Genomic DNA, 52,618 nt, shown 5'->3' with positions numbered 1-52,618 from the left:
ACGCGGACGATGTCGCCGCGGGCGATGCCGGTCGGGACCAGCGCCGACACGGACACCGCGCGCTTCCCGGCGGGCACCCGCTTCGAGAGCGCGCCGGTCGGCGGCGCGGCCGACACCGTCGCGCGCGCCTGTTCGTCGATCCGCACGGCCACGTCGGCGAGGTCCAGCTCGGTCCGGAGCCGCTCCGCGAACCGGCTTTCGAGCTCCGCGAGCGGGAGGTCGGCGGGGAACGTCCAGTCGCCGTCGACGATCGCGCGGCGCGTGTCCGTCGGCAGCGGCGGGTACCCCTCCATGTCGTCCACCTCGCCGCTCACCTCGACGGAGACGCGGCCGCGGCCGCCGACCAGTTCGATCACGTCGGTCGAGAGCGTCCGGTCGCGGAGCTGTTTGAGCGAGATCCGCTTGGGGACGCTGGCGCCGAGCTTGTCCCCCTGCGCGTGGGCGTACATCGAGAGCATGAGCACCACGACGATCGCCGTCAGGATCGCCGGCGCGCGCTCCGACGACCGGATCGTCTCGTCGTTGAGCGCGAGCAGCCCGCCGTTGACGCCGGCGATGGCGAGCGACAGCACGACCACCCCGAGCCCGGGAATCGTCACGTCCGTGACGTACTTGAACACGAACCCGAGGGCCCCGGCCACCAGCGCGGGGACGATCCCGGTGATGGCGCCGAGGTAGACGCCGAAGACGATCTCGACGGGCAGCGACATGGGCCACCCAACCGCCGGCGGGGTTAAACGTGTGTCGGCGCGCCGATCCGGGCGGGTCGCGGGGGCGCCGCGGGCGACCGCCGTTCCCGCCGGCGGCGAGCGGGTCGGACCGGCCTCGCGGGGTTTAAGTTGGGTCTCGGCGACCCGGGGATATGGAGCTGACCCGGGACTGGGTTACCGTCCGCGCGTCGATCGCGTTGACGTTCGGGGTCGCGATCCTCTCCATCCTCGCCGGGCTCGCGCAGATCGGCGGGCTCGGCGTCGACGGCCCGCTCGCCCCGTACGTCGGCGGCGTCGTCCGGCAGACGGTGGGGTTCACCGGGACGATCACCGGCTTCGCGATGTTCGCGAGCGGGTTCGCGCTGCGGGACGGGTACCGGGTGGGGTGGTACTCCACGGCGGTGCTGCTGCCGCTGACGGCGCTTCAAGGGCTGTTACAGGCGTCCGTCCTGTCGTTCCCGCTCGTGGCGCTGTCGGTCCTGTCCGCGCCGACGCTCGTGATCAACCGGGGGCGGTTCGACCGGCGGTTCAGCCCCTCGCCCACGCAGTTGGCCGCGGGCGCGGCGCTCGTCGGGGCGGTCGCGTACGGAACGGTCGGCTCGTACGCCCTCAGGGACCAGTTCGAGGGGATCGAGACGATCGTCGACGCGTTCTACTTCACCGTGGTCACGGCCTCGACCGTCGGGTACGGGGACGTCCACCCGGCGACCGGCCCGGCCTCCGACATCGCGCAGCTGTTCGCGCTCTCGTCGCTCGTGGTGAACGTCGCCGCCTTCGCGGTGGCGCTCGGGGTCCTCCTCACGCCCGCAATCGAGGCGCAGCTCTCCAAGGCGCTCGGGAAAATGACAGACAGACAGATAGACCTCCTCGACGACCACGTCCTCGTCCTCGGCTACGGGGACCTGACGGAACCGATCCTCGAAGAGCTCGACGCCCGCGACGGCGTCGAGTACGCGGTTGTGACGCCGGACGAAAACGTCGCCAGGCGGCTCACGGACCGCGACGTGCCCGTGTACACCGCCGACCCCAGCGACGTCGACCCGCTCGAACGAGTCAACGTCGCCGGGGCCCGCGCCGTCGTCGCCGCCACCGAGGACGACGCGCGCGACGCGCTCGCCATCCTCACCGCCCGCCAGCTCAACCCGGACGTGCGGATCGTCGCGGCGGCGACGCAGCGGGAGAACGTCGACAAGCTCCGCCGCGCCGGCGCCGATCAGGTCATCTCGCCGTCGACGCTCGGCGGGCACATCCTCGTCGACTGCGCGTTCGGCGCGGACAGCAAGGACGCGACCGAGGGGATCTTAGACGACGTCGACCTCGACGACTGAGGCCGGGCCGCGAAAGCTACCGGCTCCGCCGCCCCTTCGTCTGCCGGTAGTCCCGGCTCAACACGTTCTCGCGCATGTGGTCGCGGAAGGCGTCGGCCTCCTCGTCGGTCATCGCGGCCGGCTCGGTCATCGGCACGAGCTCGAACCCACGCCCGCGGATCGTCGTCGCGTGCTCCGCGTCGACGTCGAAGGAGTCCGGTCGGCGCGTCGTGTACTCGACGGCCAGCTCCCTGAGCGGCCGCTCGCCGACCGGCACGATGATCTGGGGGTTGATCATCCGGATCTCCGCGTTGAGGAACGGCTCGCAGGTGTCGACCTCGCGGTCGGTCGGCCCGCGCTCCGGGTGGCGACACCGCGTCAGGTTCGTGAAGAAGACGTTCTGTACGTCCGGCTCCGCGGCGCCCGGCGCGGACCGGACGAAGCCGAGGTCGGCGAAGATAGCTTGGACGCGCTCGCCGCCCCCCTCTCCGGTGAAGGGGACGCCGTTGCGCTCGGCGGCCGCCGTCGGCGCCGTCCCGACCACGAGGAACTCGGCGCCGACGTCGCCGTAGCCGTGGACGACGCGGTCGCGGGCGCCGCACAGCGCCTCGCAGTTCTCGCAGTCGGTGTCCATCGCGAACGGGTTCTCGAACTCCGTCTGGTTCGCGTCCACGGTCGACGTGGGCGCTCCGCCACCCTAAACGCTCCGCTGCGGCGGGGAGCGCGAAGGGAGAACAGCGACGTCGCGGGCCGGAGGTCGCGAGCCGGGGGGCCGCTCGGTCGGCGCCGCGGCCGCGGTCAGTTGGGGACGTAACAGTCGCCGTCGCAGTCGACGAGCCCCTCGTTGCGGAGGGTCTTCAGGATGCTGTACAGGGAGAGCTTCTTCATGCCGAGCGACTCGCCCATCTCCGAGACCGTGGCGTCGCCGTTCGTGGTCAGGTAGAGGTACACGAGTTTGGCGCGGGGCGACTGGAGCTCCCGGGGCAACGCCGGGGCGGCCGCGGACGCGGTTTCCGTCTCGATCATCTTGTCCGATCAGTGTAGTTCGACGATAATAAATCCCCTATTCAACGTTCGTCGAAATCTCCGGAAGGCACAGAAGAGCACGTCTTCCGCCGATTCCCTCGGGGCTGGTTCGGGCAACGTCGATTAACGAACCGGAAATCGACGCGTATCGACGGCCGGTTTCGACCGTCGACGGATAGGAGACCGTGAACGATCCGGATCGATCGGGTGAAAGCGAGGGGATACCGAAGCGAGTCGCCGCCGACCCGCCGGCGGACGGTCGCCGGCGGCCGCGCGTCGTTTGACGGCTCAGTACGAGCGGCTCTTCGGCTCGTACGTCTTGTTCTCGCCCTCGAGGACGACCGGCTTGTACCACAGCTCGGGCTCGCCGTCGTTCCACGAGATGAGCGTGTGCTTCAGCCAGTCCTCGTCTTTGCGCTCCTGGTGCTCCTTCCGCCAGTGGGCGCCGCGGAACTCCTCGCGGGCGAGCGCGCCCATCGTGAGCGCCTCCGCGATGTCGAGGATGTTCCGCGTCTCGATGGTGTGGATGAGGTCGGTGTTGAACGTCCGCGACGGGTCCGACACCGCGACGTCCTTGTACGCCTCGCGGGCCTCGCGGAGGTCTTCGAGCGTCTCCTCCAACCGGCCCTCCTCGCGGAACACGTTGACGTTGGCCGTCATCGTCTCCTGGACGGCCGAGCGGATCTCCGCGTGGTTGCGCCCCTTCCGGGAGAGCAGCTCCTCGACGCGCTCTTGAGCCCGGTCGACGGCCGCTCTGAGGACGCTGTCGGCGTCGGTCGCCACGGCGCCGCCGTCGGCCGCTGCGGGCCCCGAGCCGCCGGTCTCACCGACCTCGACGCCGAACTCGTAGTCGGCCGGCTGCCAGTCGCCCGAGCGGCCGGTCTCGATCTCGGCCTCGCCCATCTCCTCGCCGGCGGCGTGACGGCCGGCGCGCTTGCCGAAGACGATGAGCTCCGGCAGCGCGTTCCCGCCGAGGCGGTTCGCGCCGTGGACGGAGGCGCAGGCGCACTCGCCGGCGGCGTACAGCCCGTCGATGACGGTCTCGCCGAACTCGTTCGTCTCGATGCCGCCCATCGCGTAGTGCTGGCCGGGCTTGACCGGCATCGGCTCCGTGAGCCCGTCGGCGCCCTCGAAGTCCTCCGCGAGGTGGAGGATGTTCTCCAGGCGGTCGAGGATGCGCTCCTCGCCGAGGTGGCGCATGTCGAGGTGGACGTACTCGTCCTCGATGCCGCGCCCCTCGTTGACCTCGGTCAGCTCGGCGCGGGAGACCACGTCGCGGGAGGCCAGCTCGCCCGCGTTGTTCGCGTAGCCGTGCTCGAACATGAACCGCTCGCCCTCGCTGTTGTAGAGGATTCCCCCCTCGCCGCGGACGCCCTCGGAGATGAGGACGCCGGTCGACGGCAGCGTCGTCGGGTGGAACTGGATGAACTCCATGTCCTCCATCGGGACGCCCGCGCGGTACGCCATCGCGACGCCGTCGCCGGTGTTGGCGACCGCGTTCGTGGTGTGGTCGAACACCTGGCCCATCCCGCCGGTGGCGAGGATGACGCCGTCGTTGGCTTGGAACCCGCTGATCTCGCCGCTCTGGATGTCGTAGGCGACGACGCCGTGACAGGTCCGCTCGGCGGGGTCGTCCTCGTCGGTGACCGCCAGGTCCATCACGTGCCACTCGTCGTACACCGTGATCCCGCGTTTGACCACCTGCTCGTACATCGTGTGGAGCATCTGGTGGCCGGTCTCGGCGCCCGCGTACGTCGTCCGCGGGAAGGAGAGGCCGCCGAACGGCCGCTGGGAGACGCGGCCGTCGTCCTCGCGGGAGAACGGCATCCCCCAGTGTTCGAGGCGGATGACCTCCTCGGGGCTCTCTTGACAGAGCGCCTCGACCGCGGGCGCGTCGCCGAGGTAGTCGGACCCCTTCATCGTGTCGTACGCGTGGTCCTCCCAGGAGTCGGCGTCGCGCAGCGCCGCGTTGATCCCGCCCTCTGCCGCGCCGGTGTGTGACCGGACGGGATGGAGCTTCGACACCATCGCCACGTCCGCGCCCGCTTCCTGTGCCGCGATCGCCGCCCGGAGTCCCGCCCCGCCGGCCCCGACGACGACGACGTCGTGTTCGTACATGGTTGGTATGTAATTTCGTAAGTTCCGGAGTCCCTTGATACTGTCTGTCGGGTTTACCAGAACTTCAGATTGTTTTTGACTGCCTCCCGCTTCAGCTCCTGGATGTGCTCGGTGAGGGGGATGTCCTTCGGGCACACCTCCGTACAGGAGAACTGGGTCTGACACCGCCAGACGCCGTGTTCCTGCTCGATGATCTCCAGGCGCTTCTGTTTCATCTCCTCGCCCTCGCGCTCGTCCATCGCGAACCGGTACGCCTTGTTGATCGCGGCCGGCCCGAGGTACTCGTTGTCTCCCGCGGCGATGTTACACGAGGACATGCACGCGCCGCACCAGATACAGCGCGTGGACATCTTGATCTTCTCGCGGTTCGCCCGGTCCTGGCGCTGCTCTTCGAGCTCGCCGTCCGGGTACTCGTTCGTCTGGAAGTACGGCTCGACGGCCTCCATCTGGTCGTAGAAGTGCTCCATGTCGACGACGAGGTCCTTCGTCACCTCGGCGTGCGGGAGCGGCTCGACGCGGACCGGCTCTTCGAGGTCCGAGATCTGGGTCTTACACGCCAGCTTCTGCCCGCCGTTGACGAACATGGCGTCCGAGCCGCAGACGGCCTGCCGGCAGGAGTGCCGGAAGGTGAGCGAGGAGTCGTACGTGTCGCGCGCGTACATGAGCGCGTCGAGGACGGTCATCCCCTTCGTGAACGGGACGTGGAACGTGTCGAAGCGCGGCTCCTGTTTCCCCTCGACCTGCGGGTCGTAGCGGAACACCTTCAGCTCGACCGTGCTCTCGTCGGCGGCCGCCTTCTCCGCCTCCTCCTCCTGTCGCTGCTCGCGGCGCTCGGCCGCGCGGCGCCGCTTCTCGGCGCGGCGCTCGTCGCCCTTCGAAGCGGGCTCCGTCTCGGTCTCGGTCGATTCCTCGGTCTGCTTCGGAATTTGCGTGCTCATTGTCGGTTCAGTAGAGTCCGATGCCCGCCCACGCGTTCGCGGTGCGGATTCCCTGCGCGATCAGCACGACGCTCGCGGCGACGAGCGTCCACTTGATCACGGTGCGTTTCGTGCCGGTGAGTCCCTGGTTCACCAGGGCGTTGTAGACGCCGTTGACCCCGTGGAACGTCGCGGTCACGAGGAAGAGGATCATCAGCGAGTAGTAGCTCAGCTGCTCCATCCGGGCGGAGCTGGCGAGGAACGACACCTCGTCGGCGTGGTGGACGAAGTGGAGCAGGAAGAAGTGGAACGCCAACACGACCAACAGGAAGACCGCCGTGACCCGCTGGAGGAACCACATCCGGCCGCCCGACTGGAACGAGGAGTAGCGCTCTGCCATCTCAGAACGCCCCCGCGATGAACGTCGGCACCGACGCGACGGTGATCGCTCCCGTGAGGATCAGCGACGCGTAGAAGCTCTTGTCCTGTGCGTCCAGCCCGATGCCGAGGTCGGTGAGGAGGAGTCGCGTCCCGTTGAGCATGTGGAAGACCGCCACCGCGAGCAGGCCGACCTCCAGGAGGCGCACGAGCAACAGCCCCTCTAAGGAGACGATCGTCTGCGTGTACACGTCGTTTCCGGCGGCGATCGCCGCCTCGCTGGCACCGGCGGCCGGGATCCCCGTACTCAGGACCGCGATGTGCGTGAACAGGTACCCGATGAGCACCCATCCCGTGAACTTGTGGAAGATCCACGCCCACATCCCCGCCTCGAACTCCCGCCAGCGGCCGAAGTCCTCGATGAGGCCTCGATTGTACGACTGACTCATACCTAACGGTTCTGAACCGCGCTGGTATAGTAGTTACTAACACGGCGGCCTGCGCGGCCGGATTCCGGACCATTCCGATCGGCACGGAATCGGGGAGGAGGCGGGGGTCAAGCGGCCGAACTCCGAGACGGGTCCGATCCGCGAACGCGGTCCGTGCGAGGGCGTTCCACGCCGCGGATCGTCGCGGAAGCCTTATATGTCACAGTCCCGCTTCTACGGTCGCAATGGCGAAAGGCGAAGTTGACTTCTTCAACGACACTGGCGGCTACGGTTTCATTTCGACTGACGACGCGGACGAGGACGTGTTCTTCCACATGGAGGACGTCGGCGGCCCAGACCTCGAAGAGGGTCAGGAAGTCGAGTTCGACATCGAGGAGGCGGACAAGGGTCCGCGCGCGTCGAACGTCACCCGTCTGTAAGTCGGCGACACCCGAGGCGAATCGGCTTTTCGACTGTTCTCGACCCCCGAGCGGCGGCGCCGTCGCGCACCCCGCCGCGGGCGGGCGTCGCTCGCGGCGCCGAGCGGTCTCGGCGGCGACCGCCCCCGACCGATAGGAATTTACCGTTTGTTGACTGACCGGTCAGTCAATGAGCGACTCGCCGAGCGCGGCCGCGGAGATCATGGACGGGGTGTACAGCGCCCTCCGCGCTCACGGCTACGCCGACCTGACGATGCAGGACATCGCCGACGAGTGTTCGAAGAGCAAGTCGCTGCTCCACTACCACTACGACACGAAGGAGGACCTGCTCGTCGCCTTCCTGGAGTACATCATCTCCGACTCCGAGGACCGGATCGCGGCCCGCGCGGACGACCCGCCCGTCGATCGGCTGGTCCAGTTCGTGGGGTGGTTCGTCTTCGCCCCCGACGAGGCCGACCGCGAGGCGTTCCACATCGCCCTGCTGGAGCTCCGCACTCAGGGCCCGTTCAACGAGCGGATCCGCGAGCAGCTGGCGCGCAGCGACCGGCTGCTCCGCGGGACCGTCGCCGACATCCTCGCGGACGGCATCGAGGCGGGCGTCTTCCGCGACGTCGACGTCGAGGAGACGGCGGCGCTGCTCGTAGCGACCCTCGACGGCGCGCGGACCCGGCAGATCACCCTCGCCGGCGCCGAGCGCGACGCCGAGGGAGAGGGCTACACCCGCGAGGTCGCTGAGGCGGCGCTCCGGCGGATCGTCGGCCCGCTGCTCGCCGACGGGGTCGAACTGCCGCCGCTCGACGCGGCGATCGATGCGCTCCGGCGCGACGCCGACGAGCCGGAAAGCGGCGCCGCCGCGGACGCCACCGAATGACCCGCTTCGGGTTCGAGCGGCCGCCGCCGGTCCTCCTCGCGGTGATCGCGAGCACGTTCTTCGTCGGCTTCGGCGGCGGCGTCGTCTTCCCGATCCTCCCGAACCTCGGCGCGGTCCTCGGCATCTCGGCGTTCATGGTCGGCGCGATCCTCTCCGCGAACCGGTGGGTGCGGCTCGTCGCGAACGCGCCGGCCGGCGCCCTCGTCGACCGGTACGGGACACGCACGCCGTTCGTCGTCGGCCTGTTCGTCGAGGGGGTCGCCACGCTCGGGTACGTCGTCGCGCTCGCTGTTCCGGCGGGGATCGCTCCCGAGGCGTGGTTCCTGCTCGCGCGGGTCCTCTGGGGGCTCGGCTCCGCGGCGGTGTTCGCGACCGCGTACACCATCGCCGCCGACCTCTCCGACAGCGGCGACCGCGGGACGAACATGGGGATCGTCCGCGGCGGGATCACGATGGGGTTCCCGGCCGGTCTCGTGCTCGGCGGGGTCGTCTCGGCGGTCGCGGGCAACGTCGCGGCGTTCGCCGTCGCCGCCGGCTTCGCGCTCACCGCCAGCGTCGTCGCGTACAGGTACGTCCCGGAGACGCACGTCACCGGGGACCGCTCCGGCGACTCGATCAAGCCGTGGGAGGTCGACACCGCCGTCCCGGCCCTGACGGTCGGGCTCGTCAACTTCGGGCTGATGTTCGCGTACATCGGCGCGCTGTTCTCCACGCTCGTGCTGTTCCTCGGCGCGAACGACATCTCGCTGTTCGGCCTCGCCCCGCAGGGGACCTCCGGGCTGTTCATGGCCGGCACGGTCGTCTCGGCCGCGGCCTTCATGCTCGCCGGCGGCCGGATCTCCGACACCCGCGAGTCGCGGACGCCCGTCCTCCTGACGTTCCTCGCGGTCTCGTTCGTCGGGTTCCTGCTGCTCGCCCGGGCCGGGTCGGTCGTCTCTCTGGGGCTCGCCTGCGTCTTCATCGGCGCCGGCCAGGGCGGGACCAGCGGCCCGATGATGGCCCTGCTCGCCGACCTCACCCCCGACGAGCGGATGGGTCGCGCCTCGGGGACGAACAACGTCCTCGGGGACGTGGGGGGCGGCCTCGGCCCCATGGTGTCGCTCCCCCTCATCGAGGCGGTCGGCTTCACGCCGATATACGCCGCCTGCGCCGCCCTGCCGCTGCTCGCCGGCGGCGTCCTCCTCCTCGGCGTCCGCCGAGAGACCGGGACGTTCCTCCCCGGCCGCGTCGCCGACGAGGCGAGAGGGACCGACCCGTCGGGCGTCGTGGACTCGTAGGTGCGGACTCCACTGTCGGTTTCGCTGACTGATGTATAAGAGCGATTTGTGAATTCGGACTGCGGTGGCGCGTGCCTGCGAGCGACCGGAGCAAAGCGGAGGTCGCGAGGCAGCACGCGCGAGGTCGCCGGCGCGACGCGCCGGCTGCCAGAGAATCTCCGATTCTCGCTGGACGCGGTGAGCGAGGGGCGACCGCAGGGAGCCCGAGCGAACCGCGAGGCTGGGGAGGTGCGAGGCGGGGGCCGTGCGGTGCGGGGTGGGATTCAAAGGGGCAGTCGCGAGGAGGCCGTAGGTGACGCAAGCACTGGAAAGAGCGAGCAACGCGAGCGACTGAAGCGCGCAGCGAGCGTACGGCCTCCTCGCGGCTGGGGCTTTGGAGGCGTTCGGCGTCGGTCCGCAGCCGGTGTCTTGTAGATAGACGATATGATCGTCGACGGGGTATCGCGCGACGTTGAGTGATGATATACGAAACCAGACCGGACAGGCACGCATCGCCGAGCGAGCGGCTCACCGCCGGGGAACCCAGGCGTACGGTGTGCGAACCGCTGACTCCCCCTACCCGAAAGAACAACCGTTAAAAGTCGGCGACGGGTTCGTACGGACATGGCTGGAACTATCGAAGCGCTCGTCCCCGGCGGGCAGGCCAACCCCGGCCCGCCGCTCGGTCCCGAGCTCGGACCGACGCCGGTGGACGTCCAGGACGTCGTCGCGGAGATCAACGACGAGACCGCCGCCTTCGACGGCATGGAGGTGCCCGTCACCGTCGAGTACGACGACGACGGCTCCTTCACCATCGAGGTCGGCGTGCCCCCCACCGCGGAGCTCATCAAGGACGAGGCCGGCTTCGACACCGGCTCCGGCGAGCCGCAGGAGAACTTCGTCGCCGACATGTCGATCGAACAGGTGAAGAAGGTCGCCGAGCAGAAGTCGAGCGACCTGCTCGCGTACGACACGAAGGCCGCCGCCAAGGAGGTCGGCGGCACCTGCGCCTCCCTCGGCGTCACCATCGAGGGCGAGGACGCCCGGACGTTCGACGAGCGCGTCGACGCCGGCGAGTACGACGACGTCCTCGACGAGTAACGCCGCCCCTTTTCGCGAGTCCCGTCCTTCTGCGGCGATTTCGATTCGGCCCCGTTACACCGCGGGCCGTTCCGCGGGTTCCGTCTCGGGCGGTTCCGTCCCGACCGGGCGCACGTCGGTCCACGTCCACCCGACGATGGCGGCCGCCGCCGCGAACGCGTAGAACTGGACGAACACCCCCGCGATCGTCCCGAGGATCGGGACCACGGAGAACACGCCCACCGCGAGGGCGCCGGCGAGCACCACGACCGCCGCGGTGACCCACCCCGTCGCGTACGCCCGCTTCGTGACGACGCCCCAGAGGGTCCCGAGGGCGAAGCCGTCGCCGACCTTCCCGGAGTCCGCGACCGCGGCCAGCGCCGCGGGCGTCACGTAGAGCCCGACGAACGACAGGCCCAGGGCGACGAGCCCCGCGACGAGGACGACGACGCCGACGACGAAGGTGCCGAGGAACGTCCCGGCGCCGGGGTCGCCGGTCCCGGGCACCACGACGAACGCGCCGACGGTCAGGGCCCCGGCGACCGTGAGGACCCCGAGCGGCAGCAGCGAGTAGACGAACGCGACGACGAACGCCTTCAGGCCGTCGACGAACAGGTCGCCCCACGCCTCGAACGCCGGGGGCTCGTCGTCGCCGCCGGCGGTGCGCCGAATGACGCGGGTCACGTAGCCGAAGACGAGGATCGAGGGGATGATGAGCGGACTCGCGAGCAGCAGGAGCCCGCCGATGACGGCGGTAGTGACGGCGTCGTCGCCGTCGCGAAGATAGCTGAGCGATGCTTCTAACATGGTGGTTCTCACGGCAGTGACGCGCCGTGAGGTATTAAACTAGTACGGCGGCGCCCCGGGCCGGGCGGCGTCGGTCACGCTGCGCGACCGACGGAGCCGACGGCTTTTATTCTGACCGCTCCCACCTGTCGGTATGCCGGATCTACACCCGATCGCGAAGCGGATCCACAACGTCCAGCCGCGCCCGGTGCGGCTCGAACTCGACTCGGGCGAGACCGGCGTCTACGAGTTCTCGTCGACCGAGTTCTTCCAGCGCGAGTTCCGCGGCGAGGGCACTCGGACCGACGCCGACGCGGACGCCGAGTTCCGCCTGATCAGCTCCGAGGACTACGAGCGGATCCTGCTCGGTCGGTCGGGGCCCGACGAGGAGGGCTGGTCGATGGTCGGCGAGGTGGTCGAAGCGGAGGCGGCGGAGGCGGTCGAGGAGTAATCCTCAGCGGACGACCGTCACGGGCATCTCGGCGCGGCGGACGACCCCTTCCGCGACGCTGCCGAGGAGAACCCGCGAGAGCCCGGTCCGGCCGCGGCTCCCGACGACGACGTGGTCGAACGGCTCCGGGTCGGCGGGCTGGTCGAGGTCCGTGGTCGGCTCCGTCTCCCCCGCGGCGACGCCGAGGATGGTCGCCGTCGGGCGGCCGACCTCCATGCGGGTGTCGATATCGCGGTCGACGGACTTGGCCGCCTCGCGGAGGACGCGCTCGCCGCGCGCCGTGGCGCTCTCGTACCACTGGTCCGCGGCGCCCGGGAACCCGCCCTCCGCGCCGGTGGTCGAGTCCGCCGGGTTGACCACGTACAGCGCCGTCAGGTCGGCGTCGGGCCACTCGGCGACGGCGAACGAGAGCGCTTCGGCGGCCTCCTCCGACCCGTCGACCGCGACGAGGATACGTTTGCTCATGCGCGGGAATTCGCCCGCACCGGATAAAAAGGGCGACGACGACTCCGGGCCGGCGACAATCCGCCGGAATCGGGGCGTCTCGGGACCGTAGAGCGGTCGGTCACAAGACACTTGCCGAGCGCCGGTTCATCCGTCTCGTATGAGTACCCCGTACGCGCAGTCGCAGCTTGCGTCGGTCACCGCTCGCGGCGGCGCGTGGCTCGTCGACATCGTCGCGAGCGTCGCCGTCGCCGCGGTCGTCTCGTTGGCGGTCGGCGCCGTCTCGGCCGTCCTCGCCGACCTCGTGTTCCTCCTCGTCGCGTTCGGCTGGTACGTCGCGTCGGAGGCGGTCTGGGGACACACGCCCGGAAAGTGGGTCGTCGGGATCAGAGTCGTCGACACGGACGGCGACGAGGTCTCCGCCGTCGCCGCGGTCGTCCGGAACGTCACCAAGATCGTCGGCGGCGCCTCGCTGTTGCTGATCCTCGCGGGCGTCGTGTTCATCGCCGACTCGCCGAACAGCCAGCGGCTCGGCGACCGGTGGGCGGACACGCTGGTCGTGCGAGTCTGAGTCGGGTCGGGACCCCCGTCGGCGACCCGACGGGCCCGGGGCGGCCGGCCGTCAGTCGTGCCGCGTCACGCACTCCGAGAGGCCGATCAGCTCGACGGGCTCGGAGTTGTCGGGCGAGTAGACGACCATCTGTCCCTTCTCCATGTACGGCACCTTCCCGGCGAGGTTCGTCGGGATGTTGACGCTGGAGATGGCGTCCTCGTCGCCGAGGTTCAAGACGACCTTCGTGTTCACCTGCTTGAACACCGACTCGGCAACGTCCTGCGGGTCCTGGGTGATCAGGAACAGGCCGAGCCGCTCCTTGCGACCCTGCTTCGCCGCCTCGGTGAACTTCTGGACCACCTTCTGCGCCTGGACGTTGTCGGCGTCGGCGAGGAAGTTGTGGGCCTCGTCCATCCCGACCAACAGCGGCGTCTCCTTGATCCGGTCGCTGTCCGGGTCGTTCGAGAGCTTGTCGTCGATGAGCAGCCCCGCGACCGCGAGGACGACGATCTCCTTCTGCCGGGAGGTCGGCAGGTGGTAGGTCGGAACGACCGAGAGGCCGCCCGGCCGGACGAGCGTGTGGTCGAGCTCCGTGATCGGCTTCGCGTCCTGGTCGAACACGCCGCTCGGGACGCCCCGGACCCGACGCTTGACGGCGTCGAAGGTGGCCTCGTGGACCCGGCCGCTCTCGTGGAGCTCCTCTTTCAGCGCCGGGTCGTCGAGGTACGAGAGGAACTGGCTGTACGTCCCCGAGTCGCCGTAGCTGTCGAAGAAGCGGTTGAGCAGCGTCAGGAGGGCCGGGTACTGGTTGTCGTTGAGCCCGGAGCCGGCGACGAGCCACGGCATGTCCCGCGCCAGCGAGAAGGGGATGGTGAACTCGACGCGCTCGGCGCGGTGGCCCTCGCCGGGGTACGTCGCGTTCGCGACGCGGGGCACTAAGGCGACGGTGTCGTCGTGGCCGCCGTGGGCGATCCCCTCCCGCTCCAGCCGGCGGGCGAAGCCGTCGTCGAGGTCGGGGTTGTCGTCGTGCATCTGCGCGTACTCGTCCTGCGGGTCGAACTGGACGACCGCCATGCGCGACTCCCGGCCGTCGCCCATCGGGTACGTCCGGTCGTCGTCGAGGTACTGCCGGAGGACGTTCTTCGAGGCGTGGGTCTTCCCGGACCCGGTCCCGCCGGCGACGAGCGTGTGCCGGAACGCGAGCGGGTCGCCGTCGGCGTAGTCGTCCTTCACGCGGTAGTCGACCGTGGGGGGCTCCGCGGCGGTCCGGACCTTCTCGCCGCCGACGGAGAGGTGCCCGAGGAAGACGCCGTCGTCGGGGATCTTCAGCCCCGTCTTGATCTCTGCGTCGTCGGCCGCCTCCTCGACGACCGCGCCGGGCTTCGGGACCCGGTCGGTCATCCGCCGTTTCATCGAGTCGCCCTCGCCGTAGACGACGGACATCGGCTCCAGGTCGGCGACGAACTTGTAGTCGCGCTCGGCGAACTCGTCGCGGCGCATCTGCCGGCGGGCGTGGATCTCGGTCGCGTCGTCCGACTGGAACTCCTGGGCGTACTCCAGCCCCGTGATCCGACAGAACAGCCGCTCGCCGTCCGGGTACGGGATCAGGAGGTACTTCCCGAGCCGCACCGACTCGCGGTTCCCGGTCGTGACGAATGCCTTCAGCGACGTCTCCTCCTCCTCCTCGGCCACGCGGAGCCCCTGCGAGACGGAGACGACGCCGAGCCCCGCGTCGCTGCCGGCCGGCGTCGCGTCGTAGGCGGCGAACTCGTCCTCGGCGTCGCCGCTCGGGTCGGACCCGGACCCGGCCGACGACGCGTCCCCGAGCGCGTCAGCGGCGTCAGCGGCGTCAGCGGCGCTTCCGCCGTCGGCCGCGGAGTCGACATCGTCCGCGCGGCCGTCGGCGTCGTCGTCACCGCTGAACTCGGTGAAATCCTCCAGCGTCATGGCGTATCCACCGGTCGCCGGGCCGAAAGCGTTTGCCCTCGCGCCCTGGGCCGCCGCCCGTCCACGACCGGGCGCAGAGCGCCGGTCACGGGGCCCTTATCCGGCTCGACCCCGTACCCGTGGCATGATACTCGTTCGCGGCAGCGGCGGCGGGACGGACCTCACCGGCACGGTGTTCGAGCGCGGCGAGGAGCCGCCCGCGTACAAGGGCGCGCCCGACGAGGACGCCCCGTACGTGTGGGTGTGCGACTCCTTCTACGAGGTCGAGAGCGGCGGCTCGCCGCTCGTCGTCGACGGCGAGGAGATCCGCGTCGCCTTCGAGGAGCCGATGCCCCGCGGGTTCGACACCCGCGACCAGGCGGTCGAAGCGGCCCGCGAGCACGTCCGGACGCAGTTCGCCCGGATCGGCGTCGACCCCGACGCCGTCGAGGTCGAGGTGACCGCGGCCGACCCGGCCTGAGGTCGGACGCGCCGAGCCGTCCGGTCGGGCCGCGGCTCCGCCTCCCGCAACCCCTTTTCGCCCGGGGCCCAACCGGACCGTATGACCGAGCTACCGGACCGCGTCGTGGGCGACGCGCGGACGAGCGACTTCGGGTGGGACCTCCTCACCGACCTGACCGACATCGGGAACCGCATGGCGGGATCGGCGGGCGAGCGCCGCGGCGCCGAGCGCGTCGTCGAGGCGTTCGAGGAAGCCGGCCTGCGGAACGCCGGCCTGGACGAGTTCGAGATCCCTGGCTGGTGGCGCGGCGAGTCGTCGCTGTCGGTGACGGGCGCCGTGGACCGCCACCACGAGGGCTCGCACGAGGTGATCGCGCTGCCCGGCACGCCGAGCGGCGAGGCGTCGGCCCCGCTCGTCGACGTGGGCGACGGCACCGACGAGGAGTTCGCGGCCGCGGAGGGGGACCTGGAGGGCGCGGTCGCGATGGCCTCCTCGCGGACGCCGGACTCCCACGACCGGTGGATCCACCGGATGGAGAAGTACGTCGCGGCGGCGGAGCGCGGCGCGGTCGGGTTCGTCTTCCGGAACCACATCGAGGGCGCGCTCCCGCCGACCGGCGAGATCGGCTACCACAACCGGCCCGGCCCGATCCCCGCGGTCGGCGTCTCGAAGGAGGTCGGCGACCGGCTCTCGCGGCTCGCCGCGGAGGAGGGCGGCGACCGCCCGACCGTCTCGCTCGACGTCGACTGCCGGAACGAGCCGACGACCTCGGTGAACGCGGTCGCGGAGGTCGGCCCCGACACCGACGAGGCGGTGTACCTCACCGCCCACGTCGACGCCCACGACGTGAGCGACGGCGCCAACGACAACGGCGCCGGCTCGGCGCTCGTCGCGGAGGTCGGGCGCCTGCTCGCGACCGTCGAGGGCGACCTCGACACCCGGGTGCGGCTCGTCACGTTCGGGTCCGAGGAGATCGGGCTGTGGGGGGCGTACCACGCCGCGGAGACGACCGCGAAGGAGGACATCGCCTGCGTGGTCAACCTCGACGGCGCCTGTAGCTCGCGGGACCTCCGCGTCGGGACGAACGGGTTCGAGGGGATGCGCTCGACGTTCGAGGCGGTCGCCGAGGCGTTCGACGCGCCCCTGACGACCGGCGAGACGATCTCGCCGCACGGCGACCAGTGGGCGTTCGTCCAGGAGGGGATCCCGGCGGTGATGGCCTCCACGACGAGCGACCAGTCCGGGCGCGGCTGGGGCCACACCCACGCCGACACCCTCGACAAGCTCGACTCCCGCGACCTCCGCGAGGTGGCGACGCTCGTGACCGCGGCCGTCTACCGGCTCGCGACCGGCGATGTGGCGGCCGAACACCGCTCGCGGGAGTCGATCCGCGACGCCATCGACGAGGGGTACGTCGAGGAGCTGAAGACGGGCGGGCGGTGGCCGTACGAGGAGTGAGCGCCGCGGAACCGCCGGAACGCGAGCGCGACGGGACGGCCTGACTCACCGGACCCGGAATGGCGAGCGGACCGTGACGGTGCCCTCGGCGCGGACGGTGACGTCGTAGCCGAGGTACGCGAAGCGGATCTCGCCGTCGTCTCTCGTCGGGCCGTCCGGCACCGATCGGAACAGCACGTCGAGGGCGTCGGGGGCGACCGCCTCGAACAGCGGCTCGTCGATCGCCGACGGCGGGACGCCTTCGAGCTCCGCGACGCGTTCGAGGATCCGCTGGGACGGAGTCATGGGATCGCCACGCGGTACGCGATAATGAATCGATCTCACCACGTGCCCTGTTGCCCGGGGTGTAGTGCGGCGCGGCGGCTCACGGACGCCTCGCCGGTTCGGCGCGCGATTCACTCCTCGGCGGAGTCGTCGCAGACGCCGAGGGGGAGCGTCTCGGGGGTCTCGTCGCCGTCGAGGCCGGCGTACGCGTCGTCGATGAGCCGGGCCAGCTGCGTCTCGGGGCTCACGCCGCGGGCGGCGGCGAGGGCCGCGAGGCGCTCGTACTGCTCGTCCGGCACGGAGACGGTTCCGTCGTCCATACGCGGCGCTCCGTCCCGAAGCTACAAAAGCGTTGGTCTGAGCCCGCTCACGGCGATTCCGACCGGTCCGTCTCGCGCACGGCGCCGATCGGCTCGCCCTCCGCGAACCGCTCGAACAGCGCGTTCATCACCGACGACTCGGCGCGCGAGAGGTGTTCCCACACCGTCGTCGAGCCGAGTCCGAGCTCGGCGGCGACCTCCTCGACGCCCACGCCCCCGCCGTGGTCGTAGTAGCCCGCGGCGATGGCGGTCGCGAGCACCTCTCGCTGCCGGTCGGTAAGTCCGTCGAGGAGGCCGGACGCGGGGAGCTGCGGCGAGCGCTCGATCGACGACAGCTCCACGTTCCGCGCGAGCTCGACCTCGTTGCCGCCGCGCTCCAGTTCGCGCATCACCGCGGAGAGGCCGTCGTCGTCCTCCAGGTACGCCGTCCAGCGCTCGACGCCGCCGGCGATGGTCGTCCCGGTCCGGTAGTGGATGCCCATCCGCGAGAACCGCTCGCCGATGCCCTCCCAGTCGGCCGCCCCCGCGTCGATCGTCAGGGCGACGTAGGCGTGAGTGCCCTCGATCGGCGCCAGCGGCTCCGCGGAGACGACCAGGTCGAACTCGCGGAACTCCTCGACGAACGCCTCGATCTCCGCCGGCGGTCCGGTGAGTTCGGCGATCCGCTTGCGCTCGGGGCCGCTGCCCGTCATCGAGGAGACGGACCGGTACCGCACCTCCGGGTGGCGCGCGCTCACCTCGCACTCCGGTTCCCCCGCGTGGCGGATCCGGAACGTCACTTCGCGCATGACCGCAGTGAGGCCGCCGAGGTTCAAACGGGTTCCGGACCCGTCGCGATCCCTCCTCGTCGGTGTCGAAGGCGCCGGCGCGGGGGCGGTCAGTCGCCGCGGCCCATCGCGTAGAACTCGTCGTTCGGACGCATGTCCGCGACGGTCGCCATGCGGTTCGAGAGGTTGAAGAAGGCCGCCACGGAGGCGATGTCCCACACTTCCTCCGCGGAGAAGCCGGCGTCGCGGAGTCGCTGGATATCTTCGGCGGCCACGGTCCCGGGGGAGTTCGTGAGTGTGACGGCGAAGTCGAGCATCGCCATGTGGTGGTCGGAGACGTCGGCCTGTCGGTGGTCCGTGGCGAGCTGGTCGGCGATCTTCGGCGCGCCGGCGTAGATCCGACAGAGCGCGCCGTGACCGACCACGCAGTAGAGGCAGTCGTTCGCGCCCGACACCGCGACGACTACCGTCTCGACCCCCTCCCGAGCCAGTGACGTGTCGGACACGAGCGCGTCGTGGTACGCGAAGAACGCCCGGAAGTGGCTGGGCGTGTACGCGAACGCCGAGAACACGTTCGGCGTGAACCCGGCGTCCTCCGTCTCCTCGTCGATGCGGTCGCAGAGGTCCTCGGGGAGGTCCTCGTAGTCGGGCACGGGGAACCGTCGCATCGCGTTTTCGTTCGTACCGTCAGGCGCGCGGCGCGACCACAAGGCCGTTCCCTCGGACCACCCGTCGCCTCGCTTCTCTCCCGCGTCGCGAGCGGTCTCACCGACTTGGGCGGTTGATTTATGCGGGGGCGTGCCGTGCGCCGGCACACGCATGCCCGACCCGAGCGACGCCGGTCCGGGAGCCGGCGACAGCGACGGCCGGCCGGCGCCGGGTTCGGAAGGCGCCGACCGGACGGCGGTCCTCGTCCACTCGTTCAGCGAGAACAAGGGGGGCGGCACCGTCGAGCAGGTCAAGTCGGTTCGGGTCGCTCGGTCGCGGCTCGAGGACGCCGGGATCGAGGTGACACCCGAGGGGTACGGCGGCGACCCGGCCCGAGCGATCCTCAACGTCGCCGACGAGCACGACGCCGACCAGATCGTCGTCGCCGGGCGGAAGCGCACCCCGACCGGGAAGGTCCTGTTCGGCAGCGTCACGCAGAGCGTCATTCTCGACACCGAACGGCCGGTCCTCGTCTGTAGCGGGGGCGACTAAGACGGGTCGAGCCCGGCGGCCGGCAGTCGAGCCTCCCGGGCAGTCCGAGCGGTCCAGCGGCTCGGGCAGTCCGGCAGTCTAGCGGCCCGGGCAGTCCGGGCGGTCTAGCATCTCGGGCAGTCCGGGCGACCGGTCGGCAGTCGGGCGGTCACCGCGACCGCGGCCGCCGGTCGGTGGAGACCGTCGCGATCAGTTTATATCCGCGAGCGAGTAGATCGCACCGTGGTGGCGATGACGAGTCGGTTACCCCCACTGAGCCCCCTGTGACGACGGGTTTCCACCGAGCCACCTTCCACCCTCGCCAGCGGCGCGACCATGCCGCCCCCGAGCGGTCGTCGACACCCCGCGGGGCGGCGCCGAGCGACGGAGCGCGGTGAAAGTGATTCAGCGCCGTGTCAACTGCACGCAGTCCGGCGGTTTCGAGGCGAAAAAGGCGGGTCGGTCGGCGTCGATCGCTCGGCGGACGAGGGTGCCCCCGGTCAGTACGAGGCGGCGCGCTTGTCGAGGCCGGCGGCCTCGATGTCCTCGCCGTCGACGGAGGTGCGGAGCACGTCCATCCCGTCGTCGCGGTCGACGTCGAAGTTACGGGCGTACAGCTCCTCCAAGCGCTCGTACTCGGCGTCGGAGATCGGCGGCACGTCGGCGGCGGCGCTCCACTCGGCGATGTCGTCGGCGTCGCGGAAGGTGGGCGTGACGGACGCGACCTCGTCGTGCGCGAGCAGCCAGCGGATCGCGGCCTGCGCCATCGTCCGGGTCCCCTCGACGCCCTCCGGGTCTTCGAGGAAGCGGATCGCCTCCACCTTCTCCCAGCCGGTCTCGTACCACTCCTTCGGCCGGTGCGAGCGGTGGTCGCCGTCTTCGAGGACGGTGTCGGGTGTCACCTGCTCGTTGAGCAGGCCGGAGGAGTGCGGGACGCGCGCGATGACGGAGGTGTCCGAATCGCTCTCGCGGACCGTCTCGACGAAGTGGCGGCCGGGCTCCTGCTCGAAGAGGTTGAAGACGGTCTGGACCGCGTCGAACTCCTCGTACTCGACGGCCGCGTCGCCCTCGGCGAGCCAGCCGATCGAGGGGCCGAGCGCCCAGCCGAGCGCGCGGACGCGCCCGTCTTCCTTCCACTCGCGGAGGAGGTCGCGCACCTCGGGCGTCACCTCGTCGACGTTGGCGTTGTGGAGCTGGAGCACGTCGACGTAGTCGGTGTCGAGGCGGTCCAGCGAGGCCTCGAACGCCTCCGTGAGGTACTCGCGGTTGAGCTCCTTCGGGAGCTCGCCGTGGCCGGCCTGCGGGTTGTCGTAGAAGTCGTAGCCGATCTTCGTCGACAGCGTCACCTCGTCGCGGCGGCCGTCGATCGCCTCGCCGATGATCGCCTCGCTGTCGCCGTGGCCGTACACGTCGCCCGTGTCGACGTAGGTGACGCCCGCGTCGAGCGCCTCCTCGACCATCGCGACCGCCTGGTCGTCCGAGCGGTCGCCCCACCAGTCGGTGCCGACGACCCACGCGCCGAAGCCGATCTCCGAGACCTCGACGCCCGAATTACCGAGTTCGCGGTGTTCCATACCGGCCGCTTGGCGGTCGGGACACTTATCGGGCGCGGTCGCTCCCACGGGTACAGAACGGAAAGCGGTAACCGGTAGTCCGGCGCCGACCGCACCAGTAGAATTTACACGACTGACCCACTCCGTGGTTCGTATGGAGAAGCCCCTCCGCCGACGGCTCGACGCTATCGTCGCGCTGCTCGCGGTCGTCGCCATCGCCTCGGTCACCGCCCTGTCGTTGTCGTTCGGCATAGCCGGGGTCGTCACCGCGTCCCTCGTGGCCGTCGGCGTGTCGTTCGTCGGCGTCGTGGTCGGACTGTTCGCACGCGGAATTCTGTATTAGCCGACGGGCGCACGCGGGACCACACAACCGAATCCATATCAACCACGGCGACGAAGGTGGGCCGATGACAAAGCGACACGTGTCCCTGCCCGACGGCGCCGAGGCCGGGGTCCGAGGGTTCATCGACGAGGTGGACGAGCGGCTCTCCTCGGACGAGGACACCTGCGAGGTCGTCCGCGACGTGCTGATCGACCTCCACGGCGACCGGGAGGCGTGGGAGGCGTGGCAGGACGGCGAGTCGGTGTCGCGCGCCGAGCGCGTCCGCCTCCAGGGATACGACCCGTGTAACGCGACCCTGGAGTCGGAGTACTACGCCGAGAAGGACGAGGACCGCTTCCGGCGCTCGAAGCACCTCCAGTGGCTCTGGCGGCAGTTCGACGCCACGCCGATGGCCGACAACGTCGAGTTCGCGCTCCGCTTCCGGCAGATGCTCGGGAACCACCTGTTCGCCGAGTGCGGGGACGACTGCCGCTTTTTCAAGGGCATCTCCGTCACCTACGGCCACAACATCGAGGTCGGCGACAACGTCGTGATCCACGACGACGTCCACCTCGACGACCGCGGGAAGCTGACGATCGGCGACCGCGCCTCCATCTCCGACGGCGTCCACCTCTACAGCCACGACCACGACATCGTCGACCAGACGGAGGTCCGGAACTTCCACACGATCGTCGGGGACGACGCCCGGGTCACCTACGACGCGATGGTCAGGGCGGGCTGCCGAATCGGCGAGAACAGCGTCGTCGGCGCGCGCTCGGTCGTGCAGGGCGACGTGCCCGACCACCACGTCGTCGTGGGGTCGCCCGCGCGGTCCGTCCGCGTCAAGCCCGGGTGGGAGGAGGTCGCCGACGACCTCAAGGACGGGCGGCTCCCCGACAACCAGGACGAGCGCGAGATCGAGTACGAACTCCCCGAGGACCTCGATCAGTTCGACGAGTTCCGACGGGACCTCCGGCCGCCGAACCGACCGCGCTGACGCCGCCGTGCGGCCGACCCCGCGGAAGACCTGAACCGGAGCGCGTGGTGTGTTACCGCTCGCCAGCATCGTTATCCGACAGTAGCACGTACCGGCGGCCGGTGGTACACGCATGACAGGACAGCGCATACTGATGATCGTCGGCGACTTCGGAGAGGACTACGAGATCATGGTCCCGTTCCAGGCGCTTCAGGCGGTCGGCCACGAGGTCCACGCGGTCTGCCCGGACCGGGAAGCGGGCGAGACGGTCAAGACCGCGATCCACGACTTCCGCGGCGACCAGACGTACTTGGAGGAGCGCGGCCACGACTTCGAGCTCACCCACGGCCTCGACGAGGTCGACCCGGCCGACTACGACGCCCTGGTCGTTCCCGGCGGGCGCGCCCCCGAGTACCTCCGCGGCTACGACGAGGTGCTCGACGCGGTGCGGCACTTCTTCGAGGCGGACAAGCCCGTCGCGTCGATCTGTCACGGCCCGCAGATCCTCGCGGCCGCGGGCGTGCTCGACGGCTACGAGATGACGGCGTACCCGGCGGTCAAGCCCGAGGTCGAGGCCGCCGGCTGCTCGTGGGTCGACGGCGTGACGACCGACGGCAACCTCGTCACCGGGCAGGCGTGGCCCGACCACCCCGAGTGGATCGCGCAGTTCCTCGACCTCCTCGGGACCGAGGTCGAACACGAGGAGCCCGCCGCGACGGCGGACTGAGTCCCCGACTGTTCCGCATGCCCGACCCCCGTGCGGTCGCCGTCAACGTCGCCGCCAACACGAACGAGCCAGGGTTCCGCGGCCCCGTCTACCCGGACGGCTCCTTCGCGTACGTCCCGATCCCCGAGCCGGCGGCGACGCTGCCGCGCGACCGGTTCCCGGTCGACGAGCCGCTCCCGACGTACGGCGACCTCGACCTCCCCTTCGCGGTCCCCGCCGACCTGCGCGGGACGCCGGTCCACGCCGACCCCGAGTTCCCGGGCGTCCACGGCCGCGAGCGGGCGACCTACGGCGACCCGTACGCCGTGAAGGCGGGCCGGATCGCCGCCCTCGACCCCGGCGACTGGCTCCTCTTCTACGCGACGCTCACGCTGCGGCCGCGCGACTGGGCGGGACCGGGTGACGGGCGTCCCGACGATTCGAGCGGTGACCGCGACGGCGGAACGGACGACCGCGACGGCGCGTGGCTCCGCGAGCGAGGGGTCGCCGTCGACGACGACCTCGCCCCCGACTGGGGCGCGTACCTCTTCGCTGGGATGCGGGTCGATCGGGTGCTCGCTACGGACGGCGGCGACGCCGTCGACCGCGCGGCCGCCGTGAGGGCCGCGCCGACCAACGCGCACCTGAAGCGCGACCCGTTCGACGCCCGCGTCGTCGCGGTCGGCGACCCGGCGGTGTCGGGCCCGTTCGACCGCGTCGTCCCGCTGAGCGCGCCCGACGCCGGGAGCGAGGCGAACCGGATCGTCACCGACCTGTCGAGCGACTCCGGGAAGGGCCCGTGGTGGCGCCGCCCCATGGCCTTCGACGCGGCGGCGACGGGGCGGCTGCTGGCGCGGATCGATGCGGTCCGAGGATGAGCCGTGGCTGGCGCCACCGCGATTTATACTGTCGGCTGCCGTTACGAGACGTATGAGCGACGACGAACCCACTGAGACGACCGCGGAGAGCGACGGTCGCGGCGCGCCCTCGCGGCTCGGCCGCGTCCTGCTCGGCGTCGGCCTCGCCGCGCAGGCCTCGGAGGACTTCCGCGACATGGACGACACGATCGAGTACGCCGAGTCGGCGGGCGTCCCGATGCCGGACCTCGCCGCGCCGTTCGCCTCCGGCATGATGGTGGTCGCCGGCCTCGGCATCGCGCTCTGGCGGCTTCCCCGGATCGCGACCGGCGCGGCGGTCGCGTTCCTGACCGTCGTGACCGCGACGATGCACGACTTCTGGAACGCCGACGAGGACGACAAGAGCGGCGAGCGGCTCGCCTTCTTCGGGAACCTCGCGATGCTCGGCGGCGCGCTGGTGTTCCTGCGCGAGGCGTACAAGCGGTGAACGGCGGCGCGGAGCGCGGGGCCGAGGTTCCGGCCGCCTGTTTTTGAGCAGCCGCCGGATCGGCGGCGGACACCGGCGTCTCTTATAGGTTCCCGGCGTCCAGCGGGTCTTCGAGCTGGCCCATCACCGCTTCCATGGCGTCCGTCGCAGTGATCAGGCCGACGACCTCGCCGTCCTCGATGACTAAGGCGAGCTCCTGGGACTCCGCCTGGAACCGGTCGAACGCGTCGCTGACGCTCGCGTCCGCCGCGACCGTCATCGGCGGGGCGGCGACCTCGGCGAACGTCAGGTCGCCGTCGCGAAGCTCGTCGTAGCGGCTCACGATCGAGGGGGCGTACACGATCCCCTCGAAGTCGGTCAGGTCGTCGCCGACGAGCGGGAAGCGGGTGTGCGGCGTGTCCCGGATCCGGTCGAGGTTCTCGTCGACGGACGCCCCCGTCGTCAGCGAGACGACCTCCTCGGGCGCGGTCATCACGTCCGCGACGGTCACCCGGTCGACGTCGAGCGCGTTGAGGACCTCCTCGCGGCGCTCCTCTGGGAGTTCGACCTCCTCCATCATCGACCCGAGACGGTTGCGGAGCTCGGCGCGCGTCTCCAGTACCTCCTCTTCGGCCTCGGTCCACGAGGCGGTCATCTCGACGCCGAACAGTCCGAGCGTCGCCTTCGCGACCCAGTCGCCGACCTTGATCAGCGGCGAGATGAGCCACGCGAACCAGTAGAGCGGCCGCGAGCCGTACCGGGCGACCTGCTTCGAGCGCTCGACGCCGAGGTACGTCGGCGTCTGCTCGCCGTGGGTCAGGTGGACCATGTTGATGAGGAAGAAGCCGAGGAAGGACCCGGCGCTGGCCGAAGCCAGCGCCGTGTTCTCGAAGACCGGCGCGAAGAGCGCGGTGTTCTCGAAGATCGGCGTGAAAAGCGCCGCCAGCCCCGGCTCGGCGACGATACCGAGCGCGATGGACGTGCCGGAGATCCACACCTGACAGGTCGTGAGGTAGAACTCCAGGTCGTCGGTCATCTCCCAGGCGCGCCGCAGCCCCGGCGTGTCCATCTCCGACTCGGGATACTGCCGGAGACGCGTCAGCCCGAACTCGATAGCCACGAAGTACGCGTTGATCAGGATGAGGAGGACCCCCGCGGCCACGCGGAGGGCGACCTCGGTCGGGGGCATCGCCGTCGCGAGCGGGATCATCGTCTCCACCGTCCCGACGCGCGACCCAAAAGCGTTCAGGGATCGCGTCGCCCGGCCGGCGGGACGGGTCACGGGCGCGCCGCGCCGTTACTCGTAGTCCTCGTAGGTCGGCAGCCCCTCGTCCGGCGGGAACTCCTCGACCGGGACCGTCGTCTCGTCGCCGCTCGCCATGTCCTTCACCGTGTACTCGCCGTTCTCCAGGTCGCGCTCGCCGACGACGACGACAGTCTCGGCGTTGATCGAGTCTGCGTAGCCCAGCTGGGCGCCGAACGAGCGGCCGGAGACGTCCTGCTCGACGACCACGTCGTCGCCGAGCGCGCGGAGGTCGCCCGCGAGCGCGGCCGCCTCGCTCCGCGTGTCGCCCACGCTGAGCACGTAGTAGTCCGTCGTCAGCTCCTCGTCGGGCCAGACGCCGGCGCGCTGGCAGAGCAGCTTGAGCGTCGCGTGCCCGGGGGCGACCCCGACCGCGGGAGTGGGCTGCCCGCCGAAGCTCTCGATGAGGTCGTCGTAGCGGCCGCCGCCGAAGACGGACCGGGACACCTCGCCGGTGGAGTCGAAGCACTCGAAGACGACGCCGGTGTAGTAGTCGAGCCCGCGGGCGGTGGTCAGCGACACCTCGCAGAACTCGCCCGCGCCGAAGTCGTCGGCCGCGGCGAGGACGTTCCGGAGGTTCTCGACCGCGGCCGCGACCGCCTCGCCGCCGGCCTCGGCGACCGCGTCGAGGTCGGCGACCGTCTCCACGTCCGCGATGAGGTCGTCGAAGTCGCGCGCGGTGTCGCGGGCGAGGCCCGCGTCCGAGAGGAGCCCGAGGTACTCGCCGTCGTCGACCTTCGCGCGCTTGTCGACCGCGCGGATCGCGGCCGCGGTGTCGACCGCGTCGGGGTCCGCCGCGAGCGAGCGGACGAGGCCGCCGAGGATGTCGCGGTGGGAGACCCGGAACTCGAAGTCGTCGCCGGTGAGCCCGAGGTCGGTCAGGGCGTCGGCGGCGACCGCGAGCACCTCGGCGTCGGCCTCGGGCGCCGACGAGCCGAACACGTCGATGTTCGTCTGGTAGAACTCGCGGAACCGGCCCTGCTGGACCTGCTCGTAGCGCCAGAACGGGCGGGTGGACACCCACTTGATCGGCTTCGACAGCTCCTGCCCCTTCGCGACGACCATCCGGGCGACGGTCGGGGTGAGCTCCGGGGTCATCGAGACGCCGCGGCCGCCCTTGTCGTCGAAGGCGTACAGCTCCTCGACGATCTCCTCGCCGGACTTGTCGACGTACATCTCCGTCCGCTCCAAGGCGGGGGTGGCGATCTCCCGGAAGCCGTGCCGGGCCGCGGCGTCCTCGACCGCGTCGGTCACCTCGCGGCGGGCGGACTGCTCGCCGGGGTAGAAGTCGCGGAATCCCTTGAGGCCGTCGTACATACGCGTCGCTTCGGCGAGCGCCCGCTTGAAAGCATCCTTTCGGGGGCGGCGATCGCGGACGTCGACGTGGAGGTCGCGGACGTCGAAACGCGGCGCCTCGCCCGGTCTACTCGCGCTGGTACTCCTTCTGGAACCCGCGGAACTCGGTCCGGTGCGCCTCCTCGTCCGAGAGCAGCGTCACGGCGAGGTCTTCGGTGACCGGATCGCCCGCCTCGTCGGCGGCGTCGACCAGCTCGCGGTACGTCGCGATCGCGTCCTCCTCTGCGTCCAGCACGCCGTTGATGACGGCAAGCACGTCCGTCGAGTCCTCGGGCGGCTGTAGCGACTCCTGGCCGGCCGTGAACTCGGCGGAGCCGGGCGGCCGCGCGTCGAGCTGTTTGAGCCGCTGGCCGAGCTGTTCGGCGTGGCCGAGCTCCTCCTGGACGTCCTGTTTGAGGCTCTCTTTGATCTCCTCGGCGCGGACGCCGTCGAGGACGATCGCGTTCGTCTGGTAGTTCATCACGGTCTCGATCTCGTCGGCGTACGCCGTCCGGAGCAGGTCGACGACTCGGTCGGATGACATGGTCGACGCTACGACCCCGGGGTCGAAAGTAGTTCCGGCACTTCCGGGCCGACGGGAGGCCGCCGACCGCGGGCGGAGCGCCGCACCGGCCGGTCAGTCGCTCCGGCCGTGGACGTACGTCTGGTCGTGGTCGGGGAACACGTCGCCGACGGTCCCCTCGCCGTACTGGTCCGCGATGAGCGTGCGGAGCTCGTCCTCGTAGTCCGCCTTCGGGACCTCTTCGCTCGGGCCCTGCTGGACGTCGAAGGTGGCGTCGACGAGCTGGTCGACCGCGTGGCGACCGAACCCGGAGAGCGGTGAGATGTAATCGATCCCGTTGCGGTCTTCGAGGCTCTGCGCCTGCGCCCGCGACACCGTGGGGACGCGGTCGTCGCGGCGGGTGCCGTCCGCGATGGCGTCGACGTCGAGCGCGGCGATGGTCTCTAAGGCGTGCTCGTGGACGCGCTGGATCCCGTTGCGCGGGTAGCCGTCCGCGACCATGGTCTCGGCCGCGTTCTCGGCGACCTCCGGGTCGAGGTCGACGCGCTCGAACGGGAACCCGAGCTCGGCGGCCGCCCGCTCCGCGTGCTCCCAGTCGTCCGTGAGCCCGAAGCTCCCGGTGACGCAGCGGACCTCGTAGAACCGGTCGAGCAGGTGGGCGGCCAGCGAGGAGTCTTTCCCCCCGCTGTACAGCAGCGCGAGCTCCATCTACCGGTGGCGGATGTCGAAGCTCTTCTGGTCGGGCTGGAGCTCCTTGAGGAGCTCGCGCATCTGCTCTTCGTCGATCTGTCCCTGAATCCGCCCGCTCTGCGCCAGCGCGGCAACCTGCTGTTTCACCTTCTCGCCGAACTGCGGCTTGGACATCTCGACCGCGTTGAGCCGCTGGCGGGCGCCGTCCGTGAGGTACTGTTTCAGCACGGCCTCCTGCTGGGCCTCGGCGCGCTCCTGGGCCTGCTGTTGGGCCTCGGCGGCGTCGCCCTCGCCGCCCTGCCGCTCGCGGAGCTCCTCCATCTTCTGTTCGCGCAGTTCCTCGAGCCGTTCGTCGTCGGGGTTACCGCTCATACACGCCCGTTCTCGGTCCGTGCGAAAAACCATTTCGGAGGTCGGGATCCGCACGGAGCGGCCGGAGCCGCCGTCGCGGCGTCGGCGCCGACGGGGGCGGTCCGCGCCGTTTAAACCGGTCCTCGGCGTAGCGGGCGCCAATGAGCGAGTCGCGGGAGTTCTGTCCGCGCTGCGGAGACCCGGTCCCCGAGCGGCGCGACCCCCTTCCGGGCGAGCCGCGCGGGCGAGACGCCCTGCTGTGCGACGACTGCTACTTCGAGGACTTCGACCTGGTCGACGCGCCCGACCGGATCGAGGTGCTGGTCTGTTCCGGCTGCGGCGCCGTCAGGCGCGGCGAGTCGTGGCGCGACGTGGGGGCGCGCGACTACACCGACGTCGCCGTCGACGAGGTGGCCGAGTCCCTCGGAGTCCACGTCGACGCGGAAGACGTGGAGTGGGGCGTGGAGCCGGAGCAGGTCGACGAGAACACCGTCCGGATGCACTGCCGCTTCTCCGGCGTGGTGCGCGGCACCCTGCGCTCCGCGGAGGTGACCGTCCCGGTGAAGATCTCGCGGGGGACCTGCGACCGCTGCGGGCGCATCGCCGGCGGCTACTACGCCGGGATCGTCCAGGTCCGCGCCGACGAGCGCGACCTCACGCCCGCCGAGCGCGCGGAGGCGCTGGACATCGCCGAGCGGTACGTCGCCGACCAGGAGGCCGACGGCGACCGGGAGGCGTTCATCACCGAGGTGACGGAGACCGACGACGGGCCGGACATCAAGCTCTCGTCGAACCGCCTCGCGCAGAACGTGGCGACGCGGATCACGGAGTCGCTCGGGGGGAGCTTCGAGTCGTACCCGACGCTCGTCACCGAGGACGGCGACGGCAACGAGGTGTACCGCGTCACGTTCGCGGTCCGGCTCCCGAGGTACGCCGAAGGCGAGATCGTCGACCCCGAGGACGGGGACGGCCCGGTCCTCGTCACGGGGGTCTCCGGCCGCCTCCAGGGGGTCCGGCTCGCCACGGGCGCGGAGTACACCTCCGCGTTCGCGGACGGCGACGCCCCCGACGCGACCCGGCTCGGCACCCGCGACGACGCGGCGGAGACGACGGTCGTGACCGTCGAGGACGAGAACGCGATCCAGGTGCTCGACCCCGTCACCTACGAGGCGAAGACGGTGCCGAACCCGGCGTTCGTCGACGACGGCGCCGAGTCGGTCCTCGCCTTCGAACACGGCGGCGACGTTCACCTCGTGCCGGACGAGGACGCGGAGCGGTCGGCGGAGTCGGTCTCGAACCGGGAGTAGGGGAGCCTCGCGGCTCGTTGGTCAGCGAGAACTGATCGTTCGTAGGACGAGTCGGAGCGCTGGCGCGGCGCGCCGCCCTCGCGGACGGCGACGAAGCGCCGTTCAGTCGGCGCGAGCGGGCTGTTCGCGACCGAGCGCCGCGGCGCGCTCGGACTCGGTTACCTCGATGCCGCGGCGTTCGAGTTGCTCGATGAATTCGGCCTCGCTGAGCCCTGCCTGTGCGGCCGCCTGCGACAGCGTCAGGGTTCGCGCACCGTACAGCGTCAGCGCACTCGACAGCCCGTTCGTGGCCATACACCCAGTAGTCGGGTGAGGGATTATGAAGGTTACTACTTCATTGAGGGACCTGATACACCTTATACGATATATATTAACGAGTGATCGGCTCGGGGTGGTAATATGACTCGCACCCGGCCGCCCGTCGCCCGCAGGAGTTATACGGCTCTGCAGTTGACACGGCGACATGGACAGACAACAGCTCATGGCGCTGTTCTTCGCGTTTCTCATGGTGAGCTCCATGGTGGCGTACGGCGTCTCACTACTGTAACCGGCGCGTGGCGCACGCCGCCGGTCCCCGCTCTCGCGCCGATCGCCCACCGCGCCTCGGCGGCGGTCCCCGTCAGCCGTCGCCCCACACGTCCGACAGCGGGTGGTTCTCCCGCCGCTCGGCGTCCTGCTCGGACCGGGTCCGAACGGGGTCGTCGCCGCCGTCACCGGTCGCGTCGCCGCCGTCGCGCCCTCGACCTGAGCCGTCCCGAGACGAGCGACCGCCGGGTGTACCGGCCGACCCGCCCGCACGGCGGCTCTTCCGGCGACCCGCTCCCGCGCCGCTCGACGGCGACGCGTCGACGCCGGCCAGCGCGGCCTCGGGGTCGAACGCGGGCAGCGAGGGGGTCGTCATCGCGTCGACCTGGTCGCGGAACCAGTCGGGGGTGTCCGCCGCCGCGCGCTCGAAGAGGTCGAGCAGGGAGTCGTCGGCGAGGTAGGTCGCGCCGCGGTCGTCCGGGGCGCGGACGACCCGCCCGCACGCCTGGATGACGGTGCGCAGCGCGGTCCGGTGGTACCACGCCCACTGCCCGTCCGCCAGCCGGCGGGCGACCCGCGAGTCGTTCGTGTTCCGGTACGGCGCCTTACAGACTACCTGCCAGCGACAGAGGTCGCCTTTCAGGTCCAGCGCCTCCTCCATCTTCACGGAGACGAACACCTCCGGGTCCGGGCTGGCCTTCCACGCCTCCAGCTCCGCGTCGCGGTTCGACCGGTCGTGGCGCCTGACGCGCGCGGCGACGCCGAACTCGCCGAGCCGCTCGGTGATCCGCTCCGCGATGTCGTACGAGTGCGCGTGGATCAGCCCCTTCTCGTCGGGGTGTTCCGCCATCAGCCGGACGATCAGGCGGGCGATCTTCGGGGTCGTCTCGTCGCGGTGCTCGTAGGTCATCGACCCCTGCGTCACGTCGTACAGCGGGCGGTTCGCGAGCGGGAACGTGTGCTCGACGTCGACGAGCGCGACGTCGGCGGGGTCGAGCCCGACCCCGCGGCAGAACGCCTCCTTCGAGAGGATGGTCGCCGACAGCAGCGCGAACCGGTTGCCCCGGTCCCACACCGTGTGTCTGAGGTACCGCGCGGGGTCGAGCGGCTTGATCTCCATCGCCGACCCCTCGCCGCCCGGCTGGTCGACGACCCACGAGGTGGGGGACTGCGGGTCGCGGTAGTCCTCCAGGAACCAGCCGAGCTCGCCGATGAGCTCCTGGAGCCGGTCGCGCCGGGCGACCTCCTCCCGGTCGAGCTCGGGCCGCCCCACCAGCTCGTCTTTCGCGCGGATCGCCACGTCGCGGAGCGCCTCGACGAACCGCGCGGTGCGGTCGACGGCGTCCTCCTCGGGGCCGGCGTCGGCCGCGACGTCCGGGACGCCCACGTCGTCCCACACCGGGACGCGCTCGGGCGAGATATCGATGGTCGCGTACATCTCGGCCCACTCGGCGAGCCCGTGCGCCTCGTCGATGACGACGGCGTCGCGCTTGCGGAACACCTCGGAGCCGGCAGTGCGCATGAAGTACGCGAGCGTCATCGCGGCGAAGCGGTTGCCGGAGGCGATGGCGCGGTCGGAGAAGTACGGGCAGCGGTGCCGGATCGAGCAGTCGAACCCCTGTTGGCGCGCGCAGGGCGCGCGGTTCACCGGCGTGTCGTGCTCGCCGGGCAGCACGCAGTCGTAGTTCGACTTGCCGCGGATCACGGCCAGGTCGTCGAGGAGGTCGTCGGCCTCGACGTCGTCGATCTGCGACACCTGCGGGGTCGTGTAGTAGGCGCCCGTCGCCTCGCTTGGGGCCGCCTCGCCCGCCGTCTCGGCCGCGCCCATGATGGCGCGGGCGAGCAGCGACTTGCCGCTGCCGGTCGGCGCGCGCACCAAGACGACCCGGTTGCCGGCCGCGAACGCGTCGCGGATGTCGGCGAGGGCCCGCTCCTGCGCGCCGCGGAAGCTCGGCGCGGGGAACTCGGCGGGGATCCGGCTCGGGTCCACACGACGCCCTCGCGCGCTGTCGGAATTAAACCCTCGCTTGGCGGTCGGCTGGGAGGCGACACCTATTGGTAGTCCGGGGCGAAAGGGAGAAGCGACGATGAGCGACGACGGGATCCTCGGGTCGCTGTCCGCCGTCGGCCTGTTGAGCCTCTGCCGTATCGGGTTCGGCGGACTGGCGGGCGGGGCGGCGGTGGTCGGCGGCTCCGCCTCGGCGAGCGCGTTCGCGACCGGCGCGACGAGCGCGCGCGGCGCGCTGATCTCCGGCGCCGTCACGTTCGGGACGGTCCTCGTCGCCGCCGCGGTGATCCGCTGGCGGCTGAACCGCTGAAGCGGCGCGCTCGCTTCGACCGCGGCGCTCACTCCCGGCCGTGCGTCTCGATGTGCTCCCAGACGACCGCCATCAGCTCGCCGGTCTTCGCCACGAGGTCCTCGACGGCGTCCTCGTCGACCCCGGCGGCCGACGCGCAGCCGAGGTCGCGGATCGCCTTCGTCGCCGACACGTGATGGACGTGAACGCGGTCGTCACCGGCGCGCTCGTAGACGACGGTGGTACACGGGAGCATGCCGGCGAGCGTCGGGTCGATTCGCAGCGCGTCGTACGCGATCTCGGGGTGACAGACGACGATCAGCGCCGTCCGCCCGACGTCGTCGTGACCGAGCATCCCCTCGATCATCTCGTCGAGCCGCGTGACGCGCACCGTCTCGAAGTCCGCGAGCTCGTGTTCGAGCTGGACGAACGGCACCGCGTCGTCGAAGGGGAGGTCGACGGTCGTGTGGAGCGCGTCGGCGGCGGTCGGCGCGGGGCGTGCGGCGTCGCTCATGGGAACGCTTCGCACGCCAACGTGTAAAACCCGTCTCGCCGTTCAACACCTGCCGCTACCTCGAACGGACAGCAGTCGAGCCGCGGAGCGGCGGCGCTGTGGTGAGTAGAGAGCGAAACCGCGGACCGACGGGGACGCCGCTATGGAGCCGGTCCGGGCGGCGAGAAGGCGACGAAGTGAGATGCTCCGGCTGGGATTTGAACCCAGGTCCTTGCCGTGAGAGGGCAAGATGATTGGCCGGACTACACCACCAGAGCGCGTCCGTTCGACGCAATCAGTGGTAGGTGTGCGGATTGTAAAACAGTTCCGTTTCGACCACGCCGTGCCCCGGTTTGTCGTGGCAGATCTCGCTCAGACGTCGACGGCGAACGGCTCCGGCCCGGCCGCGTGATCGCCCGCTGCGGCCCCGATCGCGGCGAGGAGGTCGGCGACCTCGTCCAAGTCGCCGGTGTCGATCACCTCGACCGGCGTGTGCATGTACCGGTTCGGGATCGAGACGTTGAGCGCCGGGGTGCCGCCGCGGACCGTGTAGAACGCGTCCGCGTCGGTGCCGGTGCGGGTGCCGGCCGCCTGTAGCTGCACGTCGACGCCGGCGTCGGCGGCCGCCTCGCGGGCGAGGTCCACGAGGACCGGGTGGTTCGCGCTGCCGCGACCGATCACCGGGCCGGCGCCGAGTTCGACCGGGCCGCGGTGCTCGCGGTCGACGTCCGGGTTGTCGGTGGCGTGTGTGACGTCGACCGCGACGAAGGCGTCGACGGCGTCGAGGTCGACCCCGACCATCCGCGCGCCTTGGAGCCCGACCTCCTCCTGGACCGTCGAGACGGCGTAGACCGTGGCGTCGACGTCGCGGTCGGCGGCGCGTCGCAGCCCCTCCGCGGCCGCCCACGCGCCGGCGCGGTTGTCGACCCCGCGGGCGGCGATCCGGTCGCCGACGAGGTCGCGACGGCCCGTCGAGAACGTGACGGGGTCGCCGACCTCGACGTGTTCGCGCGCCTCGGCGGCGTCCTCGGCGCCGACGTCGACGAACTGGCCCGCGACGTCCTCGTGCTCGTCGTCCGCCTGGTCCCGCAGGTGGATCGCGGTCTGTCCGACGACGCCCTGGACCGGCTCGTCGGCGTGGACCGTGACGTGCTGGCCCTTCGAGACGGTGCGGTCGGAGCCGCCGATCCGCCCGATCCGGAGGAAGCCGTCGTCGAGCACGTCGCGGACGATGAACCCGATCTCGTCGGCGTGACCGATGACCGCGACCGTCGGCGCGTCGGGGTCGCCCTCGTGGACCGCGACGGCGTTGCCGTAGGCGTCGGTTTCGACCCGGTCCGCGAACTCGCGGACGTAGTCGGTCCACACCCGCTGGGCGGCCGTCTCGAAGCCCGAGGGGCTCGGCGTCGCGAGGAGGTCGTCGAGGAACGCTCTGCGCGCGTCGTCCATGCCGATGGCTGTGGGGCGGCCGGCAAGAACACGTCGGTGTCGGATCCGGCCGGGACCGGTCGACACAAGCGCTTTGAGGCGCCCGCCCGTCCGATCCGTATGGACATCCTCCGAAGCGTCCGGACCGTCGCCGAGGCCGAGGGGCCGGGCGTCGTCGACTGGGACCGGGCCGCGGCGGCCGCGAAGGACGCCACCGACCCCGGATCGGTCGCGCTCTCCGACGCGGAGCGCGCGGGGTACGCCGGCGACGTGCGCGACGCCCGCTCGCGGCTGGCCGCGGTCGCCGGGATCGAGTTCGACGTGCCCGACACCGTCGAGGTACAGAACCGCCACCACTGGATCGACGCGAGCGTCGACACCTTCCGGCGCGTGATGGACCCGATCGAGGCGGCCGCGGCGAGCGACGCGGGCGGTCGGATCGGCGCGGACCCGGGCGGCGACGCCGGCACCGACTCGCTGGACGTGATCGCCGACGCCTCGTCGGGCCCTGTGGGGCCCGCGCCCGGTGCCGGGTTCGCGCGGGACCTCTCGCGGGTCGCCAACACGGGATCGATGGCGTTCGCCCTGGGCTTCCTCGCGCGCAACGTCCTCGGACAGTACGATCCCCTCCTACTCGCTGACGAGCCGGACGCCGAGCACGGGCTCTACTTCGTCCACCCGAACATCGTCGCGGTCGCGAGCGCGCTCGACGTGGCGTACCCGCGGTTCCGCCGCTGGATCGCGTTCCACGAGGTGACCCACGCCGCCGAGTTCGGCGCGGCGCCGTGGCTCCCGGAGTACCTCGAATCGCGCGTCGAGCGCGGGGTGGAGGGCATGGTCGGCGGCGCGGGCGGCGTCGAGGGGATGACTGGCCGCGGGCTCGACCCCGACGCGTTCGCGGAGCTCCAGGCCGCGATGACCGCGGTCGAGGGGTACGCCGAGGTACTGATGGACCGCGCGTTCGACGGCGAGTACGCGGACCTCCGGCGGAAGCTGGACGAGCGCCGCGGCGGCGGCGGGCCCGTGCGGCGGCTCGCGCAGCGCCTGCTCGGACTGGGGCTCAAGCGCCGGCAGTACGAGCGCGGCGCCGCCTTCTTCCGGCACGTCGCCGACGAGCGCGGCATCGAGGCCGCGGGCGCGGTGTGGGAGCGCGCCGAGAACCTGCCGACCGGGGCGGAGATCGACGACCCCGAGGCGTGGCTCGTCCGCGTCGACCCCTGAGCCCCGCGCCGACTCACTCCAGTTCTACGTCGCGCTCCCGGTGCCGGTCGCCGCGGTCGGACTCGACCCGGTCGAGCCGCTCGTCGAGGTCCTCGGTCGCGAGCAGCCGGTCGAGCCGGCGCTCGAACTCCGCCTCGTCGATCTCGCCGCTCGCATAGCGGTCGCGCAGCGCGGCCACCGGCCGCTCGGCCGTCGCGTCGCCCGCGGCCGACGCGTCGGGCTCGTCGGCCGCGACGAGCGGGAAGTCCTCGCCCAGCACCAGCACCAGCGGGATCAGGATGAAGAACCCGGTGATGAAGAGGGCGGGTCCGAGCCCGACCAACTGGCCCGGGAAGAGCACGGCGGAAAGCGAGGTGAGACCGAACGACAGGATCGCGATGAGCCCGATGAGTCGTTTCTTCTCGAAGGTGGGGAGGGCCATACGCGAGTGCTGTCGTCGCCCCGAGAAAAACGTACTGCCGGCGGCGGCCGGGGCGACCGCCCGCGACCGACGCCTATTCCTCACGGGCGCGCCCACGGCGATCCGTGCTCAGGTACGTGACGACGAACCCGGGGAAGGTGCGCGAGGCGGAGCGGTACCTCCCGGACGGCTCGGTGGAGCGGCTCGACTTCGACTACGCGGAGGTCCAGGCCGACGAGCTCGGCCCCATCGCGGCGCGGGGCGCGCGCGAGGCGTACCGCCACGCGGACGCGCCGGTCCTCGTCGACGACGCGGGGCTGTTCGTCGAGGGCCTCGACGGCTTCCCGGGCCCGTACTCCTCGTACGTCGAGGAGACGCTCGGGATCGAGCGCGTCCACGACATCGCCGCCGACCTCGACGACCGCCGCGCCGCCTTCCGCTGCGTCCTCGGCTATTGCGACGGCGAGGGGTTCGCCGCGAGCCCCGACCCGGTGGACCGGGGCGACCGCAACGCGGCCGCCGCGGCGGGGCCGGACGAAGAGGGAGAGGGCGGCGGAAGCGACGGCGACGCGGGGGCGGCCGACCCGCTCCCGGTCAAGCTGTTCGAGGGGTACGTGCCGGGCCGGATCGTCGCGCCGCGGGGCGACGGGGGCTTCGGCTACGACCCGATCTTCGAACACGACGGGGAGACGTTCGCTGAGATGGACACCGACCGGAAGAACGCGGTGTCGCACCGCGGCCGGGCCTTAGAGAAGTTCGCGGAGTGGTACGCGGACCGGTAGGTCGGTCGTTCCGGGGCGATCGCGCCCTCAGACCGCGGCCGCGATCGCGTCCGTGAGGAGGTCGGCGCCGAGGTCTATCTCGCGTTCGGTGACGTCGAGCGGCGGGAGGATCCGGAGGACCTTGTGGCCGCACGCGAGCGTGAGGAGGCCGCGAGCGAACGCCTCGTCGACGACCGCGTCCCGCCGCTCCTTCGTGTCGAACTCGACGGCGAGCAGCAGCCCCTTCCCGCGCACGTCCTCGACGGGGTCGAGGGCGGCGTCGCGCATCGTCTCCGTGAACTGCCGGCCGCGAGCGACGGCGTTGTCCATGAGGTCGGCCTCCTCGATGGCGTCGAGGGTGAGCGCGCCCTGCGCCGCGGCGATCACGTCGCCGGCGCCCCACGTCGAGGAGAGCCGGCCGGTCTCTTCGGGGAACACGTCGCTCCGCGAGACGGTCGCGCCCACCCGGAGCCCCTTCGCGCTCGTGATCACGTCCGGCTCGTACGCGTAGTGGTCCGAGCCCCACATCTTGCCGGTGCGCCCGACGCCGGTCTGGATCTCGTCGGCGATCACCGTGATGTCGTGCTCGTCGGCGAGCGCCGCGATCTCGTCGGTGAACGCCTCGGAGGGGAACCGGTAGCCCCCTTCGCCCTGGATCGGCTCCATGATCAGGTACGCCACGTCGTCCGGGTGGACGTTCCCCCGCTTCGGGTCGAGCTTCCGCCGGAGCCGGGAGACGCCGTCGGCGAAGAAGCCGCACGAGCAGGTCTCGGGCGAGCAGGTCCGGTCCTCGCAGAACGGGACCTCCGTGACGCCGCTGACCTCCGGGAAGTCGCGGCGGTACACGGACTTCGAGCGGTTGAGCGAGAGCGCACCGAGCGTCCGGCCGTGGAACGCCCCGTCGAAGGTGATCGCGTACTTCGCGCCGTCGGAGGCGTCGTAGGCGATCTTGATGGCGTTCTCGACCGCCTCCGCGCCGGAGTTCGAGAGGAAGACGGTGTCCATGTCGTAGTGGCTCGTCAGGTCGGTGAGCCGGTCCATGAGCCCCGACGAGCCGGGTATCCCGTCCCCGGGCGCGGGGCCGCCGGCGGCGTAGAAGTCCTGGCCGGCGATCTTCAGGGGGTCCACGAGGTCGAACTCCGCGAGCCGGTCCATGATCAGCGGGTTGTTGTAGCCGAGCGGCGCGGCGGCGACGTGGCTGGTGAAGTCCATGAGGACGTTGCCGTCGACGTCGGTACAGAACGGGCCCTCGGCGGGGGCGGTGCGGTCCCAGACGAACTCGTAGACGTAGGTGCTCGGCGCTGCCGACTCGTGGTGGTAGTCGACCCACTCGCGAGCGCGCTCGCCGGGGAGGTCCGAGACGGCGGGCGTGACGGTGTCGCGATCCATGCGTCGGGGTGGCACGCGGACGAAATAAATCCGGGGCGATCGCGAGAACGTTGGAGAAATATCCAACCGAACGCGTCGCACCTTACCGACCGTCCGGCAACGGGCCCGTTCGCCGGGGCGGTCCGCCGTCCGAAAGCGGTTGTTAATTACCCCCAAAATTCGTTGGATTTTTATAGAATCGCCGCCCTACTAGTAACCGAGTTCGAGGTGGTCACCAATGCCCATGCTCGAACCGGCGAACACCTGGACGCAAGGACTCGACTTCCCGAGCCGACTGTTCGAATCCGGTAGCAACGACTACGAACTGTACGAGGAGGACGGCGAGTTCGTCCTCTCGGTCGAACTACCTGGGTTCGACCCCGCCGAGATCACCGCCTCGTGGAACGACGGCGTGCTCAACGTCGCCGGCGAACACGAGGACGAGCGGCGCGGGACCCGCCGGACGTACCACCGGCGGTTCCGCTTCCCGAAGGCGATCGACGAGGACGGCATCCGGGCCGAGTACCGGAACGGCATCCTGACGGTGCGGCTCCCCGTGACCGTCGAGGACGCCGTTTCCGGCACGGAGATCGAGATCGAGAGCTGAGCCGGACCCCCGCCGGCCGGTGAGCCGCCGGTCGGCGGCCGTCCGTGTTCCGTCCCTCGTTTCTCGTCCGTAGCCGCGTTTTTTCAGCGTCGCTCGCCCGGAGCCGGCGGTGCGACCCAGCACGCCTTTGAGGCCGCGCCGCGAGGGGAGACGCATGAACCGCGAGGAGTTCGCCGCCAGCATCGACCACACCGTCCTCGGCCCGGAGACGACCTGGGACGACACCCGGACCGTTCTCGACGAGGCCGCCGCCCACGGCATGAATGCCTGTATCCCGCCGTGTTACGTCGCGGAGGCGGCCAACTACGAGAACGCGCCCGAGGCGATCGCCACCGTGGTCGGGTTCCCGCACGGCCAGCACGCCCCCGAGGTGAAACGCGACGAGGCGGTCACGGCCTGGGAGGCCGGCGCCGACGAGGTCGACATCGTGATCAACGTCGGCCGGCTGAAGGCGGGCGACGACGGCGCGGTCGCCGACGAGCTCGCGGACGTGGTCGCGGCCGTGCCGGTCCCGGTGAAGGTGATCATCGAGACCGCGCTCCTCGACGACGCCGAGAAGCGCCGCGCCTGCGAGGCCGCGGTCGCCGCCGACGCCGACATGGTGAAGACCTCGACCGGCTTCGCCGACGGCGGCGCGACGCTCGCCGACGTCGAGCTGATGAGCGAGTACCTGCCGGTGAAGGCCTCCGGCGGCGTCGGCTCCTACGAGGAGGCGACGGCGATGCTCGACGCGGGCGCGGTCCGGATCGGCGCCTCGTCGGGGGTCGCCATCGCCGAGGGACACCCCGAGGCCGACGGCGAGACGCGGTCGGCGGACTAAGCGTCGTCCCCCTCGGCAGGTCGGTCCCGGCCGTCGCCGTCGGCGGCGAGGCCGAGGTCGCCCGCCGAGTTGCCCTCCGTCTCGGTCGGTGACCCGGCGGCCGCGCCGCCGGTGCCGGCGCCGTCCGCCTCCGCGCCGTCGATCTCCTCGGGCGCGACGTCGACCTCGAACGCCGAGACCGACTCCGAGAGCGACGCGGCCTGGTCGCGGAGCCGGTCCGCGTTCTCCGCGATGGTGGTGACGGTCGCGGTCTGCTCCTCGGCGGCCGCGGACACCTGCTCGGAGCCGCTCGCGACCTCGCCGCTCACCTCGGCGACGTCCTCGACGCCCTCGACCGCGCGCTGGGTCGACCGCGCCTGGTCCTCCGCCGCCTCGCTGATCTCCTGGACGCCGTGGTTCGTCTCCTCGACAGCGTCGACGACCGCCTCCAGCGACGACGACGCCTCGCGGACGGTGTCCGACCCCTCGTCGATCCGGGCGTTCGTCTCGCGGATGTCCGCGACGGTCTCGTCGGTCTCCTCGCGGACCGCCGCGATCTCCGACTCGATCTCGGCGGCCGCCTCCTGCGTCTCCTCCGCGAGCTGCTTGACCTCGTCGGCGACGACCGCGAAGCCCTCGCCGGCCTCGCCGGCGCGGGCGGCCTCGATCGAGGCGTTGAGCGCGAGGATGTTCGTCTGCTCGGCCACGTCCGTGATGAACTCGACGACCTCGTCGATCTCGTCCATGCGCTCGTCGAGGGCCGCCATCTGCTCGACCGCGGCCGCGGAGCGGGCCTCGATCGCGTCCATCTCGTCGAGCGCCTCGGCGGCGGCCTCGCGCCCCGCCTCGCCGCGCTCGGCGGCGGCCTCGGCGGTCTCCGCGACGGAGGCCGCGGACGACGCCACCTCCTCGATGCTCGCCGAGAGGTCGCTCATCTCGTCGCTGACCGAGTCGAGCCGCTCGTCCTGCCGGATCGCGCCGTCCGCGATCTCCTGGATCTGCTCGCTGACGGTCCCGCTCGCGGTCTCGACCTCGTCGGCGCCCGCCGCCAGCTCCGCGCTGGCGTCGTCGACCTCGCCGGCGAAGGCGGCGACGCGCGCGGTCGTCCGCTCCAGCTGCGCGACCATGTCGTTGAACTCCTCGGCGATCTCGCGCATCGCCTCGCGGTCCGCGTCGGGGTCCATCCGGCGGGTGAGGTCGCCGTCGGCGACCGCGCCCATCACCTCGCTGTAGTCGGCCGCCTTCGCCTCCATGTCGCGGGTGACCGCCTCGGCCTCCTCGCGGGCCGCCTCGGCCTCGTCGGCGGCGGTCTCCGCCTCCGCGATCCGCTCGCGGAGCGCGTCGCGCATCTCGGCGAAGCTCGTGAACAGCCGCCCGATCTCGTCGACCCGGCCGGTCGACAGGTCGACGTCGAGGTCGCCGGACTCGATCCGCTCGGCGCGGTCGCGGAGCCGCGCGAGGGGGACGACCGTGCGCCCGCCCAGCACGACGCCGACGGCCCCGAGCGACGCGAGCGTGAGGAGGAGCAACAGCAGCACCGAGTTCCCCACGTCGTTGCGCACGGCGAACGCCGTCGACTTCGCGACGCTCGTCACCGCCACCCAGTCGGTGCCGGGCACGGCCGCGTACGCGTGGACCTCGCCGTCACCGATCTGCGTCGCGGTCGTGGCGTTGCCGTCGCGGACCGCGGCGACCCCCTCCTCGTGGCGGTCGCCGTCGACCGTTCCGTCGACGTCCAGCACGGTCTCGCCCGCGGCGTTGACGATCGTCGTCTCCTCGCCGGTGTCGGTGTCCTGGATCCGTTCGAGCTGCGGCTGGATCCGGGTCACGACGACGAGGTACCGGCCGTCGGCCCGCGGCACGGAGCTGGCGAACGCCATCACCGGCCGGTCGTTGAGCACGGGCGAGCGGTACGACCGGGCGGAGCGCCAGACGCGGTCGTCCTCGCCGACGCCCTCGGGCACGTCGGCGTCGGTCCAGGGCGCGTTCAGCTCGCTCGGCGCGCGCCCCTCCAGGGGCCGCTCCGTGCTGGCGACGACGCGGTCCTGCGCCGCGTCGACGAGGTGGATGCTGACGATGTCCTCGGAGAGAAGCTGGTCTTTCAACAGGACGTACGCCGCCGCGCGGCGGTCGGACCGGAGCTCGTCGGCCGCGGACATCGACCGGGTCTGCGTGGTCATCCGCTCGGTCCACGAGCCGATCGCGTCCGCCTGGAGCCCGCTGGTCTCCGCCAGCTGGGTCGTGGCGTCGGCCTCCACCGCGTCCCCGGTCTGGAGGTACGTGAACGCCCCGCCGGCCGCGACGACCGCGGCGACGACGAGGAACGCGAGCGCGAACTTGGCGGCGTACCGGCGGCGGACCGCGTCGGGGAGGACGCTGCCGACGGCGCTCGCAAGCCGTTGGAGCGGTCCGGCGCTCATCGGCCGACCGCCTCCGGATCGGTGGGCACCGACAGCTCGCCGGCGACGATCCGCTCGCCGGAGTCGGCGATGGCCGCGCGCACGTCTTCGGGGATCACCGGCCCGAGCGTAGTGCCGTACACGAGCGCGACCCCGTCCTCCGCGAGCCCGAGCGCGGTCGTCGACCCCGTCCGGAGCGAGTCCTCTATCGTCCGCTCGGCGGCGTCGTACACCGCGGTCCCGACCCGTTTCACCATCGAGCCCAGGATCACGTCCGCGTACCGCGGGTTGCTCCGCGACTGGTCGGAGTCGACGCCGATCGCGTACCGGCCGTACTCCTGTGCGGCCTGGAAGACGCCGAGGCCGCTGCCGCCGGCCGCGTGGTACACCACGTCCGCGCCCTGATCGTACATCTCCGCGGCTGCGTCGTAGCCGGCCTCGGGGTCGTCGAAGGCGCCCACGTACGTCCGCAGCACGGACGCGTCGCCGTCGGCGTGCGCGACGCCGGCGAGGTAGCCGGCCTCGAACTTCGAGATCAGCGGCGACTCGACGCCGCCGACGAAGCCGACGGTTCGCTCCTCGGCGACGGTCCCGCCGGCCCCCACGGCGATGTCGCGGCCCGTCACTAGTCCGGCGAGGTGGCCGGCCTGGAACGACCCCTCGTGCTCGCGGAACACGTAGTTCGCGACGTTGTCGCGGTCGACGACGGAGTCGACGATGGCGTACTGCTGGTCGGGGTGCTCGCCCGCGACCGTCGAGAGCGCGTCCGCCTGGAGGAACCCGATACAGCAGATCAGGTCGTAGTCGGGGCGTTCGGACGCCGACAGCGCCGCCTGCGTCGTCTCGAAGTCGGCCATCGAGCTCGGCTCCTGGTTGGTGAACGCCACGTCGTGGTCGAGGCGCGCCCGCTGGATCCCCCGGTTGGCCGCGTCGTTGAACGAGCGGTCGTCGAGGCCGCCGAGCGCGTACACCATGCCGATCGTCGCGCTCGCGTCGGCCGAGACCGCCGGCCCTTCGTCGCCGGCGTCGCTCGCCGCGTCGTCTCCGTCGTCGATCGACGCCGTTCCGCTCGGATCGGTTCCCAGACACCCGGCGACGGCGCCCGCGACGCCCGTCCCCAAGGCGACCGCGAACCGCCGGCGCGAGTGCGTGATACCGCTCGTGTCGGTCATCACGGCGACATCGATGAATGGGGTGTAAAACGTCTGCGAGCAAATTATCAACGCTAATAGTGAATATTGTCGCACTGTCTCACAAACCGCGGCCTCGCCGTTCCCCCGACCTGAGAATCCCACTCGGCGGATTTATATCCGGAGTCCGTACGGTAGTGTATGAGTCACCAACGGAGATCACAGGGCTTCGATCTCGACGCGGCGTTCAAGGCGTTCGGCGCGGTCGGTATCGCCATCTCGGTCGCGCTCATCGTGGCGGTGTTCGCGCTGACCGATCCGTTCGGCGACTACGTCACCGCGTCGCCCGCCGTCCTCGGCACGCTGCTCTCGGCGGCCCTCGTCGTCGCGGTCGGATACACGACGCACGCGCTCCGGCGCCGCTGACGAGGCCCGCGCACCGGCGGCGCTCCCGCCGGGACGGCGACCCCGACGCCGGGAGACATAAGCCGCTCGCGGGCGGAGCGACGCGCATGTCCGACGAGCCGACCGACGAGGCGGTGGAACGCTTTCTCGACCGAGCGGCGGCCGCGCTCGACGACTACGATCAGGGGTACGCCGACGCGGACGCGACGCTGGCGACGCTGCGGACCCACGTCGACGAGCTGGCGGCGAGCGTCGAAGGCGACGGGGACGGCGCGTAGGCGCCGACGGGCGGGAGCCGGCGTCGGGCCGGCTACGGCCCGGCCCCGATCAGCTCTCGCACGCGGCCCACGCGCTCCGCGAACGCGGCGTCGCCGCGGTCGCGCGGGCGCTCGATGTCAACGTCGACGATAGCGCGGACGCGCCCCGGGTCGGCGGCCATCACGACGATGCGGTCCGCGAGCGTCACCGCCTCCGCCACGTCGTGCGTGACGAAGAGGATGGTCTTGCCGGTCGATTCCCACACGTCGAGCAGTTCGCGCTGGAGCATCTCGCGGGTCTGGGCGTCGACCGCGCCGAACGGCTCGTCCATCAGGAGGAGGTCCGGGTCGACCGCGAGCGACCGGGCGATGGCGACGCGCTGTTTCATGCCGCCCGACAGCGACTTCGGGTAGGCGTCGCGGAACTCCGTCAGCCCGACGAGGTCGAGCATCTCGTCGACGCGCGCCTCGCGCTCGGCGGGCGAGCGGTCGCTCCATTCGAGGCCGAAGCCGACGTTCTCCGCGACGGTGAGCCACGGGAACAGGTGGTACTCCTGGAACACGACGCCCATGTCCGTCGTCGGGCCCGTGACCTCGGCGCCGTCGAGGAGGACGCGGCCGTCGGTCGCCTCGGTGAGCCCGGCCGCGATCCGGAACAGCGTCGTCTTCCCGCAGCCCGACGGCCCGACCAGACAGACGAACTCCCCGTCCGCGACTGAGAAGGACACGTCGTCGAGCGCTCGTACCGAGCCGCCGTCGCCGTCGCCGGGGTACGTCTTGCCGACGCCGTCAAGCGCGACGCTCGCCTCGCTCGGCGCTGGGGGGTCTCGTCCGTTGCGCTCGGCGGCGTCGGCCGCCCCGTCACCGTTCACGCCCGCCATGCCAAGACCCTCCGTTCGACCGCGCGGAACGCCACGTCGACGAGCAGGTACATCAGGCTCAACACGAGGATGTACGCGATCGCCCGGTCGACGCGGAGGTTGTTGCTGGCGCGGATGATCTCGCGGCCGACCCCGGGGACGCCGAATATCTCCGAGGCGACGACGAGCATCCAGCACCGGCCCAGTCCGGTCCGGATCCCGGTCATGATCCCCGGCAGCGACGCCGGCAGCACGATCGACCGGACCGCGTCGAGGTCGCCGCGGACGCCGAGCGTCCGGCCCACGTCGAGGAGGTCCTCGCTCACGCCCTCGACCGCGCCGTACGCCGCGTAGAAGTTGATCCAGAACGCGCCGACCGCGATGATGAAGGCGGCGCCCCAGTCGTTGATCCCGAACCACGCGATCGCGAAGCCGATCAGCGCGAGCGGCGGCACCGGGCGTAGCGTCCGTACCAGCGGCGCCGTCAGGTCGTCGAGCAGGCGGCTCCACCCGAACGCGACGCCGGCCGCGACGCCGAGCCCGGTCCCGGCGACCGTGCCGGGGATCCAGTGCCGGACGCTCTGGTAGAGCGCCGTCGTCATGTCGCCCGCGGCGAGTTCGCTCGCGAACGCGCCCGCGACCGCGACCGGCGAGGGGAGGACGAACGGGTCCTGCGTGAGCGAGACGGCGTGCCAGACGACGAGGAACGCCGCGACCCCGATGGCGCCGCGGAGCAGCCGCCGACCGTCGCCGAGTCCGAGACCCGAGAGCGTCTCGCCCCCGCCGACAGGGGTGGTTTCGGTCGCCATCAGAGCGAGTCGTACACCTCCAGGTCGAATATCCGGTCGGTCGAGAGCTGCTCGTCGATCTGACCGTTCCCGGCCGCGAACTCGGAGAACACCTGCGTCGCGTCCGTGATCTCGTTCGGGTCGGTAATGAAGTTCGACAACGGCGAGTCGAGCGCGTCGCGCGCACGGTCGACGGGCATCCCGATTCCCTCGTTGACGTGTTCGGCGGTCGCGTCCGGATTTTCGCCGATGAAATCCGTCGCGCGGACGTGTTGCTCGAGGAACTGTGCGGCGATCGGTGAGTCCCGCACCGCGTCGCTCATCAGCGTGACCGCGGCGGGCTGGCCGGGGAGGACTTCGGCCGCGGTCCGGAGCATCGTCACGGACGACCCCGCCGCCTGCGCGATGGTCGGCACCGGCTCCATGATCGAGGTGCCGTCGATCTCGTCGTTCGCGATCGCCTGCCAGACGGAGCTCGCGCCGTTGATCTCGATGATCTCGACGCTGTCGTTTTCGGTGGGGTCGACGCCGACGTCACGGAGCCAGTAGCGGAGCAGCACGTCCGGGACGCTCCCCTGCGGGAACGTGCCGAAGGTGAACGGCTCGCCCCGCTCGGCCTCCCACGCCGCGAACGCGTCTGCGCCCTGCTGCTCGAACGTCTCGTGGAACGACGACTCGGCCATGATCCCCATCGGCTCGCGGATGTTCGCGGCGGTCACCTGCGCCGAGATACCCCGGTCGATCGCGATCATCGCGGGGACGATCCCGAACATGGCGATGTCGATGTCGCCGCCCCCGAGCGCCTGGACGATCGCGGGACCGTTGCCGAACTCCTGGCCGGTGATCTCGGCGTCGACCTCGGAGAAGTACCCCTCGCCCTCCATCACGTACCACTGGAGGTCGGGATAGATCGGCATGTGCGCCACCGTCAGTTCGTCGAGTCCGCCGCCGCCGCCCGTACAGCCCGCGAGGCCGACCGTCGCGGTTCCGCCCGCCGCCGCGAGGAACGACCGCCGCGACGCTGTCCGATCTGAGTCGTACATACCATTCCAAGCCGCCGGGCGGGGAACACCCTCGCGTCACCAGCAACTGCGGCGGATTCCGATGACAAGAGCAATCGTAGAATCCGACGTTAGAGGGGCCGAAAACCCTGTTAACATCCTATTCAGTATCTCAATCCGTCACCGAACGACGCAATTATTGCTCCCATCTTCCCGCGTCGATGCGTGTCGCTGCCAGCGAGCGCTCGCGAACGGGGGTTCGGCGGCGCTCGCTCACGCCTCCTCGTCGAACAGCCCCAAGTCCTCGGCGACGAGGTCGGCGAGGCGGTCCTTGATCGCAGGGTCGACCTCCGCGACGGACTCACCGCCGTGCTTCTGGGCGTTGTGCTTGTCGAGCGCGTCCGCGAGGTCGTCGAGCGGCACGCGGGTCTCCGTCTCGCACTCGTCGCACACGATCGGGACGGACGGCTCGTCGGTGGACATTACGCCGACGATCGCCCGTGTCGGATATATGCCTTCGGGCGTCGACCGGGGAGACCGACGCCGACGGCGCCGCCCGCGTGGCCGAGTCCACCTCCGGCGACCCGAACCGCCACCGTCTACTAACCCCGCCGCGACCCTCCGGCATGCACGTTCTCGTGACGGGGGCCGCGGGCGGGATCGGCGGGGGCGTCGCGCGCTCGCTCGCGGCCGCCGGCCACGACGTCCTCGGCGTCGACCGGGACGCGGACGGCCTCGCGGCGCTGCCCGACGCGGTCGAGACCGCCGTCGTCGACCTCCGCGACGAGGCGGCGGTTCGCGACCTGCTCGTGGAGCGCCCGCTCGACGCCGTCGTCTCCTGCGTCGGCGGCTACGAGATCGCGTCGGTCGAGGACACCTCGGCCGGGGCGTTCCGCCGGCAGGTGGACACGAACCTGACCGCGGTCCACGTGACCGCGTCCGCGGCGCTCCGGACGCTCCGCGAGCGCGGCGGGCGCGTCGTGGTCGTCGGGTCGATGGTCGGCTCCGTGGCGCTGCCGTACCACGGCGCGTACAGCGCCGCGAAGGCCGGGCTCGACGGGTACGTCGACGCGCTCCGCCGCGAGGTCGAGCCGCTCGGTGTCGACGTCGCGCTGGTCGAGCCGGGGCCGGTGCAGACGGGGTTCAACGAGCGGGCCGCCGCGGCGGTCGAGGGCGCGGGCGGCGAGGGGCCGTACGCCGACGCCTACCGGGAGTTCGAGGGGTACTCCCCGGCCGCCACCGACGTCGAGACGGTCGTCGAGCGCGTGGTGACCGCGGCGACGGCGGAACGACCGGAGACGCGCTACCGGGTGAGCCGCCGGGCGCGGTGGCTGCCGCGGCTGGCGCGCGTCCTCCCCGACCGGCTGTACGACCGGCTCGTCCGCGCCGGGCTCCCCGGCGGGCTCCTGTGGCGGCTGCTCAACCGGTGAGTCGCGACGCTGCGAGGCGGGAGCGCCGGCGCGGACGGAGCGCCGCGCGTCAGTCGTCGGCGGCGCCGGAGGAGGGCTCCTCGGCGTCGTCCGCGGGCTCGGTCTCGGAGGAATCCGGCTCGGCCCCGTCCGCCGCGGCGCCGTCTTCCCGGGCGTAGAACTCCTCGGGGGAGGCGTCGATCCGCTCGAACTCGCCGAAGTCGCGCTCGTGGTGGCGGATCATCTGCTCGACGATCCACGCGCTGTACCGCTCCGAGAACGCCCAGTCGGCGTCCGCGCCGTCGACCTCGAACCGGCCGTCGGTGGCGAGCGCCGCGTACAGGTGGTAGAAGCCGAGGACGACGTCACCGAAGTCCTTCGCCTCGCCGCCGATCGCGCGGCGCTTCTCGGCCAGCTCCTCGCGGCCCGCGTCGGTGAGCGCGAAGTACTTCCGGTCGGGCTCGTCGGCGCGCTCGACGCGCTCGGCGACGCCCTCCTCCTCGAACTTGTAGAGGATCGGGTAGACCGAGCCGTAGGAGGGCTCCCAGTGTCCGCCGCTGATCTCCGTTATCTCGCCGAGCAGCTCGTACCCGTACCGCGGTCGCTCGTCGAGCAGCTCCAACACGAGGTACGAGATCAGTCCTTTCGGCGGGCCGCTTTTCCGCATCGTCCGGACATTTCGGGGTCGCGTCGAAAGGGTTTCGGTCACGGTGACTGCTGACGCGAGCCGCGACGATCCGGACGATTCGAGCGGCTGTCGGCGCGTGCCTCCGAGGCCGCCTTGCGGCCGAGGAGCACGCGCGAGGGAGTCGCGAGCGAAGCGAGCGGCGAGGCTGGGGAGGCGTGAGGTGCGGTGCGGGCTGGGGCTTCGGCGGTCTCGGCAACGGAGTCCCTGTTGGCCAAGGTACTCAGGTACATCCGAAGGGCTGGGACTTCGGAACCGTCAGTGCCGCCTTCCGCTCCGACGCGAGCCGCGACGGTCCGGCCCGTTACCGCGTCTCGGGACGACCCGCAAACCCCTAAGTCGCGGGGCACCAACCCGGCGTATGGTCGAGGCTCCACAGACCGCCGAAGGGTGGTTCTCGCTGCACGACTTCCGCTCTATCGACTGGGACGCCTGGCGCGAGGCGCCCGAGTCCGAGCGAGAGCGGGCGATCGAAGAGGGCGAGGCCTTTCTGAAACACCGCGAACTGGTCGCCGACGCCGACGACGGCGAGTCGGCGCTGTTCTCCGTGCTCGGACACAAGGCCGACCTCCTCTGCTTACACTTCCGGCCGTCGCTCGACGACCTCTCCGCGATCGAGCGCCGCTTCGAGGACACCGCGCTCGCGAAGTTCACCGAGCGCGAGACCTCCTACGTCTCCGTCACCGAGGTGTCGGGGTACGTCTCCGACGACTACTTCGAGGCGGGCGCCGACGCCGTCGACGAGGGGCTCCGCCGGTACATCGAGGGGAAGCTGAAGCCCGATATCCCGGACGAGGAGTACGTCAGCTTCTACCCGATGAGCAAGCGCCGCGGCGAGGAACACAACTGGTACGACCTCGAGTTCGAGGAGCGCGCCGAGCTGATGGCGAGCCACGGCGAGGTCGGCAAGGAGTACGCCGGCAAGATCAAGCAGGTGATCGCCTCCTCCGTCGGCTTGGACGACCACGAGTGGGGCGTCACGCTGTTCGGCGCGGACCCGACCGACATCAAGGACATCGTCTACGAGATGCGGTTCGACCCCGCCTCCTCGCGGTACGGCGAGTTCGGTGACTTCTACGTCGGCCGGCGGTTCCCGCCGACCGACCTCGACGCCTTCCTCGCCGGGGAGACGGTCCCGACCGGCCGCGTCCCCGAGCGCGACAGCGCCGGCCACCCCCACGGCGGGGGCGGCCACGGCGACGAGGGTGGCCACCACGGCGACGAGGGCAGCCATCACGGCGACGACGGGCACGGCCGCGGCGAGGGCCACGACCGCTCGGGCGCGGGCGGCGGTCCCGCGCACGGCGACCACCCGCACGGCGACGGAGACGCCGGCGAGGGCGACCACCCCCACGGCGAGGGCGGCGGACACGGCGAGGAGGGGGGTCACGACGGCGACGGGGCCGACGACGAGGACATCCGCGGCGAGCTCGCCGACCTCGACATCTACGCCGGGAAGCCTCACGGCGAGGACGTGTACGCCACCGTGCTGTACAGCGAGGCCGACACCGAGGAGCTGTTCGACGAGGTCGAGGGGCTCCGCGGCAACTTCGACCACTACGGCACCCACGTCAAGACCGCGGTGTACGAGGGGCGCCACACCGACCGCGCCGCGGTCGTCTCCATCTGGGACACGGCGTCGGCGGCGGAGACGGCCGGCGGCTTCCTCTCGGAGCTGCCCGACATTGTCGCCCGCGCCGGCGAGGAGTCCGGCTTCGGGACGATGGGGATGTTCTACACCGTCAAGCCCGACTACCAGTCGGAGTTCGTCGAGACGTTCGACGACGTCGGCGACCTGCTCGGCGAGATGGACGGCCACGTCGAGACCGACCTGATGGTGAACGTCGAAGACGAGAACGACATGTTCATCGCCAGCCAGTGGAACGCGAAGGAGGACGCGATGGGCTTCTTCCGCTCCGACGAGTTCTCCGAGACCGTCCAGTGGGGCCGCGACGTGCTCGCCGACCGCCCGCGGCACGTCTTCCTGGCGTAGGTCGCTCGGCCACCGCGCGGTCGGCTCTCGCCGTCGGGCGGACCCGGTCGATCGGCTCTCGCCGTCCGGGGCTTGCGCGTCCCCCTCCGACCGCCGGGTTTTAGGTAGCGCTGCGGCGAACAAACGGGCATGTTCGACACCATCGTGGTCGCGACCGACGGCTCGGACAGCGTCGGGCGGGCCGTCTCGGTCGCGGTCGACGTGGCGGCGCGGTTCGACGCCGAGGTCCACGCGGTGTACGTCGTCGACGCCGGCGAGGTGGAGTCGTCGCCGGACACGGTCCGCGAGGACCTCCGCGACGCGCTCGACGACCAGGGGCGCGACGCGCTCGACCGCGTCTCGACCGCGGCGCACGAACGCGACGGCGACCTCGACGTGACCATCGAGGTCCGCGAGGGCCGGCCGGCGTCGGAGATCGACGCGTACGCCCGCTCGGTCGACGCCGACCTCGTCGCGATGGGTACCAGGGGGCGCCACGGCGAGAACCGCTTCCTCATCGGCTCCGTCGCCGAGCGCGTCGTTCGGACCTGTCCGATCCCCGTGTTGACGGTCCGCCAACTGACCGAGGAGGACCCGCGCCGGACGACCGTCTGAGGGAGCGTGGCGGCCCGACGCCGCGGCCGACGCGAGAGCGGCGGAGTTTTCCGGCTGCCGCCCGCCACGACGGTATGGACGACGACCTCATCGACGCGGGGGACGCCCCCCGGTCGCGGTACACGAAGCTCCCGGGGAAGGGGTTCTTCTACCCGAACTCGCTGGACGACGAGCGCGCCGAGCGCCGAGCGCGGGAGGCGATCGAGGGCAGCGAGGCGGTCGTGATCGCCGACGGCGACGCCGACGGCCTCGCCTGCGCCGCGATGGTCCGCGAGGCGTACGGCGCCGCGCTCGACGTCGCGCCCTTCGAGGACGCCATCGCGGCGCGGCTGGAAGAGGCAGACGACGAGAGCGACGACGCGGACGACGACGGCGACGAGACGGCGGACGGCGACCCGCTCGCCGACGCCCACGCCGAGTCGCCGGTCGGGCTGCTCTCGGCCGGGCCGTACTCGATCGACACCGCGCTCGAACGGGTCGAGGCGTACGCCGACGACGGGATCGACCTGTTCGTCTGCGACCTCTGTCCCGACGACTACGAGCCGATCGCGGAGCCGCTGGAGGCGCTCGCGGACGCGACCGCGGCGATCCGCTGGTTCGACCACCACCAGTGGGACGACGCGACCGCGGCCGCGGTGCGCGACGCGGGCGTCGACCTCGTCGTCGGCGACTCCGACGAGGAGTGCACCGCCGACGTGACGCTCCGGTCGCTCGACCACGCGTTCGGCGACCGCTGGACCGACCTCGCCGCGGTCACGCGCGACCACGACCTCTGGATCAAGGAGGACCCGCGCTCCGACGACCTCGCCGACTACTCCTACTGGGCCGGCGCCGAGGAGTACGCGGCCGTGATCGGCGCGTACGGCGTCGACCTCCCCGAGACGGTGCGGTCGTTCGTCGAGGAGCGACGCGTCGAGAAGGAGGCCCGGATCGACCTCGCGGTCGGCCGCGCGGTCACCCACGAGGTCGGCGACTGGCGCGTCGCGGTCACCTACGGCCGCTGCTCGCAGAACGAGGTCGCGGAGGCGCTCCGCGAGGCCGGCGCCGACGCCGCCGTGATCGTCAAGCCCGCCGGGTCGGCGTCGATCCGCGGCTCCGAGGACTTCCGCCACGCGCACGAGGTCGCCGGTCGCGTGAACGGCGGCGGCCACCCGCAGGCGGCGGGCTGTAAGCCCGACATCTACGACGACATGCTCGACTACGCCCACCACTGGAGCACCGAGGGACAGGCGTGTAAGCGCGTCATCCTCGCGGCGTTCGAGGCGGTCGCCGAGGAGGTCGACGCCGCGGGCGGCGAGGACGGGGCCGCGACGGCCGAGTAGGTGGATGGCGGACGTCTTCGTCGCCGGCGAGGCGCTCGTCGGCTTCGCGCCGAGGCGGAGGAGACGCTGCGCAAGGTCGACGGCGACGCCCGCCGCCCCGGCGGCGCGCCCGCCAACGTCGCGGTCGACCTCGCGCGGCTCGGCTCGCCGCCCGCGTTCCGGACGGGCCTCGGCGACGACGCGTTCGGGGAGCTCCTCGCGGAGCGAAAGTGAGCGGGGAGGAAACGAACCGAGCGGTCGGGGCGTCGCCTACGACGAGGACGGCGACATCTCGATGTTGAGGCTCTTCTGGACGAGCTGCGTGAACGCCATCGAACAGAGGAAGTACCAGAGGATCCACATCTG

Annotated in this window: 61 protein-coding genes, 1 tRNA gene and 1 pseudogene (2 of these 63 only partly in view); 28 read left to right on the top strand and 35 right to left on the bottom strand. The window is 71.2% G+C overall.

What is annotated here, in order from left to right:
* A protein-coding gene (locus tag DVK06_RS10225) for a potassium channel family protein (protein WP_121600189.1) crosses the window boundary here: on the bottom strand, positions 1-710 show its 5' portion. 556 nt of this gene lie to the left of the window's left edge; 710 of the gene's 1,266 nt are visible here — the first part of the coding sequence; the start codon lies at positions 708-710; its stop codon lies off the left edge, out of view.
* 152 nt (positions 711-862) lie between these two features.
* Here DVK06_RS10225 and DVK06_RS10220 point away from each other — a divergent pair, with 152 nt between their 5' ends.
* Positions 863-2,038, top strand: a complete 1,176-nt coding sequence (locus DVK06_RS10220; RefSeq protein ID WP_121600188.1) for an NAD-binding protein — start codon at positions 863-865, stop codon at positions 2,036-2,038.
* 16 nt (positions 2,039-2,054) lie between these two features.
* Here the strand turns inward: DVK06_RS10220 and DVK06_RS10215 are convergent, their stop codons facing one another.
* The 6 genes from DVK06_RS10215 to sdhC form a co-directional block, all read right to left on the bottom strand.
* The gene (locus tag DVK06_RS10215; RefSeq protein ID WP_121600187.1) at positions 2,055-2,690 is read right to left on the bottom strand and encodes a uracil-DNA glycosylase family protein; all 636 of its coding nucleotides are present in this window, start codon (positions 2,688-2,690) and stop codon (positions 2,055-2,057) included.
* A 125-nt stretch (positions 2,691-2,815) separates the two neighbouring features.
* Positions 2,816-3,043 (bottom strand): helix-turn-helix domain-containing protein, encoded by a 228-nt coding sequence (locus DVK06_RS10210; protein WP_053770751.1) that lies wholly within the window; start codon positions 3,041-3,043, stop codon positions 2,816-2,818.
* A 288-nt stretch (positions 3,044-3,331) separates the two neighbouring features.
* The gene (locus DVK06_RS10205; RefSeq protein WP_121600186.1) at positions 3,332-5,161 is read right to left on the bottom strand and encodes an FAD-binding protein; all 1,830 of its coding nucleotides are present in this window, start codon (positions 5,159-5,161) and stop codon (positions 3,332-3,334) included.
* 53 nt (positions 5,162-5,214) lie between these two features.
* The gene (locus tag DVK06_RS10200; protein WP_053770749.1) at positions 5,215-6,099 is read right to left on the bottom strand and encodes a succinate dehydrogenase/fumarate reductase iron-sulfur subunit; all 885 of its coding nucleotides are present in this window, start codon (positions 6,097-6,099) and stop codon (positions 5,215-5,217) included.
* Positions 6,100-6,106: 7 nt separating this feature from the next.
* Positions 6,107-6,478 (bottom strand): succinate dehydrogenase hydrophobic membrane anchor subunit, encoded by a 372-nt coding sequence (locus tag DVK06_RS10195; protein ID WP_004596874.1) that lies wholly within the window; start codon positions 6,476-6,478, stop codon positions 6,107-6,109.
* A gap of 1 nt (position 6,479) precedes the next feature.
* Positions 6,480-6,905, bottom strand: a complete 426-nt coding sequence (gene sdhC, locus DVK06_RS10190) for a succinate dehydrogenase, cytochrome b556 subunit (RefSeq protein WP_053770748.1) — start codon at positions 6,903-6,905, stop codon at positions 6,480-6,482.
* A gap of 224 nt (positions 6,906-7,129) precedes the next feature.
* Between sdhC and DVK06_RS10185 the strand changes: the two genes are divergently transcribed.
* From DVK06_RS10185 to DVK06_RS10170, 4 genes are all read left to right on the top strand, one after another.
* Entirely contained in the window at positions 7,130-7,324 is a 195-nt protein-coding gene (locus DVK06_RS10185; protein ID WP_004596869.1) for a cold-shock protein, read from the top strand.
* Between the two features lie 169 nt (positions 7,325-7,493).
* Positions 7,494-8,195: a TetR/AcrR family transcriptional regulator gene (locus tag DVK06_RS10180; protein ID WP_121600185.1), complete on the top strand. Its 702-nt coding sequence runs from the start codon at positions 7,494-7,496 to the stop codon at positions 8,193-8,195.
* The gene (locus tag DVK06_RS10175) at positions 8,192-9,472 is read left to right on the top strand and encodes an MFS transporter (RefSeq protein WP_121600184.1); all 1,281 of its coding nucleotides are present in this window, start codon (positions 8,192-8,194) and stop codon (positions 9,470-9,472) included. Before DVK06_RS10180 ends, DVK06_RS10175 begins: the two co-directional genes overlap by 4 nt.
* A 603-nt stretch (positions 9,473-10,075) precedes the next feature.
* A complete protein-coding gene (locus tag DVK06_RS10170) occupies positions 10,076-10,552 on the top strand; it encodes a 50S ribosomal protein L11 (RefSeq protein ID WP_053770745.1) in 477 nt (158 codons plus the stop codon).
* A 54-nt stretch (positions 10,553-10,606) separates the two neighbouring features.
* Here the strand turns inward: DVK06_RS10170 and DVK06_RS10165 are convergent, their stop codons facing one another.
* Positions 10,607-11,338, bottom strand: a complete 732-nt coding sequence (locus DVK06_RS10165) for a DUF4013 domain-containing protein (RefSeq protein ID WP_121600183.1) — start codon at positions 11,336-11,338, stop codon at positions 10,607-10,609.
* Positions 11,339-11,471: 133 nt separating this feature from the next.
* Between DVK06_RS10165 and DVK06_RS10160 the strand changes: the two genes are divergently transcribed.
* Positions 11,472-11,768, top strand: a complete 297-nt coding sequence (locus DVK06_RS10160; protein ID WP_053770743.1) for a transcriptional regulator — start codon at positions 11,472-11,474, stop codon at positions 11,766-11,768.
* Positions 11,769-11,771: 3 nt separating this feature from the next.
* Here DVK06_RS10160 and DVK06_RS10155 read toward each other — a convergent pair whose 3' ends face one another.
* Positions 11,772-12,233 (bottom strand): universal stress protein, encoded by a 462-nt coding sequence (locus DVK06_RS10155; protein ID WP_121600182.1) that lies wholly within the window; start codon positions 12,231-12,233, stop codon positions 11,772-11,774.
* Positions 12,234-12,372: 139 nt separating this feature from the next.
* Between DVK06_RS10155 and DVK06_RS10150 the strand changes: the two genes are divergently transcribed.
* Positions 12,373-12,783 (top strand): RDD family protein, encoded by a 411-nt coding sequence (locus DVK06_RS10150; protein WP_053770741.1) that lies wholly within the window; start codon positions 12,373-12,375, stop codon positions 12,781-12,783.
* Positions 12,784-12,834: 51 nt separating this feature from the next.
* Here the strand turns inward: DVK06_RS10150 and DVK06_RS10145 are convergent, their stop codons facing one another.
* A complete protein-coding gene (locus DVK06_RS10145; RefSeq protein ID WP_121600181.1) occupies positions 12,835-14,712 on the bottom strand; it encodes an ATP-binding protein in 1,878 nt (625 codons plus the stop codon).
* A gap of 124 nt (positions 14,713-14,836) precedes the next feature.
* Here DVK06_RS10145 and DVK06_RS10140 point away from each other — a divergent pair, with 124 nt between their 5' ends.
* Complete coding sequence (locus tag DVK06_RS10140; RefSeq protein ID WP_053770739.1) at positions 14,837-15,172, top strand: hypothetical protein; 336 nt, start codon at positions 14,837-14,839, stop codon at positions 15,170-15,172.
* A gap of 81 nt (positions 15,173-15,253) precedes the next feature.
* Positions 15,254-16,612 carry a M28 family peptidase gene (locus DVK06_RS10135; protein WP_121600180.1) on the top strand — a complete coding sequence of 453 codons (1,359 nt, stop codon included), beginning with the start codon at positions 15,254-15,256 and terminating at the stop codon, positions 16,610-16,612.
* A gap of 45 nt (positions 16,613-16,657) precedes the next feature.
* Here DVK06_RS10135 and DVK06_RS10130 read toward each other — a convergent pair whose 3' ends face one another.
* The 4 genes from DVK06_RS10130 to DVK06_RS10115 all read right to left on the bottom strand — a co-directional run bounded on the left by DVK06_RS10130 (position 16,658) and on the right by DVK06_RS10115 (position 18,631).
* On the bottom strand, positions 16,658-16,897 hold the full coding sequence (locus tag DVK06_RS10130; RefSeq protein WP_121600179.1) for a HalOD1 output domain-containing protein: 240 nt from the start codon (positions 16,895-16,897) through the stop codon (positions 16,658-16,660).
* A 110-nt stretch (positions 16,898-17,007) separates the two neighbouring features.
* Positions 17,008-17,196, bottom strand: coding sequence for a hypothetical protein (locus tag DVK06_RS10125; protein WP_053770736.1), 189 nt, complete (start codon positions 17,194-17,196; stop codon positions 17,008-17,010).
* Positions 17,197-17,243: 47 nt separating this feature from the next.
* Positions 17,244-17,984, bottom strand: a complete 741-nt coding sequence (locus DVK06_RS10120; protein ID WP_121600178.1) for a helix-turn-helix domain-containing protein — start codon at positions 17,982-17,984, stop codon at positions 17,244-17,246.
* A gap of 89 nt (positions 17,985-18,073) precedes the next feature.
* Positions 18,074-18,631 (bottom strand): peroxidase-related enzyme, encoded by a 558-nt coding sequence (locus DVK06_RS10115; RefSeq protein WP_121600177.1) that lies wholly within the window; start codon positions 18,629-18,631, stop codon positions 18,074-18,076.
* Positions 18,632-18,782: 151 nt separating this feature from the next.
* Here DVK06_RS10115 and DVK06_RS10110 point away from each other — a divergent pair, with 151 nt between their 5' ends.
* The gene (locus tag DVK06_RS10110; RefSeq protein ID WP_121600176.1) at positions 18,783-19,163 is read left to right on the top strand and encodes a universal stress protein; all 381 of its coding nucleotides are present in this window, start codon (positions 18,783-18,785) and stop codon (positions 19,161-19,163) included.
* Between the two features lie 479 nt (positions 19,164-19,642).
* Here DVK06_RS10110 and DVK06_RS10105 read toward each other — a convergent pair whose 3' ends face one another.
* Positions 19,643-20,716, bottom strand: coding sequence for an aldo/keto reductase (locus tag DVK06_RS10105; protein ID WP_121600175.1), 1,074 nt, complete (start codon positions 20,714-20,716; stop codon positions 19,643-19,645).
* A 133-nt stretch (positions 20,717-20,849) separates the two neighbouring features.
* Between DVK06_RS10105 and DVK06_RS10100 the strand changes: the two genes are divergently transcribed.
* The 5 genes from DVK06_RS10100 to DVK06_RS10080 all read left to right on the top strand — a co-directional run bounded on the left by DVK06_RS10100 (position 20,850) and on the right by DVK06_RS10080 (position 24,043).
* Positions 20,850-21,038, top strand: coding sequence for a hypothetical protein (locus DVK06_RS10100; RefSeq protein ID WP_121600174.1), 189 nt, complete (start codon positions 20,850-20,852; stop codon positions 21,036-21,038).
* Between the two features lie 64 nt (positions 21,039-21,102).
* A complete protein-coding gene (locus DVK06_RS10095) occupies positions 21,103-22,014 on the top strand; it encodes an acyltransferase (RefSeq protein ID WP_121600173.1) in 912 nt (303 codons plus the stop codon).
* A gap of 112 nt (positions 22,015-22,126) precedes the next feature.
* A complete protein-coding gene (locus tag DVK06_RS10090; RefSeq protein ID WP_053770722.1) occupies positions 22,127-22,720 on the top strand; it encodes a DJ-1/PfpI family protein in 594 nt (197 codons plus the stop codon).
* Positions 22,721-22,737: 17 nt separating this feature from the next.
* Positions 22,738-23,577, top strand: a complete 840-nt coding sequence (locus tag DVK06_RS10085) for a hypothetical protein (RefSeq protein WP_121600172.1) — start codon at positions 22,738-22,740, stop codon at positions 23,575-23,577.
* Between the two features lie 52 nt (positions 23,578-23,629).
* Positions 23,630-24,043, top strand: a complete 414-nt coding sequence (locus tag DVK06_RS10080) for a DoxX family protein (RefSeq protein WP_053770720.1) — start codon at positions 23,630-23,632, stop codon at positions 24,041-24,043.
* An 82-nt stretch (positions 24,044-24,125) separates the two neighbouring features.
* On the opposite strand, the gene DVK06_RS10075 is transcribed toward DVK06_RS10080, so the two are convergent.
* The 5 genes from DVK06_RS10075 to DVK06_RS10055 form a co-directional block, all read right to left on the bottom strand.
* Positions 24,126-25,232 (bottom strand): CNNM domain-containing protein, encoded by a 1,107-nt coding sequence (locus tag DVK06_RS10075; protein WP_053770719.1) that lies wholly within the window; start codon positions 25,230-25,232, stop codon positions 24,126-24,128.
* Between the two features lie 87 nt (positions 25,233-25,319).
* Positions 25,320-26,642 (bottom strand): histidine--tRNA ligase, encoded by a 1,323-nt coding sequence (gene hisS, locus DVK06_RS10070; protein ID WP_121600171.1) that lies wholly within the window; start codon positions 26,640-26,642, stop codon positions 25,320-25,322.
* A gap of 106 nt (positions 26,643-26,748) precedes the next feature.
* Positions 26,749-27,204 carry a DUF892 family protein gene (locus tag DVK06_RS10065; RefSeq protein WP_053770717.1) on the bottom strand — a complete coding sequence of 152 codons (456 nt, stop codon included), beginning with the start codon at positions 27,202-27,204 and terminating at the stop codon, positions 26,749-26,751.
* 93 nt (positions 27,205-27,297) lie between these two features.
* Entirely contained in the window at positions 27,298-27,891 is a 594-nt protein-coding gene (locus DVK06_RS10060) for an asparagine synthase-related protein (protein ID WP_121600170.1), read from the bottom strand.
* Positions 27,892-28,245 (bottom strand): DNA-binding protein, encoded by a 354-nt coding sequence (locus DVK06_RS10055; RefSeq protein ID WP_053770715.1) that lies wholly within the window; start codon positions 28,243-28,245, stop codon positions 27,892-27,894.
* Between the two features lie 140 nt (positions 28,246-28,385).
* On the opposite strand from DVK06_RS10055, the gene DVK06_RS10050 reads away from it, so the two are divergent.
* Complete coding sequence (locus tag DVK06_RS10050) at positions 28,386-29,531, top strand: 60S ribosomal export protein NMD3 (RefSeq protein WP_121600169.1); 1,146 nt, start codon at positions 28,386-28,388, stop codon at positions 29,529-29,531.
* Positions 29,532-29,633: 102 nt separating this feature from the next.
* Here the strand turns inward: DVK06_RS10050 and DVK06_RS10045 are convergent, their stop codons facing one another.
* Positions 29,634-29,825: a UPF0175 family protein gene (locus tag DVK06_RS10045; protein WP_017344020.1), complete on the bottom strand. Its 192-nt coding sequence runs from the start codon at positions 29,823-29,825 to the stop codon at positions 29,634-29,636.
* Between the two features lie 325 nt (positions 29,826-30,150).
* Positions 30,151-32,046 (bottom strand): helicase C-terminal domain-containing protein, encoded by a 1,896-nt coding sequence (locus DVK06_RS10040; RefSeq protein WP_121600168.1) that lies wholly within the window; start codon positions 32,044-32,046, stop codon positions 30,151-30,153.
* Between the two features lie 97 nt (positions 32,047-32,143).
* On the opposite strand from DVK06_RS10040, the gene DVK06_RS10035 reads away from it, so the two are divergent.
* The gene (locus tag DVK06_RS10035) at positions 32,144-32,374 is read left to right on the top strand and encodes a hypothetical protein (RefSeq protein WP_121600167.1); all 231 of its coding nucleotides are present in this window, start codon (positions 32,144-32,146) and stop codon (positions 32,372-32,374) included.
* A 28-nt stretch (positions 32,375-32,402) separates the two neighbouring features.
* On the opposite strand, the gene DVK06_RS10030 is transcribed toward DVK06_RS10035, so the two are convergent.
* The 3 genes from DVK06_RS10030 to DVK06_RS10020 all read right to left on the bottom strand — a co-directional run bounded on the left by DVK06_RS10030 (position 32,403) and on the right by DVK06_RS10020 (position 34,295).
* Complete coding sequence (locus tag DVK06_RS10030; protein WP_121600166.1) at positions 32,403-32,867, bottom strand: DUF302 domain-containing protein; 465 nt, start codon at positions 32,865-32,867, stop codon at positions 32,403-32,405.
* Between the two features lie 182 nt (positions 32,868-33,049).
* A tRNA-Glu gene (locus DVK06_RS10025) sits at positions 33,050-33,124 on the bottom strand.
* 94 nt (positions 33,125-33,218) lie between these two features.
* Positions 33,219-34,295, bottom strand: coding sequence for a M42 family peptidase (locus tag DVK06_RS10020; RefSeq protein ID WP_121600165.1), 1,077 nt, complete (start codon positions 34,293-34,295; stop codon positions 33,219-33,221).
* Between the two features lie 99 nt (positions 34,296-34,394).
* Between DVK06_RS10020 and DVK06_RS10015 the strand changes: the two genes are divergently transcribed.
* Positions 34,395-35,495: a zinc-dependent metalloprotease gene (locus DVK06_RS10015; RefSeq protein WP_121600164.1), complete on the top strand. Its 1,101-nt coding sequence runs from the start codon at positions 34,395-34,397 to the stop codon at positions 35,493-35,495.
* 13 nt (positions 35,496-35,508) lie between these two features.
* On the opposite strand, the gene DVK06_RS10010 is transcribed toward DVK06_RS10015, so the two are convergent.
* On the bottom strand, positions 35,509-35,916 hold the full coding sequence (locus tag DVK06_RS10010; RefSeq protein ID WP_053770708.1) for an SHOCT domain-containing protein: 408 nt from the start codon (positions 35,914-35,916) through the stop codon (positions 35,509-35,511).
* Positions 35,917-36,020: 104 nt separating this feature from the next.
* Between DVK06_RS10010 and DVK06_RS10005 the strand changes: the two genes are divergently transcribed.
* Positions 36,021-36,677, top strand: a complete 657-nt coding sequence (locus tag DVK06_RS10005) for a non-canonical purine NTP pyrophosphatase (RefSeq protein WP_121600163.1) — start codon at positions 36,021-36,023, stop codon at positions 36,675-36,677.
* A 27-nt stretch (positions 36,678-36,704) separates the two neighbouring features.
* Here the strand turns inward: DVK06_RS10005 and DVK06_RS10000 are convergent, their stop codons facing one another.
* Positions 36,705-38,045 (bottom strand): aminotransferase class III-fold pyridoxal phosphate-dependent enzyme, encoded by a 1,341-nt coding sequence (locus tag DVK06_RS10000; RefSeq protein WP_121600162.1) that lies wholly within the window; start codon positions 38,043-38,045, stop codon positions 36,705-36,707.
* A gap of 223 nt (positions 38,046-38,268) precedes the next feature.
* On the opposite strand from DVK06_RS10000, the gene DVK06_RS09995 reads away from it, so the two are divergent.
* Together DVK06_RS09995 and deoC are read left to right on the top strand one after the other, a co-directional pair.
* Positions 38,269-38,631 carry an Hsp20/alpha crystallin family protein gene (locus tag DVK06_RS09995; RefSeq protein ID WP_053770988.1) on the top strand — a complete coding sequence of 121 codons (363 nt, stop codon included), beginning with the start codon at positions 38,269-38,271 and terminating at the stop codon, positions 38,629-38,631.
* A gap of 154 nt (positions 38,632-38,785) precedes the next feature.
* The gene (deoC, locus tag DVK06_RS09990) at positions 38,786-39,451 is read left to right on the top strand and encodes a deoxyribose-phosphate aldolase (RefSeq protein WP_121600161.1); all 666 of its coding nucleotides are present in this window, start codon (positions 38,786-38,788) and stop codon (positions 39,449-39,451) included.
* On the opposite strand, the gene DVK06_RS09985 is transcribed toward deoC, so the two are convergent.
* Positions 39,448-41,850, bottom strand: a complete 2,403-nt coding sequence (locus tag DVK06_RS09985; RefSeq protein ID WP_121600160.1) for a methyl-accepting chemotaxis protein — start codon at positions 41,848-41,850, stop codon at positions 39,448-39,450. The two genes, deoC and DVK06_RS09985, sit on opposite strands and share 4 nt — an antisense overlap.
* Positions 41,847-43,001, bottom strand: a complete 1,155-nt coding sequence (locus DVK06_RS09980) for a BMP family protein (RefSeq protein WP_053770703.1) — start codon at positions 42,999-43,001, stop codon at positions 41,847-41,849. The genes DVK06_RS09985 and DVK06_RS09980 overlap by 4 nt, the downstream gene beginning before the upstream one ends.
* A gap of 159 nt (positions 43,002-43,160) precedes the next feature.
* On the opposite strand from DVK06_RS09980, the gene DVK06_RS09975 reads away from it, so the two are divergent.
* Together DVK06_RS09975 and DVK06_RS18955 are read left to right on the top strand one after the other, a co-directional pair.
* The gene (locus DVK06_RS09975) at positions 43,161-43,385 is read left to right on the top strand and encodes a hypothetical protein (RefSeq protein ID WP_053770702.1); all 225 of its coding nucleotides are present in this window, start codon (positions 43,161-43,163) and stop codon (positions 43,383-43,385) included.
* Between the two features lie 86 nt (positions 43,386-43,471).
* A complete protein-coding gene (locus DVK06_RS18955) occupies positions 43,472-43,642 on the top strand; it encodes a hypothetical protein (RefSeq protein ID WP_199718624.1) in 171 nt (56 codons plus the stop codon).
* A 32-nt stretch (positions 43,643-43,674) separates the two neighbouring features.
* Here the strand turns inward: DVK06_RS18955 and DVK06_RS09970 are convergent, their stop codons facing one another.
* The 4 genes from DVK06_RS09970 to DVK06_RS09955 all read right to left on the bottom strand — a co-directional run bounded on the left by DVK06_RS09970 (position 43,675) and on the right by DVK06_RS09955 (position 46,753).
* On the bottom strand, positions 43,675-44,502 hold the full coding sequence (locus tag DVK06_RS09970; protein ID WP_121600159.1) for an ABC transporter ATP-binding protein: 828 nt from the start codon (positions 44,500-44,502) through the stop codon (positions 43,675-43,677).
* Positions 44,490-45,290: an ABC transporter permease gene (locus DVK06_RS09965; protein ID WP_053770700.1), complete on the bottom strand. Its 801-nt coding sequence runs from the start codon at positions 45,288-45,290 to the stop codon at positions 44,490-44,492. The genes DVK06_RS09970 and DVK06_RS09965 overlap by 13 nt, the downstream gene beginning before the upstream one ends.
* Positions 45,290-46,312 carry an ABC transporter substrate-binding protein gene (locus tag DVK06_RS09960; protein WP_121600158.1) on the bottom strand — a complete coding sequence of 341 codons (1,023 nt, stop codon included), beginning with the start codon at positions 46,310-46,312 and terminating at the stop codon, positions 45,290-45,292. The genes DVK06_RS09965 and DVK06_RS09960 overlap by 1 nt, the downstream gene beginning before the upstream one ends.
* Positions 46,313-46,543: 231 nt before the next feature.
* The gene (locus DVK06_RS09955; RefSeq protein WP_053770698.1) at positions 46,544-46,753 is read right to left on the bottom strand and encodes a hypothetical protein; all 210 of its coding nucleotides are present in this window, start codon (positions 46,751-46,753) and stop codon (positions 46,544-46,546) included.
* 143 nt (positions 46,754-46,896) lie between these two features.
* Here DVK06_RS09955 and DVK06_RS09950 point away from each other — a divergent pair, with 143 nt between their 5' ends.
* A complete protein-coding gene (locus tag DVK06_RS09950) occupies positions 46,897-47,700 on the top strand; it encodes an SDR family oxidoreductase (protein WP_199718631.1) in 804 nt (267 codons plus the stop codon).
* Between the two features lie 49 nt (positions 47,701-47,749).
* On the opposite strand, the gene DVK06_RS09945 is transcribed toward DVK06_RS09950, so the two are convergent.
* The gene (locus tag DVK06_RS09945; RefSeq protein WP_053770696.1) at positions 47,750-48,346 is read right to left on the bottom strand and encodes a PadR family transcriptional regulator; all 597 of its coding nucleotides are present in this window, start codon (positions 48,344-48,346) and stop codon (positions 47,750-47,752) included.
* 379 nt (positions 48,347-48,725) lie between these two features.
* Here DVK06_RS09945 and DVK06_RS09940 point away from each other — a divergent pair, with 379 nt between their 5' ends.
* The 4 genes and pseudogenes from DVK06_RS09940 to DVK06_RS09925 all read left to right on the top strand — a co-directional run.
* A complete protein-coding gene (locus DVK06_RS09940) occupies positions 48,726-50,357 on the top strand; it encodes a heme-binding protein (protein ID WP_121600157.1) in 1,632 nt (543 codons plus the stop codon).
* Between the two features lie 129 nt (positions 50,358-50,486).
* Positions 50,487-50,951 (top strand): universal stress protein, encoded by a 465-nt coding sequence (locus DVK06_RS09935; protein ID WP_121600156.1) that lies wholly within the window; start codon positions 50,487-50,489, stop codon positions 50,949-50,951.
* Positions 50,952-51,025: 74 nt separating this feature from the next.
* The gene (locus DVK06_RS09930) at positions 51,026-52,273 is read left to right on the top strand and encodes a DHH family phosphoesterase (protein WP_121600155.1); all 1,248 of its coding nucleotides are present in this window, start codon (positions 51,026-51,028) and stop codon (positions 52,271-52,273) included.
* 4 nt (positions 52,274-52,277) lie between these two features.
* Positions 52,278-52,477 (top strand): annotated as a pseudogene (locus tag DVK06_RS09925) (PfkB family carbohydrate kinase); the annotation flags it as partial.
* Between the two features lie 45 nt (positions 52,478-52,522).
* On the opposite strand, the gene DVK06_RS09920 reads toward DVK06_RS09925, so the two are convergent.
* Positions 52,523-52,618 carry the 3' portion of a DUF106 domain-containing protein gene (locus DVK06_RS09920; RefSeq protein ID WP_053770691.1) on the bottom strand. The gene runs 810 nt beyond the window's last position, so only the last 96 of its 906 coding nucleotides appear in the window; its start codon lies beyond the right edge, outside the window — the gene reads right to left on this strand; the stop codon is at positions 52,523-52,525.

Source organism: Halorubrum sp. Atlit-28R (assembly GCF_003665955.1).
GTDB classification, from domain to species: Archaea; Halobacteriota; Halobacteria; order Halobacteriales; family Haloferacaceae; genus Halorubrum; species Halorubrum tropicale.
This window is presented reverse-complemented; position numbering and strand designations above follow the sequence as displayed.

Coding starts and splice junctions, on each gene's coding strand:
- DVK06_RS10220 (WP_121600188.1), top strand. CDS start 863: ATGGAGCTGACCCGGGACTGGGTTACCGTCCGCGCGTCGATCGCGTTG.
- DVK06_RS10210 (WP_053770751.1), bottom strand. CDS start 3,043: ATGATCGAGACGGAAACCGCGTCCGCGGCCGCCCCGGCGTTGCCCCGG.
- DVK06_RS10205 (WP_121600186.1), bottom strand. CDS start 5,161: ATGTACGAACACGACGTCGTCGTCGTCGGGGCCGGCGGGGCGGGACTC.
- DVK06_RS10200 (WP_053770749.1), bottom strand. CDS start 6,099: ATGAGCACGCAAATTCCGAAGCAGACCGAGGAATCGACCGAGACCGAG.
- DVK06_RS10195 (WP_004596874.1), bottom strand. CDS start 6,478: ATGGCAGAGCGCTACTCCTCGTTCCAGTCGGGCGGCCGGATGTGGTTC.
- sdhC (WP_053770748.1), bottom strand. CDS start 6,905: ATGAGTCAGTCGTACAATCGAGGCCTCATCGAGGACTTCGGCCGCTGG.
- DVK06_RS10185 (WP_004596869.1), top strand. CDS start 7,130: ATGGCGAAAGGCGAAGTTGACTTCTTCAACGACACTGGCGGCTACGGT.
- DVK06_RS10180 (WP_121600185.1), top strand. CDS start 7,494: ATGAGCGACTCGCCGAGCGCGGCCGCGGAGATCATGGACGGGGTGTAC.
- DVK06_RS10175 (WP_121600184.1), top strand. CDS start 8,192: ATGACCCGCTTCGGGTTCGAGCGGCCGCCGCCGGTCCTCCTCGCGGTG.
- DVK06_RS10170 (WP_053770745.1), top strand. CDS start 10,076: ATGGCTGGAACTATCGAAGCGCTCGTCCCCGGCGGGCAGGCCAACCCC.
- DVK06_RS10165 (WP_121600183.1), bottom strand. CDS start 11,338: ATGTTAGAAGCATCGCTCAGCTATCTTCGCGACGGCGACGACGCCGTC.
- DVK06_RS10160 (WP_053770743.1), top strand. CDS start 11,472: ATGCCGGATCTACACCCGATCGCGAAGCGGATCCACAACGTCCAGCCG.
- DVK06_RS10155 (WP_121600182.1), bottom strand. CDS start 12,233: ATGAGCAAACGTATCCTCGTCGCGGTCGACGGGTCGGAGGAGGCCGCC.
- DVK06_RS10150 (WP_053770741.1), top strand. CDS start 12,373: ATGAGTACCCCGTACGCGCAGTCGCAGCTTGCGTCGGTCACCGCTCGC.
- DVK06_RS10145 (WP_121600181.1), bottom strand. CDS start 14,712: ATGACGCTGGAGGATTTCACCGAGTTCAGCGGTGACGACGACGCCGAC.
- DVK06_RS10140 (WP_053770739.1), top strand. CDS start 14,837: ATGATACTCGTTCGCGGCAGCGGCGGCGGGACGGACCTCACCGGCACG.
- DVK06_RS10135 (WP_121600180.1), top strand. CDS start 15,254: ATGACCGAGCTACCGGACCGCGTCGTGGGCGACGCGCGGACGAGCGAC.
- DVK06_RS10130 (WP_121600179.1), bottom strand. CDS start 16,897: ATGACTCCGTCCCAGCGGATCCTCGAACGCGTCGCGGAGCTCGAAGGC.
- DVK06_RS10125 (WP_053770736.1), bottom strand. CDS start 17,196: ATGGACGACGGAACCGTCTCCGTGCCGGACGAGCAGTACGAGCGCCTC.
- DVK06_RS10120 (WP_121600178.1), bottom strand. CDS start 17,984: ATGCGCGAAGTGACGTTCCGGATCCGCCACGCGGGGGAACCGGAGTGC.
- DVK06_RS10115 (WP_121600177.1), bottom strand. CDS start 18,631: ATGCGACGGTTCCCCGTGCCCGACTACGAGGACCTCCCCGAGGACCTC.
- DVK06_RS10110 (WP_121600176.1), top strand. CDS start 18,783: ATGCCCGACCCGAGCGACGCCGGTCCGGGAGCCGGCGACAGCGACGGC.
- DVK06_RS10105 (WP_121600175.1), bottom strand. CDS start 20,716: ATGGAACACCGCGAACTCGGTAATTCGGGCGTCGAGGTCTCGGAGATC.
- DVK06_RS10100 (WP_121600174.1), top strand. CDS start 20,850: ATGGAGAAGCCCCTCCGCCGACGGCTCGACGCTATCGTCGCGCTGCTC.
- DVK06_RS10095 (WP_121600173.1), top strand. CDS start 21,103: ATGACAAAGCGACACGTGTCCCTGCCCGACGGCGCCGAGGCCGGGGTC.
- DVK06_RS10090 (WP_053770722.1), top strand. CDS start 22,127: ATGACAGGACAGCGCATACTGATGATCGTCGGCGACTTCGGAGAGGAC.
- DVK06_RS10085 (WP_121600172.1), top strand. CDS start 22,738: ATGCCCGACCCCCGTGCGGTCGCCGTCAACGTCGCCGCCAACACGAAC.
- DVK06_RS10080 (WP_053770720.1), top strand. CDS start 23,630: ATGAGCGACGACGAACCCACTGAGACGACCGCGGAGAGCGACGGTCGC.
- DVK06_RS10075 (WP_053770719.1), bottom strand. CDS start 25,232: ATGATCCCGCTCGCGACGGCGATGCCCCCGACCGAGGTCGCCCTCCGC.
- hisS (WP_121600171.1), bottom strand. CDS start 26,642: ATGTACGACGGCCTCAAGGGATTCCGCGACTTCTACCCCGGCGAGCAG.
- DVK06_RS10065 (WP_053770717.1), bottom strand. CDS start 27,204: ATGTCATCCGACCGAGTCGTCGACCTGCTCCGGACGGCGTACGCCGAC.
- DVK06_RS10060 (WP_121600170.1), bottom strand. CDS start 27,891: ATGGAGCTCGCGCTGCTGTACAGCGGGGGGAAAGACTCCTCGCTGGCC.
- DVK06_RS10055 (WP_053770715.1), bottom strand. CDS start 28,245: ATGAGCGGTAACCCCGACGACGAACGGCTCGAGGAACTGCGCGAACAG.
- DVK06_RS10050 (WP_121600169.1), top strand. CDS start 28,386: ATGAGCGAGTCGCGGGAGTTCTGTCCGCGCTGCGGAGACCCGGTCCCC.
- DVK06_RS10045 (WP_017344020.1), bottom strand. CDS start 29,825: ATGGCCACGAACGGGCTGTCGAGTGCGCTGACGCTGTACGGTGCGCGA.
- DVK06_RS10035 (WP_121600167.1), top strand. CDS start 32,144: ATGAGCGACGACGGGATCCTCGGGTCGCTGTCCGCCGTCGGCCTGTTG.
- DVK06_RS10030 (WP_121600166.1), bottom strand. CDS start 32,867: ATGAGCGACGCCGCACGCCCCGCGCCGACCGCCGCCGACGCGCTCCAC.
- DVK06_RS10020 (WP_121600165.1), bottom strand. CDS start 34,295: ATGGACGACGCGCGCAGAGCGTTCCTCGACGACCTCCTCGCGACGCCG.
- DVK06_RS10015 (WP_121600164.1), top strand. CDS start 34,395: ATGGACATCCTCCGAAGCGTCCGGACCGTCGCCGAGGCCGAGGGGCCG.
- DVK06_RS10010 (WP_053770708.1), bottom strand. CDS start 35,916: ATGGCCCTCCCCACCTTCGAGAAGAAACGACTCATCGGGCTCATCGCG.
- DVK06_RS10000 (WP_121600162.1), bottom strand. CDS start 38,045: ATGGATCGCGACACCGTCACGCCCGCCGTCTCGGACCTCCCCGGCGAG.
- DVK06_RS09995 (WP_053770988.1), top strand. CDS start 38,269: ATGCTCGAACCGGCGAACACCTGGACGCAAGGACTCGACTTCCCGAGC.
- deoC (WP_121600161.1), top strand. CDS start 38,786: ATGAACCGCGAGGAGTTCGCCGCCAGCATCGACCACACCGTCCTCGGC.
- DVK06_RS09985 (WP_121600160.1), bottom strand. CDS start 41,850: ATGAGCGCCGGACCGCTCCAACGGCTTGCGAGCGCCGTCGGCAGCGTC.
- DVK06_RS09980 (WP_053770703.1), bottom strand. CDS start 43,001: ATGACCGACACGAGCGGTATCACGCACTCGCGCCGGCGGTTCGCGGTC.
- DVK06_RS09975 (WP_053770702.1), top strand. CDS start 43,161: ATGAGTCACCAACGGAGATCACAGGGCTTCGATCTCGACGCGGCGTTC.
- DVK06_RS18955 (WP_199718624.1), top strand. CDS start 43,472: ATGTCCGACGAGCCGACCGACGAGGCGGTGGAACGCTTTCTCGACCGA.
- DVK06_RS09970 (WP_121600159.1), bottom strand. CDS start 44,502: ATGGCGGGCGTGAACGGTGACGGGGCGGCCGACGCCGCCGAGCGCAAC.
- DVK06_RS09965 (WP_053770700.1), bottom strand. CDS start 45,290: ATGGCGACCGAAACCACCCCTGTCGGCGGGGGCGAGACGCTCTCGGGT.
- DVK06_RS09960 (WP_121600158.1), bottom strand. CDS start 46,312: ATGTACGACTCAGATCGGACAGCGTCGCGGCGGTCGTTCCTCGCGGCG.
- DVK06_RS09955 (WP_053770698.1), bottom strand. CDS start 46,753: ATGTCCACCGACGAGCCGTCCGTCCCGATCGTGTGCGACGAGTGCGAG.
- DVK06_RS09950 (WP_199718631.1), top strand. CDS start 46,897: ATGCACGTTCTCGTGACGGGGGCCGCGGGCGGGATCGGCGGGGGCGTC.
- DVK06_RS09945 (WP_053770696.1), bottom strand. CDS start 48,346: ATGCGGAAAAGCGGCCCGCCGAAAGGACTGATCTCGTACCTCGTGTTG.
- DVK06_RS09940 (WP_121600157.1), top strand. CDS start 48,726: ATGGTCGAGGCTCCACAGACCGCCGAAGGGTGGTTCTCGCTGCACGAC.
- DVK06_RS09935 (WP_121600156.1), top strand. CDS start 50,487: ATGTTCGACACCATCGTGGTCGCGACCGACGGCTCGGACAGCGTCGGG.
- DVK06_RS09930 (WP_121600155.1), top strand. CDS start 51,026: ATGGACGACGACCTCATCGACGCGGGGGACGCCCCCCGGTCGCGGTAC.